Origin of the sequence: Nocardia sp. GP40 (assembly GCF_050434125.1) — a bacterium.
Classification (GTDB): Bacteria; Actinomycetota; Actinomycetes; order Mycobacteriales; family Mycobacteriaceae; genus Nocardia; species Nocardia albiluteola.
In genome coordinates this window covers 1-57,671 of sequence record NZ_JBNPVW010000025.1, presented here as the reverse complement: position 1 = coordinate 57,671, position 57,671 = coordinate 1, and the positions used below count along the sequence as shown (strand labels likewise).

The 57,671-nt window shown below is 63.9% G+C and carries 32 protein-coding genes and 6 pseudogenes (1 of these 38 running past the window's edge); 21 read left to right on the top strand and 17 right to left on the bottom strand.

Annotation, left to right across the window (positions count from 1 at the left end; genetic code table 11):
• Together ABH933_RS43185 and ABH933_RS43180 are read left to right on the top strand one after the other, a co-directional pair.
• Window positions 1–17,355: the 3' portion of an ATP-binding protein gene (locus ABH933_RS43185; RefSeq protein ID WP_429455295.1), read on the top strand. 888 nt of this gene lie to the left of the window's left edge; the window shows 17,355 of its 18,243 coding nt (coding positions 889–18,243); its start codon lies off the left edge, out of view; it ends in the stop codon at window positions 17,353–17,355.
• A gap of 6 nt (window positions 17,356–17,361) precedes the next feature.
• Complete coding sequence (locus ABH933_RS43180) at window positions 17,362–18,423, top strand: sugar transferase (RefSeq protein ID WP_429428360.1); 1,062 nt, start codon at window positions 17,362–17,364, stop codon at window positions 18,421–18,423.
• A gap of 409 nt (window positions 18,424–18,832) precedes the next feature.
• Here the strand turns inward: ABH933_RS43180 and ABH933_RS43175 are convergent, their stop codons facing one another.
• Together ABH933_RS43175 and ABH933_RS43170 are read right to left on the bottom strand one after the other, a co-directional pair.
• On the bottom strand, window positions 18,833–19,111 hold the full coding sequence (locus ABH933_RS43175; RefSeq protein WP_429428362.1) for a hypothetical protein: 279 nt from the start codon (window positions 19,109–19,111) through the stop codon (window positions 18,833–18,835).
• A 616-nt stretch (window positions 19,112–19,727) separates the two neighbouring features.
• The gene (locus ABH933_RS43170; protein ID WP_429428426.1) at window positions 19,728–20,123 is read right to left on the bottom strand and encodes a peptidase inhibitor family I36 protein; all 396 of its coding nucleotides are present in this window, start codon (window positions 20,121–20,123) and stop codon (window positions 19,728–19,730) included.
• Between the two features lie 342 nt (window positions 20,124–20,465).
• On the opposite strand from ABH933_RS43170, the gene ABH933_RS43165 reads away from it, so the two are divergent.
• Window positions 20,466–21,296: a transposase family protein gene (locus ABH933_RS43165; RefSeq protein WP_429428364.1), complete on the top strand. Its 831-nt coding sequence runs from the start codon at window positions 20,466–20,468 to the stop codon at window positions 21,294–21,296.
• Between the two features lie 133 nt (window positions 21,297–21,429).
• On the opposite strand, the pseudogene ABH933_RS43160 reads toward ABH933_RS43165, so the two are convergent.
• From ABH933_RS43160 to ABH933_RS43150, 3 genes and pseudogenes are all read right to left on the bottom strand, one after another.
• A pseudogene (locus ABH933_RS43160) lies at window positions 21,430–21,996 on the bottom strand (transposase); the annotation flags it as partial.
• A gap of 65 nt (window positions 21,997–22,061) precedes the next feature.
• Window positions 22,062–23,798 (bottom strand): group II intron reverse transcriptase/maturase, encoded by a 1,737-nt coding sequence (gene ltrA, locus ABH933_RS43155; RefSeq protein WP_429428366.1) that lies wholly within the window; start codon window positions 23,796–23,798, stop codon window positions 22,062–22,064.
• A gap of 583 nt (window positions 23,799–24,381) precedes the next feature.
• Window positions 24,382–24,744: pseudogene (locus ABH933_RS43150) on the bottom strand (transposase); the annotation flags it as partial.
• 298 nt (window positions 24,745–25,042) lie between these two features.
• Here ABH933_RS43150 and ABH933_RS43145 point away from each other — a divergent pair.
• From ABH933_RS43145 to eccB, 12 genes are all read left to right on the top strand, one after another.
• Window positions 25,043–26,980, top strand: a complete 1,938-nt coding sequence (locus ABH933_RS43145; protein ID WP_429428368.1) for a hypothetical protein — start codon at window positions 25,043–25,045, stop codon at window positions 26,978–26,980.
• Window positions 26,977–27,774, top strand: a complete 798-nt coding sequence (locus tag ABH933_RS43140) for an ESX secretion-associated protein EspG (protein ID WP_429428370.1) — start codon at window positions 26,977–26,979, stop codon at window positions 27,772–27,774. The genes ABH933_RS43145 and ABH933_RS43140 overlap by 4 nt, the downstream gene beginning before the upstream one ends.
• Before the next feature lie 31 nt (window positions 27,775–27,805).
• Window positions 27,806–28,147 (top strand): hypothetical protein, encoded by a 342-nt coding sequence (locus ABH933_RS43135; protein ID WP_429428373.1) that lies wholly within the window; start codon window positions 27,806–27,808, stop codon window positions 28,145–28,147.
• A 24-nt stretch (window positions 28,148–28,171) separates the two neighbouring features.
• Window positions 28,172–28,471 (top strand): YbaB/EbfC family nucleoid-associated protein, encoded by a 300-nt coding sequence (locus ABH933_RS43130; protein WP_429428375.1) that lies wholly within the window; start codon window positions 28,172–28,174, stop codon window positions 28,469–28,471.
• Window positions 28,472–28,499: 28 nt separating this feature from the next.
• A complete protein-coding gene (locus ABH933_RS43125; protein ID WP_429428377.1) occupies window positions 28,500–28,814 on the top strand; it encodes a hypothetical protein in 315 nt (104 codons plus the stop codon).
• On the top strand, window positions 28,814–30,106 hold the full coding sequence (locus ABH933_RS43120) for a hypothetical protein (RefSeq protein ID WP_429428379.1): 1,293 nt from the start codon (window positions 28,814–28,816) through the stop codon (window positions 30,104–30,106). The genes ABH933_RS43125 and ABH933_RS43120 overlap by 1 nt, the downstream gene beginning before the upstream one ends.
• Window positions 30,107–30,139: 33 nt before the next feature.
• Window positions 30,140–30,475 carry a PE family protein gene (locus ABH933_RS43115; RefSeq protein ID WP_429428382.1) on the top strand — a complete coding sequence of 112 codons (336 nt, stop codon included), beginning with the start codon at window positions 30,140–30,142 and terminating at the stop codon, window positions 30,473–30,475.
• A gap of 29 nt (window positions 30,476–30,504) precedes the next feature.
• Window positions 30,505–31,449, top strand: a complete 945-nt coding sequence (locus ABH933_RS43110; protein ID WP_429428384.1) for a PPE domain-containing protein — start codon at window positions 30,505–30,507, stop codon at window positions 31,447–31,449.
• Complete coding sequence (locus tag ABH933_RS43105) at window positions 31,446–32,240, top strand: ESX secretion-associated protein EspG (protein ID WP_429428386.1); 795 nt, start codon at window positions 31,446–31,448, stop codon at window positions 32,238–32,240. The genes ABH933_RS43110 and ABH933_RS43105 overlap by 4 nt, the downstream gene beginning before the upstream one ends.
• A 91-nt stretch (window positions 32,241–32,331) precedes the next feature.
• Window positions 32,332–32,622, top strand: coding sequence for a WXG100 family type VII secretion target (locus ABH933_RS43100; RefSeq protein ID WP_429428388.1), 291 nt, complete (start codon window positions 32,332–32,334; stop codon window positions 32,620–32,622).
• A 47-nt stretch (window positions 32,623–32,669) separates the two neighbouring features.
• Window positions 32,670–32,966 carry a WXG100 family type VII secretion target gene (locus ABH933_RS43095; protein WP_429428390.1) on the top strand — a complete coding sequence of 99 codons (297 nt, stop codon included), beginning with the start codon at window positions 32,670–32,672 and terminating at the stop codon, window positions 32,964–32,966.
• A gap of 728 nt (window positions 32,967–33,694) precedes the next feature.
• Entirely contained in the window at window positions 33,695–35,188 is a 1,494-nt protein-coding gene (gene eccB, locus ABH933_RS43090) for a type VII secretion protein EccB (RefSeq protein ID WP_429428393.1), read from the top strand.
• Here the strand turns inward: eccB and ABH933_RS43085 are convergent.
• Entirely contained in the window at window positions 35,161–35,364 is a 204-nt protein-coding gene (locus tag ABH933_RS43085) for a hypothetical protein (protein ID WP_429428396.1), read from the bottom strand. The genes eccB and ABH933_RS43085 overlap by 28 nt on opposite strands.
• Before the next feature lie 339 nt (window positions 35,365–35,703).
• Between ABH933_RS43085 and eccD the strand changes: the two genes are divergently transcribed.
• The 4 genes from eccD to ABH933_RS43065 all read left to right on the top strand — a co-directional run bounded on the left by eccD (window position 35,704) and on the right by ABH933_RS43065 (window position 43,119).
• On the top strand, window positions 35,704–37,128 hold the full coding sequence (eccD, locus tag ABH933_RS43080; protein WP_429428398.1) for a type VII secretion integral membrane protein EccD: 1,425 nt from the start codon (window positions 35,704–35,706) through the stop codon (window positions 37,126–37,128).
• A 5-nt stretch (window positions 37,129–37,133) separates the two neighbouring features.
• Window positions 37,134–38,537 carry a type VII secretion-associated serine protease mycosin gene (mycP, locus tag ABH933_RS43075; protein ID WP_429428401.1) on the top strand — a complete coding sequence of 468 codons (1,404 nt, stop codon included), beginning with the start codon at window positions 37,134–37,136 and terminating at the stop codon, window positions 38,535–38,537.
• 6 nt (window positions 38,538–38,543) lie between these two features.
• A complete protein-coding gene (gene eccCa, locus ABH933_RS43070; RefSeq protein WP_429428403.1) occupies window positions 38,544–42,593 on the top strand; it encodes a type VII secretion protein EccCa in 4,050 nt (1,349 codons plus the stop codon).
• 157 nt (window positions 42,594–42,750) lie between these two features.
• Complete coding sequence (locus tag ABH933_RS43065; protein ID WP_429428428.1) at window positions 42,751–43,119, top strand: hypothetical protein; 369 nt, start codon at window positions 42,751–42,753, stop codon at window positions 43,117–43,119.
• A gap of 13 nt (window positions 43,120–43,132) precedes the next feature.
• On the opposite strand, the gene ABH933_RS43060 is transcribed toward ABH933_RS43065, so the two are convergent.
• From ABH933_RS43060 to ABH933_RS43015, 10 genes and pseudogenes are all read right to left on the bottom strand, one after another.
• Complete coding sequence (locus ABH933_RS43060) at window positions 43,133–43,291, bottom strand: hypothetical protein (protein WP_429428430.1); 159 nt, start codon at window positions 43,289–43,291, stop codon at window positions 43,133–43,135.
• Window positions 43,292–43,433: 142 nt separating this feature from the next.
• Window positions 43,434–43,535, bottom strand: a pseudogene (locus ABH933_RS43055) (IS21-like element helper ATPase IstB); the annotation flags it as partial.
• A 276-nt stretch (window positions 43,536–43,811) separates the two neighbouring features.
• Window positions 43,812–44,003: pseudogene (locus tag ABH933_RS43050) on the bottom strand (DUF4158 domain-containing protein); the annotation flags it as partial.
• Window positions 43,987–44,931 carry a hypothetical protein gene (locus ABH933_RS43045; protein WP_429428406.1) on the bottom strand — a complete coding sequence of 315 codons (945 nt, stop codon included), beginning with the start codon at window positions 44,929–44,931 and terminating at the stop codon, window positions 43,987–43,989. The pseudogene ABH933_RS43050 and the gene ABH933_RS43045, both read right to left, overlap by 17 nt.
• A gap of 890 nt (window positions 44,932–45,821) precedes the next feature.
• Entirely contained in the window at window positions 45,822–46,568 is a 747-nt protein-coding gene (locus tag ABH933_RS43040; RefSeq protein ID WP_429428408.1) for a hypothetical protein, read from the bottom strand.
• A gap of 289 nt (window positions 46,569–46,857) precedes the next feature.
• Window positions 46,858–47,292 carry a nuclear transport factor 2 family protein gene (locus ABH933_RS43035; protein WP_429428411.1) on the bottom strand — a complete coding sequence of 145 codons (435 nt, stop codon included), beginning with the start codon at window positions 47,290–47,292 and terminating at the stop codon, window positions 46,858–46,860.
• Window positions 47,293–48,208: 916 nt separating this feature from the next.
• Entirely contained in the window at window positions 48,209–49,438 is a 1,230-nt protein-coding gene (locus ABH933_RS43030) for a GAF domain-containing protein (RefSeq protein WP_429428413.1), read from the bottom strand.
• Between the two features lie 16 nt (window positions 49,439–49,454).
• The gene (locus ABH933_RS43025) at window positions 49,455–49,988 is read right to left on the bottom strand and encodes a hypothetical protein (protein WP_429428416.1); all 534 of its coding nucleotides are present in this window, start codon (window positions 49,986–49,988) and stop codon (window positions 49,455–49,457) included.
• Between the two features lie 453 nt (window positions 49,989–50,441).
• Window positions 50,442–51,374, bottom strand: a complete 933-nt coding sequence (locus ABH933_RS43020) for a helix-turn-helix domain-containing protein (protein WP_429428418.1) — start codon at window positions 51,372–51,374, stop codon at window positions 50,442–50,444.
• Window positions 51,375–51,482: 108 nt separating this feature from the next.
• Complete coding sequence (locus ABH933_RS43015) at window positions 51,483–52,610, bottom strand: cytochrome P450 (protein ID WP_429428420.1); 1,128 nt, start codon at window positions 52,608–52,610, stop codon at window positions 51,483–51,485.
• 670 nt (window positions 52,611–53,280) lie between these two features.
• Between ABH933_RS43015 and ABH933_RS43010 the strand changes: the two genes are divergently transcribed.
• Both ABH933_RS43010 and ABH933_RS43005 read left to right on the top strand, forming a co-directional pair.
• Window positions 53,281–55,635: an MMPL family transporter gene (locus ABH933_RS43010; RefSeq protein WP_429428422.1), complete on the top strand. Its 2,355-nt coding sequence runs from the start codon at window positions 53,281–53,283 to the stop codon at window positions 55,633–55,635.
• A 175-nt stretch (window positions 55,636–55,810) separates the two neighbouring features.
• A pseudogene (locus tag ABH933_RS43005) lies at window positions 55,811–56,394 on the top strand (IS3-like element ISMysp3 family transposase); the annotation flags it as partial.
• On the opposite strand, the pseudogene ABH933_RS43000 reads toward ABH933_RS43005, so the two are convergent.
• A pseudogene (locus ABH933_RS43000) lies at window positions 56,356–57,327 on the bottom strand (IS30 family transposase); the annotation flags it as partial. The pseudogenes ABH933_RS43005 and ABH933_RS43000 sit on opposite strands and share 39 nt — an antisense overlap.
• Between the last annotated feature and the right edge of the window lie 344 nt (window positions 57,328–57,671).

The following is a 57,671-nucleotide window of genomic DNA, read 5'->3' as shown; positions in this document are numbered from 1 at the left end:
GGCGCGTCACCGAAAGAGATCGCGGCATTGCGTAGGCAACTCAACGACGAGAGGCCCAACGTCGACGAGATGGCGAGAGTCCTCGATGCAGCTGCCCGCCGACACAAACTCGACGATACGTTCGCCCCGTTCCCCGCGGGCAAGCACATCGCCGATGAATTGGACACCCTGGGCGACGAGGAAGCTGTTCTGGTGCCCGGCGCCTCCACGAACGCGGAGGACGCCGAGGTGAAGCTCCTGCAGCAGATCTCGGAGCGGGTCGAAGCGGCCGCCGCGCTGCCACAGGACCCGTTGACGGCCGCGCATTTCGGCAAAGCGGCGGGCACCCGGGGGTTCTGGCCGGCGACGGTCACCGAGGACGTCCTCAGCAGGCTCAATCGGGTGCCGGGAGTTCATGTGATCGCCGACGATCACATGCTGGACAGATATGGCCAGAAAGCACTCGCGTTGTGGGGGCCGCAGCGTAACAGCGATTACATCGAAGGTCGTGGCGACACCCCGGAGGGGCCGAACAAGATCAAGGTGCTGGCGTCGGGAACCAACGACAAGCTGATGGCCGACGAGGAGAAAGGGACCGAGACCCGCTATCAGGGGGTCAGTCAGTTCCTCGACCTGCAGTCGGATGTGCCGGTGAAGGCGAACCTGCCCGAGAAAGCGCTGCACATGTCGGACGGTCAGTTGACCAGTACACAACTGTTGCAGGATACGGAGGGCCATTCCGGCACAGCGAAGGTGGCCGAGAAGAAGCTCTACGACCAGGGCATCATCAAGGGCCCGGTTCGCGAGATCGACCCCTACTACGTTTCGCAGGTCAAGCACCTGCCGGATCTGCACTTCGATACTTCGGTGGGCAAACTGCACGACATGGCCCGCAATATTCTGCGGGACGCGAAGGTCGAGCTGGTCGAGGAGGACGGCCAGGTGATCGATGCGAGGATAACCGGCCTCGATCAGGTGATCGGCGCCTACAACCAGAAGTATCTGCGCGGTGACGATATCCGTCTGGACGAATATGGACGGCCGGTCCGGGCGGAGGACGGGCAGCACATCCGGCTGACCGGGTGGGAGGACAAGCACGCCCCGGAGAAGGGGGTGGTCGACTGGCTCGACCAGTTGACAGACCAGAAGGTGCGCGCGATGACCGCCGAGCGTGGGCTCACCATCTCCGACGAATTAGAACGCCGCGGAATCAAACTGAAATACAACGTCCTCGACGCCCGGTTCGACGACGAGCACGGCGGCGGCGCCGAGGCTGAACGGGTCGGCAAGGAGATCATCGCCCAATTCGGCAACAAGGACCGAGACGAGGCCGTACTCGTTTTCGTCAACAAGGGCCGCATGCGCGGCACCGACTACAAGACGATCCAGCGTGCGATCGACCAGGGCGGTCTTGCAGGTAAGTTCATCGGTGGGGCCGGATACGGGGAGGCCGCAGTCATCCAGGGTGACGGCCGAATCGGCCGTAGCGGCAAAGGACCCCGGGAAACCGGTGGCACCCCGGGCACCGTCCAACATTGGTATTCGCGCGAAGATTATGAGGCTCCGATGGTGAACGACGGAGTCACCCGGCAGGTCATCGAGTTCCAGCACGCCGTCGAGACGCGCCAGCAGGCTGCTGCCGAACATCAGGAGAACCCGACCCCCGAGACCCGTACCGCACTCACGCAGGCCTACCACGCTGTGCAGCGGGCCGTGCACGTTCTGCGCGAACAGACAACACCGACTCTGCAACGTGACGTCGACGACCATCTCGCCGCAATCGCCAGCACTCGAGCCCATCGGGCCCTGGATGCGGTCGAGGTACGGGATCAGGCGGCCGCCGATTATGAGGCCGACCCCTCCGAGGCCCGGCAGGAGACCCTCGACGACGCCGACCGTGGTGTCCAGGAGTCCGTGCGTACTCTGCGGGACGAGACCGTGCCGAGGCTGCAACGCCTGGCCGAGGACCAATTGCTGGCTCCCCATCGCGGTCTCCTTGGTAACCCCGCTCACGCACCGCCGTCGTCCACTCCGGGCGCCCCCGTCGGTCCGATATCACCAACGCGCCCCGTCACACCGGCGGCTCCGACCGGGCCCGGTTTCATGCATCCGGGCGATACCGCGGCCATGCGGCCACCGGGCCCGCGGGACCCCGCGCTCGGCGCGGACGGGACGATCATCGACCCGGCCGGGCAACTGCCACAGAGTGCGCCCGACTCGCTGACCGCACAGTCCGACGACCGCGACGGGGCCGATCTTGGGCCGAGTACCGGTGTGGTGATGTCGGACATTCCGGCCGCCCGGGTACCACCACAGCGGGGTCCGTTCCCAGGAGACAACTACGACGACGGGTTGTGGCCGTCGGCGGAACCGTCGCCGATTGCGCCACAGCGGCCGGACCTCCTTCATGTGCCGGACACCGGCTCGCCGGCGGGGAATGCGGGCTCCGAAAGTGTGTTGGACACACCCGAACGGCAGAACCCACAGTCCGAGACCGATGCCAGCACAAGGGCGGCGGCCCGTGATCTCGGAGCCGATCACGGCGCGGGATCTGTCGGCGGGGATGACCAGGCGGTTGTCGGCGGCGATTCGGCGTCACCGTCCGACGACCGTCCCGGGTTGGATACCGGTGCTGTAATCTCTGCGGACCGCTCACCCTTCGCCGATCTGGCCGATGGTGTCATTGCGCAACCGCGTCGGCAGGATCCCGGCCAGGTCAATGCCTTCGGCTTCTCCCGCGGACCGTGGGATGCGTTCCGGCGCAAGCGCGATCGGCAGGAAGAGGGTAGCGGTACACCGGGTGTTGCCGGCTCCGAGACGGGTGACGAATCGTCGGACGGCGAGCAGTCTCCGGCCACAGAGAAGAACTCGGTGCCGGACACTGAGGGTGGCACTGGATTCTCTGTGGGGGAGACTGATCAGCGAGATTCGGACCAGGCCACGGTCGGTGCCGTCGCCGATCCTTCGGCAGACGCCGACCGGACCGTTGGTTCGCCCCTGCCCGGCAGCAGTGCGGCCGACGGACAGCCGGCTGGGGACGAGGGATGGTCTGCAGCGGCGGAGGGGCGGTCTGCTGCGGCGCCAGTCGATTCGGCGGGTGGCGATGCGAACCCGCGCGGTGCCGACGGCCTGCTCGACCGGAACGTGCCTGTCGAGGATACCGACGACGGGGACGGCCCCGCATCCGAGTCGGACGCCATCAGGCAGGACGACCAATCCAGAACCAGTGAGCGGGTTGCGGGTGATCATGACGTCGGTAGGGATTCGGTGCCGACCCCGAAGCAGTTGCGGGGGCTGAGTTCGCGCCGGGATAGGGTGGCCCGTTCACTCGGGTTGCTGCCATGGGAGTTGGACCGGGCCGGACCCCACGCGTGGGACGAAGCGCTCGGCCGGATCAATGCGGCACTGTCCGGGGAACGGCGGAAGCTGACCGCGGATATCGCCCAGGCGTGCGGGATCGAGCTGCTCGCCGAGGCGTTGGATGGTGGTCTCGAGGTCGACGAGGCCGTGGAGATGCTGGCGGCGGTCTTCTACCCGGCGGAGCAGACGCTGGAGGAGGCCCTCCGGCCGGAGCGGACGCTGAAGGAAGCCGTTGCCGAGTTCCGTGCGGGCCACACCGATGCCGGCGCGCATAGGGACCGGCCGTCTCCCGTGCGGGATTATGCGTTCTGGTATCTGCTGTCACATGTGCGCGGGTATGCGCCGGTACGGAACGACAGCGCGACGAAGGAGTTCCGCCGTTGGCTGCGTAAGCAATTCGGTAAGGATGTGATTCGGCCGGGCCTGACGGCCCTCGGCACAGGGATACGACTGTCGTCCCGCTTCGACCTGGAATATGCCGCTCGGGTGGCCCTCGAGGACGTGCAGGTCAACGGGGACGATGCCACCGACGGGTCGAAGGTGCTGTGCCGGTTGCTGTTCGCCCTGGTACGGCCGGACCCGGGGCTGCGTTATGCGGTCGATGCCGCGGAGGTCGACGGTATTCCGGCGGACCTGTTCAATCTTGGTACGGACCTCAGCACGGTGCCCGAACTAGTTCAGGTATATGGCATCCCGGTCACGGTAGATGGCAAACCGTTCACCGGGCAGGAGGTGGACAAGTTTGATCTCTACACGTTCCGGGATTTCCTCGGCGGAGTGCACGGCATGAGTGCCGGGTATCCCGGTACTCACTTCACTGGAGTCGAAATCCGGAAGCTGGGTCGAACGGTCAAGGCCATGTTCGACCCGGATACCAACACGATTGTGCTCAACGAGCGCTTTGTCGTCATCGGCCATATGTACGAGTCACGCCTTCCGGGCGGCGATCCCTTGCGGTACACCAACGGTCTGACACCTGACGACGGGAGGCATCAGGTCGCCGAGGTCATGGTCAGGGATGCGGGCAAGGCCGTTTTCGACGACCTGCTGCCCGCTCTGATGGGCCGATGGCTGCATGGCAAGCGCCTCGACCTCGAGGGCTATGACACGTCGTTCGAGAAGTGGCTGTCGAAACAGTTCGACGAACGCGCTTTCCGCACCCTTTCTAGGAAGATCGACGAACGCTCGGCCCTGGTTGAGGCCGCTGTCGAGGTCTCGCAACCTTGGCGACGGGGGACCGATGGGCAGCGGGTGGCATATGCGGTGTTGATGAAGCATCTCCGCGAGCGCCACGGCGGGGAGTACGAGCGCACGAAGGCGGAGCTGGAGCAGTTCGTTTCGGAGGAGGCCGAGCGGAAGCGGGGCGTCATCGCGGCAGCCAGACTGCAGGCGGCGCGGCGCGATCCATTGTCCTGCGGTATCACCGGGTCGGTGGTACTTCGCGCGGACGGCCGCGAGTTCGTCTTCCTCCCGGTCCAGGATGTTGTCGATGGTCGGCTGCAGACGGTGGTCCAGGAGATCAACCGGCTGGAGTGGGAGTTTTTCTCCGGAGACCGCAGCCATCTCCTGGCGGCCGCGTTGCATGCGCTGACCGGCTGGAAAGTTGTGGCGTTCGACCGGGAGATCGACGGGAAATGGCAATCGGTGCACTATGCAGTGCGGACTCCTGAGGGAGAGCTGCTCGACATTGTCGGTAAGGCCCCGCCAATCGAGGTGGAGCGCAGAGTTGCGGACGGTCGTCCGGTCACCATCCGGGACATGCCCGACCATGAGCATGGCCCGTTGTGGTGGGCTGCCGAGCTGGGTTTGGACGAAATCGCGCTGATCAGTCACGTCGCGCATCTGCTGCGCGACAATATATTCCCTAATATTGCAGTGGCGCCCGTCCAGGAGGAGGTGCGCCGCGATCCGGAGACGATGCCGACCCCGGAGCCACTGGGGCTGAGTTCGCGCCGGGATAGGGTGGCCCGTTCACTCGGGTTGCTGCCATGGGAGTTGGACCGGGCCGGACCCCACGCGTGGGACGAAGCGCTCGGCCGGATCAATGCGGCACTGTCCGGGGAACGGCGGAAGCTGACCGCTGATATCGCCCAGGCGTGCGGGATCGAGCTCGATCCGAGCGACCTGGAGAACGTGGTGCTTCCGGCCCGGCTGGGGCATTTCCGTCGCCTGGCTGCCCGCCGGGATGAGCTCAGGCGAAGGCAGGCCGATTGTGCCGTGTTGTCCCGTTTGTGGCAGGAGTCTCGGGACGCGGTGGCCTCATGGGGCGCGGCGGCGAGCGGCCCGGACATGGTGTGGTATTCGCCTGGGCGCGCGCCGGAACTCGATACCGGACTCGTGGGCAAGCTGGCTGCTCTGCGCCGCTTGACCGAGCTGCTGGAATATGAGAGAGCCGAGGCATCGAAGAAGGTACTCGCCGAACGTGCCGCGGCCTCGGGACAGTGGAATCCGGAGAAGCTACCCGAGTTCGGGCCGTGGGACGACGAGCACTGGGAGACGGAGCTCTCCGATCGGCGCTCATCGGTCGCGGCCCGGTGGCTCGAGCTAGCCCAGGAGGTGGGCGTCGAACCGGCACAACTGGAACGCATGCTGTCCACGTCGGCGGGACCGCCTTTGCAGGGGGAATCGCCACTGTCGAGTGAGTTCGCCCAGCGGGCCGCGCAGATCCTGGCGGAGGAAGACGAGATCCAGCGGCTGGCTGAGCCGCATGAGCGGTATCGGGAAGCGGTCCGGCAGCGGGACGAGGTCGCCGCTACGGTCGGCCGGGATATGGCGCACGGGCACACAGCCGAGGTTGCGCGGGAGCGCGGCGGCACGGTTGTGCATCCACACGTCGCAGTATTACCGGAGGAAGGACGTTCTCGAGCCCGGCTGGTGGTGTCGGCGTTGCGTGGGGAACACGAGCAGGCGTTGCACGAATTTGTCGGGTATTTCCCGGGATACGCGGCGGATGCGGGACCTGAAAAGCGGCGCTTCTCGATCGAATATATCGAGCTGGAACCGCAGCTCGATGGCACCGTAGAGACCCGTCGAGGCACGAAGTATCCGGGCGGCGGTTACTGGGACGAGCCGGATCACGATGAGGTCCCCGGTGCGCTGCTTCGTAAGTACGCCGAATACCGTCAGCGCGCCTGGCCCCGCGGTGTGGGACTGCGTGAGTGGCTGAAGATCTTCAAGCATTTCGAGGGTGACCACTGGGGCCAATGGGCCTTCCACAAGTACAAGCCGGGAACGCGCGAAAGCCACAAGATCGGCGATGTCGACGAAATCGGATTGCTGCAGGTAGGACGTGATCTGGCCGAACGGAATCCGGCCGCCCTCCAGCAGCAGCTGGAAAGGAATCGATCCCGGGTGTCCTATACGGATGGCCCCGTCGAGGCCGTCCGCCAGCTGTGGACTCGTGAACAGCCCAGGGACAGTAGCCGATTCCGCCCGCGGCCCGGTCACCCGGTCGGATCCACCTGGCGGCGCGAGATAGTCGACGGTCTGCGCGTCGAAGTCTGGATGGTGGAGGATGGCGCCGGGCATTGGCTGGTTGGCGAGCCGGACCCGAAATATGGTTCCGATTCCGGATACGACGTGGCGCGGCTGTTCTCGGGCTGGGATGCGCCCACCGAGGACCAGCTGTTCAAAAAGATCGCCCGGGCGCTGCGCGACGGGATCATTCAGCTCAGGCCGCCCCGGAACGTTGCTGCAAGGACATCAGATCGTAAGCGGCGCAAGCGATTCGATCGCGGGAGCAGTGGCAGCGGGCAGGATCCGGGGGCCGGTGATGCCCGCGAGGACCATGAGGCGGTCACGGTGGCCGTCGACGGGTTCGCCGATGACATCTCGCGTCGGTACCAGAAGATCCTGGTGCGCGAACTGTCGTCTCGGCGGATTTGGACACAGCGGTCGCGGGCCAAGCTCGATGAGGAGTCCGTCACATGGCAGCAGGCTCACCATATTTCGCCGGATATCGAGAAGCGGTCGGTTGGTGGGCCCGGTCCGGCATTCCAACCGTGGAGTATCGACCGGTGGCACCGGGAGATCACCGAGTTGCGCAGGCGCGCCAGAAGTGACGATCTCGCTGCGCAGTGGATGGTCCGTGACTTCGACGAGTGGGATGAGGCACAGGGCAAGGTCGACAGGCTTGCCGGGGTGGTCGAGCAGGTGGTGTCCCGTGCCTATATCGCACGGGCCGTGCGCGCGCAGCAGGATTCACCGGCGCCGGGCGGGGCACGAGTGGTGTCCGGCCACCCGCAGGTGGCCGCGGTCCTGGACCCGGACGGCACGCCGGCATCGTTGCTGATTGCTAGCGTGGGCGACCACGCCCGGGTGCTGATCGACCTGTTCGCCGACCCGTCGGAGCAGGTGCGTGATCTCCTGCGCGGATTGAGCCGTGCCGACGGCCGAATGGTGATCGAAGGTGTCGACATCCGGTTGCTGCCCGATGACGAGGTCGTCTACCACGATGTGCCGCGGGCGGATATCGAGCATGGTCTGGATATCTTCGTGCGAGGTGTTTTCCTGCGTGAGTTCGGTCGCCTGGCCGTGGGGGGCGATTTCGATGAGTGGATTCGCCGGCTCGGGCCGGAATTTTTCAAGAGCCCCGGAGATATCGGCGACCCGTCGGTTCCGGACGGTTGGCTGGTGTCTCACCGGGTGCTCGAGGCTGCTGACCGTCTGTCTGTAGAGCAGGAGAACGAGGATCCGCAGGGACCGCAGGCTGTCGCACGTCGTCTGCTTCGCGGCGAGCTCACCTTCGGCCGCGAGAGGCTGGCCGAGTCCCGCCAGAGGATGAGCGAAGAGGTCTCCCGGACAATAGTTCTCGAATCGATGACGATCGCGGTACAGCTCGGAAGGGACGGTTCCGATCCCTGGCGCCTGCTGGAATCACCCGTTGGCGTGAAGATTTCGCCGGACGGAGCGCTGGCCGGATGGGCTGAGGAAATACATGTCCTGGATCCCGATGTCCTGGTGGACTACCTCTCGGCGAGGTTGCGGGGTCAGGCTCCGATCTACCCGGTGGGAACTGCCGCGGTGCTCGACGACACCAGAGACGCCGCCACCGGCGGCGATTCGACAACCGCCGACCCGGACGGGGAGACCGACCGTCCGGAATCTGTGATCGGCAGCGGTAAACCGGATGCCGCGGCCGGGTACGAGAATCGGGCGATCGGCGGTGAGTCGGATGCAGCGAAATTGCCCGGGCCGGCCGCGGCTACCGTATCGAGCGAGTACATTACGAGCTACTTTAGTCCGCGGCCCTTCGATTCGATATATGAGGGCAGGGGATGGGTGCGAGTTGAAGCGCATCCTCAAGTCGCCATTCAGGTAGACCGTAATGGTAAACCGAGTCAGCTGGCCATCGCGAGTACGGATGAACACATCCAGATACTGGACAGGCTTTTTGTCGACCGCCCTGATCTTGCTGACAGCGATATTGTGTGCAAATTCGTAAATATATCGGTGGATAATAGCGGTCGGGTAAGCAGTCGCATTATCACGATGGAGGTTGAACGACGCAGGATGCGGCGGGCCACCCAAGCGCTGGAAGAGTATGAGCGTCTGCGCCGGCAGAGGACGCTCCCCAAGCGCATGCCCCCCTACCTTGCGTCGATCGACAAGCTCAGGAAGAAATTCGCCGAATCCGCCGCCTCCAGACTATGGCCGCCGGCCGAGCAAGCATTCGAATATGGATACTGGGCGATCAAGACGGGCGTGGTAGTTATTTCCGGCGAGCCGTTGGCCGTGATCTACCGCCTGATTTTGGAAAGCCTGCCGGCAGGGGACCCAGGGCATCTTCTGCTGGTGGATGATCCTGCTGCTGTTCCGGATGCCGAACTCGATTGGAAACTCGCTGCTGCGGAAGAAGCGGGTGCGGACCACGGCCTCACGCCGGACGTCCGTGCCGACCGCGGATCACTCGAACAACAGCCCGATGAGCACGTGCGAGTCCGACCGATCGAGCTGACACCTCGCAATGCCGATGATGTGCGCAGTCGTAGCGGCGTCGGTCGGGCTGCGGGTTCGCCGGAGGCGTTGGCTGAGGCGGTGGATGCTCGGCGTCTGACCGGGGACTTTGTGGATTCGGTGTTTGCGGATCCGTATCGGCCGGGTCGTTGGCGTGACCCGAGTGTGCTGACCGCTCGCGGTCCTGATGTCGGTGGGGATAGCGCATTCGGGCGGCGAGGTGAGCCCGAGGATGTCGGGTCCGATGATCCCGCACCACCGAACCAGCGGGGCTGGTCACCACAAGCAGGCGTTCGGTCGGATGCCGACAACCATGACGCACCCGGCGCCACGATCGAACCCGAGCAGGCGCCGCCTGGTCGTATAGACCGCAGGCCACCAGACAATCCTGCGATCATCGATGTCGATCTGCTGCACTCGGTCCGTGACTGGGTCGCGGAACAGCCGGAGCCCGAGGATCGGGACGGGTCGAGCGGGATTCGGGTCGATCGTGGCGAGTTCGCCCGTGTGCGTGATCTTTTCGGGGAGCGTGTGCTGGATCGTGTGCTCGAACGGATCCGGGCGGCTCGGCTGCCTGAATTGCTAGGAACCAGCGATCGTGAGCTTGCGCAGCAGTTGACGGAGAAGGTGTTCGAGAGTGCTCGCAACGACATTGCCAAGGTGACCCCGGGCCGCGATGTCGGTGCGTGGTTGGTTGCCCGTGCGCAGAACGTGGTAGCTGAGCAGGCTCGCTTCGTGTGGTTGCGGCATCGACTACGTACTGCGTACGAGGCGCTGGGAGGTTCTGCTTCCACCCCGGAGGGCCTTGCTCTGGCGGCAGTGTCCGAGCCCGAATTGCGAAACGCGTTGACTCAGTTGAGGAGAGTGCAGTCTTCGTTGCTGAAAACGCTCTTCGAACGAGGCACACCGATTGCGGATGCGGCGCGGACCAACCTGACAACCGAATCAGATATCCGCCGAATAGTGAACCAAGCGATCGGCCATCTCGTCGAAATGCTCATCGCTGGCGGTTTGGACGAGTCCACCGACGGGATACAGATCAAGGAGGCGATCGCCCGCAACTCCGGTAATCTGTTGGATGCTGTCCGGACATTGAGCCACGACGCGCAATTCTTCTACCGAAAGTGGTTCCTCGAGTCCCTGCCGATACCGCAGATCGCGGATGAGATGAACAAGACCGAGTTCACGGTCAAGGTTCTGCGATACCGCGTCGTACGCACGCTGTCTGCGCGGCTGACCGATGGTGCAATATCCGATGGTGGCGCGGCGCTGGCGATGGTCCTGGCTGCCATGCGCGATGCGCGCGTGTCGTTCGAGCGCGGGCTCGGGACACTGCGACCGGCCGAACAGCGCTTCTGCGAGCTATGGCTGCTCGATGGGGTGCCGAGTGCTGTGGCTGCCGCCGAAGCGGGCTATCGCGATGTGGATGCCGCGTTCATGAAGCGCCGTCTCGTCGATGAACTGGCCGCCTTCATTTCCGAAGATCTGACTCGTCGAGCCTCCGCACCACCCACCGACTTGACCGCCAGGCCGCCCGGGATCAGCGGTGAGGCATCGCATATGGTTCGTGCGCTGAGCGGAGAGTTCCGGGATCTGGTGTTGGCGTACCTGGCCCGTTTGAGCGCCGAGCAGATGGCAGCCGCAGCCCCGCTGCTCGAAGGCAGGTACTCACCGGTCGGACGTTTGGCGGAGTTCGACACTGCTGCGGGGGCGACCCGACACTATGCGGTACGTCGGGTCGCCATCATGATGATTGCCGAGCTTGGTCAGGAATCGCCGCGGCGTACCGAGAATTTGGCGGCGGCGCGGGTGTGGGCGGCTCGAGCCGCGGACGAACGAGCGTTCCGTCTTCTTCTCGATCGGCTTCCCGATGATGTGTCCGTGGGGAGCCAGCGCGAGGGCGATCGGCAGCCCGTCGGTGAGCGTCGGGCCGCTGAGTTGTGGTTCCTCCAAGAACGGTCGTTGGCCGAGACGGCTGCGGAATTGGGTTGCGGCACGGTGCGAACGGTCGTGCTGCTGTATCGCGCCGTCCATCGATTGGCGGCATGGATTTCCGAAGGTGTCACGAACCCGGCCGCAGCCGAGCCTGGTCGTATGGGTTTGCAGCCGCGAGCTAACGACAGAGCGATGTGGCTGCTGTGGGATGCCGAGATCGCGAATCCGGTGGCGTTCCGGGAGCATTTTGAGAAGCTGCTCACCAGTGACGAGCGCCGGCTGCTCGAGCTGCGTTACATGCAAGGCCTGTCCAGGCGTGGCGCGCCGGATGTGTTGTCAATCCGTCCGGCATCGGCGCACACTCGGGAGCAGCGGTCTGTCGATAAGATTGTGCAGGGACTCGTACAATCGACGGCCGACGCGGCAACTTCCCCGGATGGTCGTCGAGCGCCCGCGGTGGGGGACGATGTGGGTCGCTCCGATGGTTCCGGCGCCGTGGGTGAGAGTTCGACCGGTGCCGGTGATATCGCGGGTGTTTATGACCGCAGCCGCGACCTGGACGTTGCTGTGTCGCTCATCATGTCTGTCTGGGGTGACGGCGATAGCGGTCGAGCGACCGTCGACGGACTGATTCGTAAGCTGCCCGAGGAACACCAGAATTACCTGCGTCATTGGCTGGCTGGTCCCTCGAATCCGCTGCCGCAGATCGCGGCGGAGATGGGTGTCGATCGGGCGTCGCTCACCGTGCTGCATCGTTGGGCCGTGCGGGGTTTGGCGGCGACGATCGAAGCTAGCCAGGTCACTTTTGCGCCCGTCGTGTTCGATGCGAAGGCGGCAGCCGAGCTGCGGCGCCAGATTAAACAACTCGATCCGGCGGGACAGACGTCTATCGAAGCGCTGCTGTTCGACCAACTTTCGGAGAATCGGACCGCAGCCCGGTCGAACATGGCAGCTGAGGAGGTTCCGCGGCTTGCGGACCTTGCGATCAAGAATCCAAAGTTCGCCGCAACTTTGGTCGAGATGGTGTGGGCCGATACGAGTGGCGGCGGTCGGGCGATGGTCGAATATTTCATCCGGCAGCTGACACCTCGGCAACAGGAGTACGCGCGGCATCGGCTCGAAACCCCGCAGAAAACACGCGACGATATCAGCGTGGCGATGGGCATTGGTCTCAGCGCGTTGAAGTTGCTCCGCAAACAAGTTTTCCGAAACTTGTTCAAGCAGTTGATCGATGCGATCGCAAATCAGGCCCTTGACACCAGTGCATCGACGGCTGTTGCAGGCCGTGGGCAAGCAGGGTCGACGGCGGGCGAAGCCGAGCAGGACCTGAGCACGGTGCATGCTGGATCGCTTGCGGAACCGGATTGGTCTGAAGACGAGAAGCCGCAGGGGGCTGCTGATCTGGCTGCGCGTCCCGCCGGTCTCGAAAATCGGGATGGCCCCATCGAATCGCATCCCCATGATCATCCGGAAGTAGAATCAGATGGGCAAGCGAGAGCCGATGCCGCGGTAAATCCGCGTCTCGCCAGCTTTGCAACGGACTCGAGCGGTCCGCACATGCTGGGCATACCCAGTCATCTGTTGGCGGATCCGGGGATCGTCTTCGCTGCCGCCCCGAGGCTGCCCCGGAATGCGCATGCATTCGGTCCGCAGGACGGGGCGTCACGCTCGAGTGGTGACAGGTCATCGCCTGAGGCGAATTCTGCTCCGGCTGTTGATGGTTCGATGAAACGGCCTGTTTCCGAGCTCGTTGATTCGAGTGATAGTGCCGGGTCGGCTGTCGAGCAGTCCGAAGCCGATGCTGTCGAGCCGGAATTGGCTCGGGCAGTGTCGGCGCCGGATCCGGCGGACGGTGGATCGCCAGCTGTCGCCGATGACCCGGCCGTTCATGGATCCGTGCCAGCGGTTGAAACACCGAATGTTCGGTCCGAGCGGGTCCAACCCGAATCCGGTGCCGACCGTCTGCGCGCGTTGTGTGTCGAGCTGGCTGGGCTGTTCGGGGTGCCGGTGCAGGATTTGCGGCCGGCGTGGGTGCGGCAGATGTTCGGCCTGGTGCTGGATCGGTTGCAGGTTTGGCGGGATGCGGACTGGGCGTGGGCGGGTGATGTGGAGCTGTGGGAGCGGGTCGGTTCGTGGGTCGGGCAGCGGATGCGCTGGGACGAGCAGGTCCAGGATCAGACGGTGCGTGCCATCGAGGGCAAGGCGGATCCGGCTGAGCAGGCTGCGTTGGCTCGAGCAGGCGAAAAGCTGCAAGATAAGCTTGATCATCTGCTGGGTGAAGCGAAGTCGCTTGTGCCGGTAAGTGGTACGGCCTTCGATGAGATGCTGATCGATCTGGAGCGGGTGGGTTCGGACAAGGGTGCTCTCGGTCTGGTGCGGTTGGTGGTGCTGGTCGGGCGTTTCCTAGCTCTGCCTGAGGTAGAGATAGCTCGGGTTACTGCGGCCGCGGAGCCGGAACGCGGCAGGGCTCCCGCCCAGGCATCGCGGCAGAGCGCGAAGCACAGTCGTGCGGAAGAATTGGCCACGGGCACTGCGGATTACGAGGAGGTTTATCCCGACGAGGTTCGGCCGAGTAGAGATACCTATGACGTTGCGCAGCCCGACGATGCGAGCCGCAGCGGCGGGCGGGATGCGCCGGAATATACAACGGAGCTGCCGCCCGGAGCGGAGGCCAGCGACGGGTCAGGGCGGCCGAAGGTCGTTGCCCGGGTGTCGTTTTCACTGGCAGCCAAAGGCAGTGGAGTGATACCGGATGATGGTCGCGCAGTTCCGCCGGCTACATCGAGCGACCCAGCCTCCTCGAAACCCCAGGTCCCGGTGATTGACGCCCTCGAGGCACTGGCGGACCTGATGCGCAAGGCCCACGAGGCAGTGGCCCTCGAGGCACCCGATGAAGTGCGAGTCCTGGCCGCACAGCTCGATGAGCGGCTGAAGGCGATACGCGGCCTCCGCGAATCGGACGCCGTGTGGGAACAGGCGGCCAGCATTGATCCGCTCCACGAGTTGCGGCGTATCGGCAGGCGGGCGGATGCGCCACCGGAGCTCACGCGCCTGGTCGAGGCCACCACACGATTCCTCGGTCTGGCTCCGGTGGCCGCTGCCCTGGAGCCCGTGTACCGAGCGCTGTCCGGATGGCCCAGCCCGGTACAGGCCGACGCAGCCGTCGATATCGCGTGGGACCTGGTGCGGCGCATGAACTCCCGCACGGTGTCGGCCGAAGTACACGGAGAACCCGGGCACCGCTCGGTATCGATCGAGGTACGGTCCGATGACCGGCAGGTACCGGTACGCGGCACGTCCGATCGAGCGGGCTGGCCGGCTATCGGCCTGCTCGACGACCTCGAATGGCCCTGGGGATACCGCCTGCCGCGGGATGGCGGAATGACGGTGTCGTTCAAGATATTCGAGGACTTCGGATCGGGGAACCGGTCGCAGGACGGCGTGGTCGTCGAGCAGACCTTTGCACCGGGTCAGATCGGGCCGAACCTCCAGTCGGCCCGGCACACGGTCGATGACGCTCTGGTTGCCGCCGGGATACCGGCCGAACTCCGGGACGATGTCGAGCTCGCCGTCTCAGAATACCTGCAGAATGTCGAACGTCACAGCCGCGCGGACCGCAAAGGCGGTGGCACACTGCGGGTTCGGATACTCGGCAACGTCGTGCGTGTGGAGGTCGACGACGCCGCCCCGGGGCTGCCCGAACGGCACGACTTCGGTGCCACCCTGGCCGAGGCCGAACGCGATGTATCCGAGGACGAAGACGCCGCCTGGGCGGCGGGTGCGCTGACGGGTGGAACCCACAGCTTCGGCGTCAGATTGATCGAAGCCGCCGCCACCGCCACGGGTGTCGACGTCCACCCGGTCGGCAAAACAGTATGGGCCGAATTCCGCATACCCGATGGTCACGAACCGGCAAACGAGAACGACCCCTCTGACACCGGCGAAGCCGCAGATCTGCTCGCCTCCATCGACACTGATCGCCCACGGTTGGCGCTCGGGGAAGTTGCGGCCGCGCGACGGGCACTTGACGCGGACACCGCTGTATCAAGCCATGAGCGGACGTCCGGGTCCCTCGACGCCGACGCCCACCACGCTGGTGAACCGACCAGGCCCGCAGATTCCCTGAACCCACCCGATACGCAACCTCGCCGAGCGGCTCGCGAAGATCTGCCCGTTGCGCTGCCCGATCCTGCCGGTGTGATGGCACTGCTGCGTTGTCATCCCGAGTTCGGCGACGTCAATCTCCTGCCGAAGCCAGCACGGGGTGAACTATGCGGCCCGGAGTGGATCAACAGGCGGCGAGAATGGACATGGCGTGAGCGCCGGTCCAGTGTGCTGCAAGACACCACTGTTGCCGAGCCGGACAACTCCGGCCTGGATCGCATCGCACGCCGCGCCCGCGATCTCAGAGAACAGATCAGGGCGAATCCCGCGCCGTACGAGCGTCGACTTCTCGATGAGCTTGCGCCGGTCCTGACGTTTCTGGCCGGCGAGGCGCCGGATACATCGAACGCCTCGCTACTTCGCGACCACATGCGATCGGTGCTCAGCCCTGCGGAGTTCATTTCCTGGGTCGCGATGGCCGAAAACGAGGTGCCGGAGATCCTGAAATTTCCCGGCTGCCTATCACTCACCCCACTGTCTCGCGAGGACCTGCTGACCCGATACCGGTGCACTCTGCTCTACCAACAGGCCGGATGCCGAACCGTCGACGAGTATATGCTCGACGCGGTCATCGAACCATATCTGCACCAAGTCCGACAAAAGTATCTATTGAAGGTGACGACATCCGTGCCCCACCGGACCGAGGTGCGTGAGAATTCCGACGCCGCCCGGTTTGCGGACCCTCGCGAAAATACCCCGCGTCATGACAATGCAAGCACACCGTCCCCGCACGTGCTATCCGCAACCGATTCCCTTCGGCTACTCAACCCCCGGGAGCAGATCAGCGAGTTCCGGCGCAATATCGTGCCATCACACCACCGGCCTCAACCTCTTCCGCAAATCATACGGGCAGGGTCTCGTGGGGATGGCAATCGCGGCGTGGTGGAGGACTACCTCGCCCACGGTTACGTCGCCCACGCAACCTATCGCCCCTTCCCGCTCTTGGTGCCGCAACACCCCCGCAGGCCCGGTGCCACATGGATGGACACGAAGCCGCAGGCGGTGGCGTGGGCAACCACACGTGCCGATCGTGCGATCTTCTTCGCACTATGTGAAGGCCGGCCCGGGATCGAATGCAGCTCATGCGCACATCGTTCCCCCGATAGGTCCGAGATCCTCGTTTTTTACGCCCTTCCGGCCGGAACTCACAAAATTCTGGCCTCGCCGGAGAATCGCGGGTACATCCTGATGTTCAAGGAGGACGCGAGATGGCGAAAGTCAACTGCGCAACGCATGTACGTCACCTATCGGCCAATTGTGCCGGAAGTTATCGTCGAGATCACTCCGAAAGCCTTGCCAGATCTAGAAAGATTTGCCACCAAACCTGTGCCGAAACGCGCCCACGATCCGCTCGGGTTCGAATACAACGATCGAGCCGAAAAATTCGGTGACGAGGACCACAACAAATACACCGTGTACACGTCCGCATCCACCGCGCCACCACGATTGGCACCCTGCGCGCACGGCGTGCCTATCCGCGTCCCCCACATCCGCGACTGGACTCCCGATGAGGAGTGGAAGCTGGACGCGGTGGTTACCCTGGACAACCGGCCGAAAACAACGCTATGGGTACCGAGCGATCCACGGCCACCGTGGCCGGCCAACCAAATCGATTCGAACTCCATCGCCGCACGCCTGGCCCCACCGACGATCCCAACGACCACAACTTCGCCCGAGGTACCCCCGCCTCCTGCAGCCGGCTCGGCCATGCATATGACGACGCCGTCATCATCGCCTGGCCCGGACTTGTCCTTCTATTCGCCCAGCGATCCCCGCGTAGCGCTCGGACTGCCACCTGCCGGGATAGGACGTCGGCTGCGGCCTTCCGACCACTGGACCCTCGACGGTTACGGACCTTGGGAGAATTTCGCTGGTTGGGCCCTCAAGCGACCCGGACGGCACGATACTGTAAACGAAACCAATTCCGTTAACAGCAACACCGATAGGAAGCTACGCGAATAAGGGGACATGTTTACCCCCGAAGATCGCGCAGAAATCAATGACATCAAGGCAAAGCTGATAGCCATCCGTGATCCTCGTGGCAATCCGCCATTCGCGGACATTATCGCCCGATGGCCGGATCCGGCGCCGGGCGAGATCTACGGGGCCGATTTCCTCACCATCCGGCGACGAGAGTTGTTCGAAGCACTGCACGACAGACGATTCAAAGACCTGCGCGAAATCAAGCTCACGCCCCTCGACATCTTGGACCTGAAGCGAGTAATTAGGCACACCCCTGCCTATCTGACGCTGGGCGCAGGCGCCGCATTCTTGCTGAAAGCCGAGCAGTTACTGCGGCTTCCCGGTGCAACCCCAGGACCGTTGATTTTCACACAGCTTCGGAGGCTGTCGGCCGATGAGATGCTCGAAACCCGGAAACTCCGGACACTCACGGAAGGGCATCCCGAACAGTCAAGCACCCGCGATATCGCAGATCACAGCAGCTCGACCCAGAAGGTGCTGCGCACGACATCCGGCGATGAAATACTCCAGATACCGGCAATCGCGTTCGGCTACCTATCATTCCTCGGCACACGAGTAATCCTCGACCGTGATGTCAACCGGACGGAGTCGATACTCGAGCCAGATGCCGGGGTCCGCTGGCGCCAGTCTTACGACCGATACCCGAAAGCCTTATGGGCATTGGGTTTCCCTCCTTTAAGGGATCTGACACCCGGTACAATTCCCTATCTGCAAGCCCGTGCCGGATTTCTCGAGCTTTTCGTGAGGACCGCATCACCAACGCTCTACAATTTCTATTTGAACGAGTTCGTCGACCCTTACATCATCAAAAATTTCCGCAGTGAAATGTCGCTGTTGCAGTCGAATCTTCGAGATGATCTGTCCGCGCGTTTCCCGCTTCTCGCGCCAATCATCGGCGGGGTCGCCGAATTCTGGCCGAGACGATCAGCCATCGACCAAGCGGCCACCGCTGTGCCGAATGACGCAGGCCCCGAGAGCGAAAACGATCCGGCGACAACCTCCAAAGAATCGGAACCGACTCGCCCCGACGACAGCTCGTCGGCTTGATTCACGGCCACAGCGGTGGCAGGTTACGCCGACCGCTTCGGGATAGTCGTCCGACGTCGTGGCTGGCTATGGGTGGCGCGGCGGCTCCGCAGTCACGATGACTGATCCTGGGCAAGGACAACCTGGCAGGGTGACCAGTCCATGTGAGCACCAACTGTCGCGATAGTGCAGCTCGGTATCCGATCCTGACTTGTCAATCCCGCGAGCCGGGCGTGGGGTAGGCGGCGAACAAGCCGGTCACCACCGTGTCGAGGACGGCGCTGGTGATTTGGGCACCGAGACACTAGTGCGGTCCCCGGCCGAACATCAGGCTCGGCCGGGGACCGCGCGGGATCGGAATCCGCGCCGAAGATCGACAGCACGACCGTGTCGCCTGCCGGAATTATGCGGTCGCCGATCTCGATTTCGGTCACGGCGAATCGGCGGATCGAGAATGGCAGCGGATTGGCGCGCTCGACCATCGGCCCGCGCTGGTTGTGCCAGTCCGCCACAGCACTGTCCGTGCCGAGAACGCGGGAGCGGCCAGGCGCCGCAGCCGACCGTGTTCGTCGCCCTCGAGGTTGAGCAGATTACGGTCCAGTGCCGACGGCAGCGGGAAGCTGCTGTAACCACCACTGCTGCGTCGCTTGTCCACGCTCAGGCGGGAATCGGCCAGCAGCGCGGACACGTCGTCGTAGCCTGCGATCACCCAGACAGACTGCCCACCTGGAAGCTCCGCAGTTCCGACACCGGTCCGGAACTCGGCGTGACGCCCCCACCGGGTCGACGCCTCGGTCCCTATCCCACCAAAATCCGACACCATTCAATCTCACCATTGCGCGTTGTACCTGTGCGCACCCGGGATCGATTGCGCATAGCGCGATCTGGCGGTTGCCCTGAAACTCTGCTCGCTCAGCGCATCTCCGGGTGCAGTACGACGTCGGTGCGCAGCGCATCGCTGGCCAACCTCAGAGTGACCCGGCAACTTTCGGAATCGAGCCCGTAATTTCCTTGACGGGCAGGGAACCCAAGTTGGGCAGACGAGTGCAGAACAAACAAGCAACGCTATGGAGGTACGAGCCGACCGTCCGGAGTTACCTGTTGAATTCGCCCTCACCCGCCGCCAGCCGAATCGCCTGGGCCGTTCACAGTTCGCCGATCGATACCGATGAGTCGCGAGTTCGACTGTACGCCGCCGAGTTCGCGGCGGATCCGCATCGCATGTACCGGGAAATGCGCGATCGATTCGGCTCCCTAGCCTGAAGGTAGCGGTCACCAACGATATGCGGAAGACCTGCAAAGCTCTTCCAGCCTTGTTGATTGCCCTACCTGCGGACACCTGGGGCCGGCCGCAATGAGTGAATTTTTCGAGTCCAATCGGAAGGCAGATTCCACGGACCGCCTTCCGGGCTCTCGAGACCGAGACCACCGCGTTCGCCGCCATAGTTGTAGTCGGTATACCCGGTCCAATACTCACCTGTGCCAGTTGTGCGGTCCCACGACGAGCGGATCTGCCCATCGACTCCCTGGAGACGCAGGTCCGCCGAACCGTTCTGGAACGACACTATTTTTCCACCGCCGTTGAGATCCGTAAAAACACAGAAATAACCTTGCGCGCACCGGTCGTAGCCAGTCGTAGCCTGTGCCGGCGTAGCAACACACAGCGTCGCCGACACGCCGATGGCCGCCAAAATTCCTGCGGCTGTCCGCCTAAGATTCATGATGTTGTTCTCCAATTACGGTTATCGAGCGATCGGTCACATACATTACTCACTTCACATCACTATTCGGCATCCGTGCATAAGTCGGGGTGACCGCTGGCGCTGCGGCATGATTCTTCTGGAGTAGAAGATCACGATCCACACCCGTGCTGCGCCGGAGCTTCGTCTACAGGATCACCGCAGCCTACTGCAGTGAGGTGATCTCAGCAAGGTAGGCAACAGTTTTCGCGGGCCGCAATGGAAGTTATTGGGCGACACGACGATTGGGATGCTGGTGTTGGACGTGGAGTCCCCGGTAGATGGGTTCTCACCACAAGACCGGCTCCACCAGAAGGACTCCACGTGATCGCCTATCCTGCCATGCTCGACGTTCCCGGGGAACTGGTCGGGTACGTGTCGCGGCTGCTGGCCGCCGAACGTCGCGAGCGGGGCACCCGCCGCGGCAGCCGGGCGCTGACCTGCTGGAAGCAGGCGTTGTTCGTGCTGGTGTGGTTCCGCGAGCAGGAAGATCTGGCCGTGCTGGGCGCGGGATTCGGCATCAGCCGCGCCACCGCCTACCGCTACCACAACGAAGGCGTCACCGTGCTCGCTCGACAGGCTCCAGACCTGCACGATGCCCTGGCCCGCGCCAAAGACGAGGGCTTGGCCTACGTGATCCTCGACGGGAAGGTCTTCGACGCCGACCGCAGCAACGAGAAGACCACCAGCGTACGCGGGAAGCAGATCGACCTCTGGTACTCCGGGAAAGCCCACACGCACGGCGGCAACGTCCAATCTCTTTCGACACCAACGGGATTACCGCTGTGGGTCGGCGACGTCGAACCCGGCTCGGTACACGACCTGGTCGCCGCCCGCAAACATGTGCTGGCGGCCTTGTATTGGGCTGCCTCCCAGCTGGATCTGCCGACACTGGCCGACAGCGGCTACGAAGGCGCCGACATCGGCGTACACACACCGATCAAGCAACCCGCCGACGGCTGCACCCTCGACGCCGACAACCGCACCTACAACGCCCTGCTGCGCGGGCTGCGCTGCCTCGGCGAACGCGGCTTCGCCGTGCTGGTCGGCCGCTGGCGCGCCCTGCGGCATTTCACCTGCAGCCCAACCAAAATCGGCAGCATCGTCAAAGCCGCACTCGTCCTCACCCAATTCGAGCACGGCCGCCTCGCATGAAAGTCAGTGAGATCACCTCAGTTGTCGACAGACGCCCCGTTGCGTCCTAACCTCCGCCATTCATGGTAATTGCTGATATGGCGTGCCGGAGATGAAGAAAGGCGCTCCGGCCTGCGATAATGATGCTTGTCTAGCCGGTGTCTTTCGCGCATCTGATGCGGTCTTCGCAACGGGCGCGGCGGCGGTGGGGTAGCTCGAGGTCGGGCAGTTGCCCGGTGCGGGTGTTGGTGGCGGACGCGGTCAGTCGTAGGCCGTCGCGGTCGGTGAACCGCAGCTGCGCACCGGGGTGCGGGCGTTCTTTGCGGGCAATGACTCGCATGCCCGGCGGCCACCCGGTCGGGTCGATCAGCCCGGTCAGCTCGGCCACCTGTGCGCCGTCGCGGACTTTGCCGTCGGCGTCGTAGGCTTGGGTCCACGCATCAGACGGGATGAGATCGACTGCGGCGGAGGTTATCTGGTTCAGTCCGGAGCCCACGGAGTACTGCAGGTGCCGGTTGTGGCAGTACTGGGTGAATTCGTGGGTGCCGCCACCGGAGTCGGTGCGCACCAACACTTTGCGGCCGACTCGGTAGCCGGGTTGTCACGGCAGTTGCCGCAGAGCCCGGTTGAGTACTTGTTTGTGGTCTGCGGCGGTGTTGTCGGGTAAGGACGGCGCGTTGCCGCGCCGTCCTCCCCTCAGAACCGGACGTGCCCGCTTTCCGGGCATCTCGGCTCAAGCAAGCCCGAGGGCATGCGGGTTGTTGCAGAGGCGGGTCTCACTGCTGATTACGGGCGCACCCGTAGGCAGTGGGAGTGCACGAGTTGCCGTGCCTCGTTGTCGCTTTCGGCGGCGTCGATACCGATAGCCTTGCGGTGCAGCGCTGCTCGGATCGCCTTGTGCCACTGTTCCCATTGCTCGGGGCTCTGGGGTGGCTCGTCGGCATGGAGCAGCAGATCACCGCAGCCGGGGCATCGCCAGTGCTGTCGCACCAATAGCCGGCCGATGAGCGGGCCGACCGGTGGTTTGCCGCGTCGGCGACGCGCCCGCCAGTAGCCGGCCAAGGCTGGGTTGTCCGGAGACGCCGTGCCTTTGACCATGGTGTGGCGGACGATCGGGGTCCAGGAGAATTTCACCAGGTATCGGCCGGTGTCGTGGTCGCCGAATACCCAGCGGTCCCGCCTGGCCGGGTGGAACGAGCCGAAGTAGCGGTTCATGACCCATCGCTTCGACTTGTTCGGGTGTGCGCGCTGCGCCCACCGGTAGGTGAGCCGCCACACGTAGTGGTCCAAGGCGTTGAAGATTTCCTTGGACACCGCAGTGCGGTAGTAGGCCGCCCAGCCCCTGATGATCGGGTTGAGGCGGTTGATCACCGCTTCGGCGTTGGCCCCGTGCAGGGCCTTCACCTCGGCGGCGAGCCTGCCGCGAATGCGTTTCACGGCTGCCTTGCTCGGTTTGATCAGCAGTTTGCCGTTGCGATAGCGGCGGATGTTGAACCCGAGGAAATCATGACCGGTCCCGATACCGACGATGGATGTCTTGTCGGCGTTGAAGGCCAGACCCCTCGGCGCCAGCCACTCGGCGAGTCGCTGTTGGACCGCGTCGGCCTGTTCCCGGCTGACACACATTGCGACAAGATCGTCGGCGTATCGGACAACCACCGGGGTTCCCGGCACCGCTCCTCCCGCGTGCGCCATGCCTGCCGGGAAATATGCTGCACCGGCGGCGGTTTCGATTCCGTGCAAGGCGATGTTCAGTAACAACGGACTGATCACCCCACCCTGGGGAACCTCCTCGATGGTGGCGGTGAACATCGACCGTTCCACGACACCAGCTTTCAGCCATTGCTCGATGTGCTTCCTCGCCGGGAATGTGCCGAGCATTGTCATGAGATGCTGGTGGTCGATTCGGTCGAATGCTGCCGTCAAGTCGGCATCAAGGGTCCATCGCCGGTGCGGGTTGGCCCCGCCGACGGTGGTGAAGATCGCCTCGATTGCGTCGTGACAGCCGCGGCCGGTCCGGAATCCGTAGGACTTCGGTTCGAATCGTGCTTCCCACTCCGGTTCCAGCGCCGCCACCGCCCGTGCTTGCAAGGCGCGGTCGGCGATGACCGGAATTCCGAGTGGCCGTTGCTTCCCGTTCGATTTCGGGATATACACCCGCCGGACTGGCTGGGGTGCAACGGCATTGGGGTGGTGTTGAATCCGGGCAGCCAGCCCGGCCCGCCCTTCGTCTTCGAGTACCACCTTGCCGTCGATCCCGGGAGTCCGGCGGCCCGCGTTGACCTGTGTGACGCGGCGGACGCTCAGCAGAGCGTTCGCGCGAGAGCGCAGCATCAACTTCTGCAAGTTGCGGACCCTGGACAGGTCCCCATCCCGCGATGCCATGAAGATGCGCTGACGTAGTCGGCGTACGTCGTCTTCGATTTGCGGCCAATCCACTGCCGCCCAGTCGATGACATCGTCTCGAGGTCCGTTCACCGTGGTGTCCAACTTGTCCTCGTAGCTCGGCGTCGTTGTCGTCATCGGGTCTCCATAGCTCACCCGACCCGCGTGGGCACCCTTTCGGGTTCGAGCACATTGCTCGTATCCGGCCAGTTATCGCCACGGCCACCGCCGGAAGCAGCGGTGAGAGCGCCGGACGTTTCCTGTCGCCTTTCGGCGCACCGGCATTCGCTTCTCGGGTCATCCTGTTCCCGCCGGGGAATCGAACCTTCCTCACGGTCGGTCTCCCGGCCCCGCAGAGCGGGGCCGGACCCCGACGGGGTTTCCACGTTCCACACACGTCAGATCCGGCTGGGGTGGGTGCCCCCTATGCCCCGGGGACGGTGGTGCCCGCACAACCGACGGCTCGCGGATCGGCTGCCACCTGCCGGATTCCCACCGGCACAGTCCCTGCACCCCGCTGTTCGTCCTGCCATGCGGGGCTCAAACGTGACGAGGCCTCATCAGGGGTTCACTCGCGTTCACCCGTCCAGCCTTCCCCTAGCCTGTAATCCCTTGGCAGACAGGGATCCTTGAGCGTTTCCCCCGAGCTTCGCACCCCACCGTTACCAGCGGCGCATGTCGGGGCGGGGACAGGTCGATAGGCACTGACCTGGGACAACACCTAGAACCTCAACGGTTCCACCTCCTTACGGTGTGTCCACTGAACATGTGCGACTTCGTGTCGCACACTGCCGGCGTTGCCCGGCCGCAAGTCCATCACGAGAGGTTCGCCGGTGCCGGCGGCGGCGTGGTCGACCCACGAACCGAGCGGGTGATGACCGAAGGTCATCTTGAATGTCGGTGTCGCACATTCTTTCTCCGAGTGCGCGATGGTTGCCGTCGCGTCCAGATCGATGATCAGCGGACGCTCGGCATCGATGCCGCGATCGGGCTCATGCTCACCGGCGCGGTCCCGTGTCGCAGCCCTGGCGACAGCGCGCGCAGATCGTATGGCGGACAGTGGTTTCGGTGCATCCGCAGCCAAAGCCACTGCGCTGCTTCCCCGTACCTCCGAAAGGTGGCGTGCTTGCGCGCGCGGAACGAATCGGATCCGCGGGCCGCGGCGGAGGGCGTGATGCCCCGATTTTCGCCCAACAGCGCAGAAGTTTCATTGCGAGGCAGAAAATCCCGCTTCCGGTAGACACGCGGGTGAGGTCGGCCGACGCTCAGACAGCGTGCCTGGCATGTCAGATCCGCACACCAGCCGCCGAGCACGTAGTGGGAGACGATCATGACCGGGCCGGTCATCCGGGTACACATAGCTATAGAGCAGGGAGGCGCTGATGACATCGAAGATCAACGGGTCGGGAAGCGTCTTCGAAAACGACGCGGGCGCCGGGTCGGTGGAGCTGGAGGACGGCGCGATCGAGGCCTGTCGTGCGGCGTGCAGTGAGGCGATCGGCCGGTTGATCGGAGTGCGAGACTACGTCAACTCCAACATGCTGACCATGCCGCCATTCACCAAGTTGCTCGGTTCTGCGGCCAACTTGGCGGGGAAGTACTCCGTGGGCGCGGGAGACCTGCACGATATCGTGAAGAACCACATAGACATTCAGAATCAGATGGCCGATGCGTTCCGGGCGGCCGGTAAAGCGTACATCAACGCCGAGGTCGAAAGCTCTGATCAGTTCAAGCGGTTGCAGGCTCTGGACAAGCTCCCCCCGATGACCACGTCGGCTGCCCCCTTCGTCACCGATCCCAGCACCATTCAGCCGGACCTCCAGCTAGCCAGCTCCTACGGCCTCGGTAATCTGAACAAAGGAAAGATCAAGAACTCGAACGGTAATCCGAATGGCGTTTATGTCTCCGACCTGCCGGCGGATCTGAAAGGGTATTCCGGTGACAAGCTCCCCGGCCTGCCGGTAGAGGGTGAGAACCCGGACCACTGGCAGTACGACTTCTTCCGCCAATTGGGCGACGAGATCGACTACCAGACCGCCGCGACCAGGGCCGGTCAGTGGGACTGGGTGCACGGCGAGTTGAACGACCTGTTCACCAATTTCAATAATGCGATCGGCGCCGTCGTGAACAGCAGATGGCAGGGCAATGGGGCGTCGAATGCGCTCAAGGCAACTACACAATACGTTGATGCCGCCGATAGCTTGAGAACCAACATTGGGTTGTTCACCGAGAGTTTGAAGTACACGGCGGGCTGGTTGCAACTGACCAAGGCTAGTATGCCCATCGGACCCGACCTGTCCGGACGGGATCCGTCCGTACCGTCCGGCCCCGTGATGTCGGCACCTGGTGGCGGGGGTCTGCCAGCCAAGTCGGTGTATCCCGATCAGACTCCGATCTACCGCGAGAATTTCAAGAACACCTACCTCGTTGGTCTGCCCGTCTCCGACAACGCGATTCCCGGGCTGCCGGTGCCGGTCTCGCCGATCAACCCCATCCCGACCGGCGGCGGGCACCCGACAAGTGGCGGCGGGCAGCCGACAAGTGGCGGCGGGCAGCCGACGACCGCTGCCACCACGCCGTATATGGGCGGCGGTGGCGTATCGCCCTTGCGCACGCCAGCACTCACCGCTGCCGGCCTGCCGAACTACTCCTCGGCATCGGACTCGGCTGCCACCGATGCAGCTCGGCAGCAGAAAGCCCAGCTGACGGCGGCGTATCAGCGGGAAGCCGCCGCCAACCAGAAACAACAGCAGTTGAACCAGCAGAACGCTCAGGCGAATGATGCGGCCGTCGGGCAGGCGCAAGATTCGTCTCCAGCGCAGCAGGCGATGTCGGGTGCCGGACAGGGTGTCGACCAGGCACTGACCGGTCTGCAGCAACTCGCCCAGACGGCAGGTGGTCTGCAGCAGGCCGCTGCGCGGGACTCGGTCGCGAATCCGATTCCGGGACTTCCGGGATTGGATCTTCCGAACCCGGCAAACCTCGCCAAAGCGCCCGGCGCCGGCGGCAGTGGCATCGGTGGGGCACTCGGTTCGGAGTTGAGTCGTGATACTTCGCAGGCTACCTCGAAGCTGTTCCCGCGGGTGCCTCTCGGCACCGCTGTCAGCGCCGAAACCATGGGGACCGCAGTCGGTCGTGCCGGCCTGGCATCGACGATGGGTGCGCCGGGAACTCCCGGTTCGCCGGCCGGTGCCCCGCACGGCGCGGGGGGCCAACAGAGCAAGGAGTACAAGCGCCCCGCGAACTTGGATTCCACCAAACATTTGGATGAGGGAATCGGCGAAGCGCCGCGGGTGGCCAGGCAGGTCATCGAGCAATGAATCGCACCTGGACATTCACCGACCTGGAATTCGTTGTCGCCTGGGAAGACACGAAACGGGAGGGATTTCTTCCTCGACCGTTCGTGTTTACCAGCCGGACACCGATGTGGAACGACTATCTCCGGGAACGGCGCGCAGCACTCGATCGCGTTCAGCCGATCATCGATGGTTCGTTCGGCGCAGTGCTGGAAACCTTGGCGCAGCCGGATATCCGGGTGGAGGTGTTGGCCTGGGACGGCCGCGATTCCGAGGATCCTAAGGCGTGCGTCCGGGTGCTGGCCGTGCGGCGATGCGACCACGGCGTGCTGGTCAAACAATTGCCGGGCGAGACCGTCTTGCATAGTGGCGGCTTTACATTCAGCGAATTCGAGGTGTTGTCGCTCGCCGACACCGTGGTCGGTGAACTGCCGGAGGTCGAAGCGGGACGGCGCACCCAGGTGATGCTGGTCGGCGATGCCGAGGCGGAGCCCATGGACTACTCCTACGGGAAGTCGACAATCTTCGATTCGTTCCATGATTCGGTGGCGTCGCGATCTCAGCATTTTCTCGCCGAGCCGGCCTCGTTGATCGGGATGATCCGGGTCGTACAGGGCCGATCCCGATTCGGCCCCCGAGGAATCGGCGAAGGGTGGCTGGCATTGCGGGATCTGGTCGATGACGGCCGCTACGCCATCACCTCCGGCGTTCCGCCGATCGCGCACCCGGTCGACTCGCGCGGCCTGATCGCGATGATCAACGCCGAGATCGCGACGATCGTGGCCGTGATCAAGGACGAACGCTGGGTGAGCCCGTGACCATGAGTCTCCTGACTGACAGAGGTTTTCGATGAATGCGACGCCGCCACCACTTCCCGAGTGGACCGCAACATCCCGCACGGGCACGATCTCGGTGTGCACCACCGAGCAGGGCCTGCCGCTGGGCGTGACCATCGATGCCGCCGAATTGCGGCGCGATCCACAGGGTTTAGCCGGAGAGATACTGCGCTTGTGCAGGCAAGCGGCGAATCGCGCGGGCCTGGTCCGGCGAGCGCAGCTGGAGCAGGCCGGGATGGCGCCCGAGATGATTGCGCTGCTGGGCTTGCCGACGCCGGAAGACGCAGCGCGTCAGGAGATCTCCGATGAAGACGACTACGACATGGAGCCTGACAGCTGGCTCCGGCCGGTATAGCCGGGAGAGGGTGGCGAGCACACCATGTACGAGTCCATAGACGAGCTGGAAGCCAGCGTGCGACAGCGGCTGTACCGGCTGCGGGATCTCGCCGATGGCATGACGTCGGTCCGGATCACCGAGACGGTGGACGACGGTTCGGTCACGGTCGAGGTCGATGGAAACGGTGCGCTGTTGAATCTCCTATTCACGCAGTCGATTTCACGGCTCTCGCCGGCCGAATTCGAGCAGCGGCTGGTGGACACCGTAGCCACCGCGGCCCGTCTAGCGCACGCGCAGCGTGCCGAGCTGATCACCGCATTCAACGAGGAAGTCGCCGGGTAGACGGCACTTGAGTAGAACGGGGTTTACGATGAGCGAACTGATAGCAACACCGGATGCGATCCGGACGTACGGAGACGCTTCGGCGGCCATGGCAACCGGCGTCGCGACGGCGGGCGCATTCGATCAGGCCGCGATGATCGCCGCGATGGTGCCGGTACTCGGCCTGATCGGGCAGGAAGTCCTGCTGTCCAGTGCGTATGCGCATGGCAACTTGGCCTCCTCGACTCTCGAGCTGGCCGGCGTTCATGCGGCCACCGCCGTCACCGCGCACCAAGGTGCCGCCGCCTACGACTCGACCGAGGCAGCATCGGTCGGCGAACTCGGCGCAGTGAACAACGTGTGATGAACGCTTCACTGGACCCCACGATCCTGGATCTGGTGCGGGGTAGTGCATTCGCTCCCATGGTCGACCGGCCGATGGGAGAGGTGCTGCGGGACATGGGTTTGCCGCAGTTGCCGGACCTGTCGCACATGCAGCTGCCACCGCTGCCGGATCTGCCGCCCATGCCGGTATTGGATCTGCATGCGCTGGCGAAGCCGTTGACCGACTTGGCAAGTGGTTTCGGACATGGCCGAATCGGCGCCGGACCCGGACCCGATCCAACTCAGGTGCTGACCCAGGTCAGCACCGCGCTGCAGACCGGGATGTCGCTGGGTAGTACGGCACTGCAATTGGCGATGACGCTGTGGCAGGGAATGGGCGCGCAGTCTGCGGCGACGAAGGCCGGTCAGGCAGCTTCGAATGGCGCCGCACTCACCGCCCAGAGCACCCAGCAGAAGCTGATACTCGGCAACGCGGCGACCTCGGCCGCGCTGGGAGCGGCGAGGATGAGTGCGATCATCGCCAAGTACCTCACCACCATGACGGTCGGCGCGCCGCTGCTGGGCACCCCCGGTGGTCAGGCATTCCTGGTTGCGGCGACGATGGAAAGTATGACCGAGGCATTGGCCCAGGTGGCCAAGACCAAGCTGGAGATGGTCGGGCACTCGGCGAGCATGACCCAGGCCGGCCAGAAGGTGGCGATCACCAATGCGCCGACCGGCGTCAGCTCGGCACAGGATGTGCAGCAGTTGTTGCAATTGGCGCAACCACTGATGACGATGGTGCAGACCGGCACTCAGGCCGCCATCCAGCTGGCTGCGGCGAACACCGCACTGTCAGCGCCGAAGTCGGCCGATGACATTGCCCGGGCGGCCCATGCTGACGGTGACTACCCGGCCGGTGACGGGATCGTCGGCGGTGCCGGCGATGGTGCCATGAGCGTCGGCGTCCCTGGCATGGCACCGGTAGCCGCACCGCTGAGCCCGTTCGCCGGAACAACGACAGCAGCATTCGGTTTCGACGCTGGAACGAGTACCGGAAGTGCTGCGGCAGCAGCGGAATCCGCGAGCGTGGTGCCGGGTGGAACGGCGGGGGCCGCGAGCCCGGGTATGGTGCCGGCCGGAGGTGCGGGCGCTGCTGCTGCGGGCGTGCGCAGCGGTGCCGGCGATGCCGGGACCGGGATACCGGGCAATCTGGTCACCGCACAGCACGGCGATGAGGTTGTAGGCAACCTACAGGGGGTCACGCTGCCGGTGGTCGGCGCGGCCGAACAACTTTCCGAACCACCGCCCGACAAGGCACTCACTCTGTGACCTGATGAGCGCGCTTCGATGCAGGAGGTAACCATGACCCGCGCTGGCGGGGATTTCGGCGGGGTGCAATTCGATCCGGTCGCGGCGCGCAACGCCGCCGTGCGCCTGGACGGTCTAGCCGATCGGCTGGAGGGCGACCTGCGCACGAACGACGTCGCGTTGCGGGTTGCGCCCGCGGGCGTCGACGAGGTGTCGGCGCGGGCGGCGGGCACGATGAACGACGTCGCGGCGTCCTACTCCGATAGTGCGTCGGCGGGAGTTCTCGAGCTGCACAAGCTCGCCGCGACGCTGCGGGCACAGGCGGATCGGTTTGGCCGCAGCGAAGCCGAGAGCGTGGCCGACATCAACGGAGCGGCGGTAAATCCATGATCGAACAACCGCAACCCGGATTCACCGGGGTGGTCTGGGAGGCGCGCGAGCCGGATCGGCTCGCGCGTGAGCTCGTCACCGGCCCGGGCGCGGTGCCGATGGCCGAAGCCGGTGCCGCGTGGGGCCGGCTGGCCACGAGTTTCGGTGCGGCGGTGCTCGAATACGAGTGGATCGTCGAATCGCTGCGGCGCGCGTGGCAATCGCAGACGAGCGGCCCGGTGCTGGACAGCGTCTCGCGGTTGCGCGACTGGCTCGTCGATGCCACCAATTCCGCGACCGCGAACGCAGCGCGCGCCGAGGCTCAGGCTGCCGCCTACGAAGTGGCGCGATTGGTCATGCCGAATGCCGGTGACCTGGCCGCCCTACAGGCGGTGCAGCAGACGCTCGAACAAGTGGGCGCCGCGCTCGGGGCGCCGTTGCGGTCGATCGCCGCCAGCACCGACGAAAACGCAGACCTGGCGATGGCGGCGGCCGCGCGGGTGATGCGAACCTACGAGGGCGCCACCGAACCGCTCGCCCTGCCCTGGCAGCAGGACCAGCCCCCGGTACTGACCTCGTCGGCCGCGCTGCAGGCCGAGCAGGCCGATGCCGCTGGACAGACTGAAGCGGCAGCGGCGGCGTCCGCGCGGATGCCGGTGATGGCGCTGCCGGCCATGCCAGGTCTGGTCGGGGCGCCGCGCGTGCAAACCGCCTATCAGGCACCGGTATTCGTCGAGGCGGACGCCACCCAGTCGGTGGAAACCGTGGTGCCGCAAGCCGTTCCGCAATCGACCGGCGCGCAGCTGCCTATGGCGGCGGGGCCGATGTCAGCGGTCGCGGGTGGAGCTCAGGAGCAGGAATATGAAACCCGCGCCGGTTACACCGGCACCGAGGCGCTCGGCGCTGACCTCGGCATCGTCGCCGCCCCTGCCGTTTTGGGAGCCACTGAGCCGCCGTCGACCGGGCAGGCGACCGCGACCGGGGGTGCCGCGTGACGACATTGACCACCGATGACCTCCTCGTGCTCGCCGACCGGCTCGGGGTGCAGACCCTGCCGCTCGTGCTTTCGGTCGGGCCGCGACAGGATTCGTTCGATGATTGGGCCGTCGCGCAGCGCCGGGCGATGTTATCGCTGGTCGGTGTGGGTGTCGTCGATGCCGACGGTGAAGTCGACCCCGAGTTGGCCGCGGCCCTGCACACCCTGGCACAGCCGGAGCGTGAACTGGTCGCTCGTGTCTTCACCGGTGAGCCGGGCTCGACTCGGATCTGCCTGGCGCGCCGGGGAGAACAGCATGCGCTGGCCGTACGCGCTGGTGACACCTTCGACATCCGGCCGGTGTGGTCGGGCGACTCGGGTGCGGCAGTGCTGCGTCCGATGCTTGACGCATTGGGCCCCTGCCCGCCTGCCGAGGTCACCGCGTTCAGCGTTGTGTCCGCCGATCTCGCCGAACGGCTCGACCGGGCCGAGACCTCAACGGACTACACGGACGCGGTGTACGCGCTCGGCGTTGCCGAACGGGACGCCACCGTGTACGGGCTGGCATTCGCCTCCTGCCGTGCATACGCCGAGATCGTGGTCTACGCGCATCTCGACGGCGTCACCACCAGACCTCCGGGAGCGGTCGTGATCTACGACACCGGTCATGGCCGGATCGTCGCCGCCCCCGGCGCAGCGCCGGACCAGCAGATCTGGTCCACCGTGACACCGGGCACCGATCACCGGATCGCCCAGGCGATCGCGGCGCTGATCGAATCGCTGCCCGGGGGGAGGTGGTTGCCGCATTAGTTCCCATTGCGCACCGTAGGTTCGCAACCTTCCGGAGATGCCGTCTGGCATCGGTTCCGGACACCTCAAATCTCTCAACGAAAGGTTAATCATGGTTTACGTCGATCCCGCAGTCGCGCAGAGGGCGCAGCAGGCCATGGCAGCTGCGGTGGACAACATGCGGTCCACGCTCAGCAAGATCGATAACGAAGTTCACGCCGCCCAGGGCTGGCAGGGCGATGCTCGGCAGGCGTTCGGGGCCGCTGCGGCGAACTGGGGGGAGAACTCGCAGAAGCTGCACCAGTCCCTCGACCGGCTCACCGAGCAGGTCGGCCACGGCTCCAAGCAGTTCGAACAGATGGAAACCGACAACCACGCGGAGTTCCAGCACATCCAGCTGTGAGCGGCCAGTACTGACCTCTACCAAGCATCGATTCGGAGGAATCTCTCATGTCCGGAACACAGGAATACCAGGCAGCTGCGATGACGCGGTTGTTCAACGACCTCAATGGCTTCCACGGCCAGCTCGAGACGTTCGGCAACGATATGCACGATGCCGGGAACACGCTCGGGCACGCATGGCAGGGAAACCAGGCCCACCAGGACTACCAAGTGGTGTATTCACAGTGGAACACCAGCTACGAGGACACGCTGGCATCGCTGAAGCGTATGGCGGGAGCAGTGGAGAACTCGCTGCACCGTGCCCTGAGCACCGACCACGCGGTCGGTCAGGGCTTCGGCGGCTGATTCGACCGGCCGTGCGTACCGACCGCTAGCCTGTAGGACGGAACTGGTTGCGTCATTCGTACGGGCATCACGATATGGACGGCCGGTCCGCCCATCGTATGGTGCAGATCGAGACCCGGTGACGGGCTCGCTTTTCACCGGGACCGATGGACGACCGACCCTCCGCGTTCCGACGTTGCGGTGTCGGTGCTACCGAGAACGAAAGAAACGCTGCCGTACGACAAGTCACGCATCGCATCCCGCTCGACGAGCTGACCGAGACACCGAATTCGCTGCGGTATCAAGGACTTCATCTGACCAATTACGAGATCGGTGCCGAGCTTGTCCATTCAGTCGGATTCGCTATTCTTTCGGCGCCGCCCAACATGTTCACGACAGTCAATCTGCGGGCTGCGGCTAGCTGATCGGCGCCGACGAGCTCGGGCAGGGCATTGGCCAGCGGGTCCAGCTGTCGGCCGGCCACATCGTCCGGTGCGCGATGGCCGGCAGCGGTCCGATGATGCGGTCGAACAATGCGCCACGAAACCCGTTCTGGCAGTGCGGGCACCGATGCGGATCACATCGATCGAAGCCAAGGTAATGCCGAATTGGCTGCGGCAGCGTGTAATCTTCGCAACAGTCCTAACATTGCCGGTCGGTCGAGCCTACGGCCGGCTCCACGGTTCCGGCCTGTGAATTACAATACTGTGTCCAGAGATCAAGGCGTAGTTGGAGATTGTGGAGATTCAGTGCCGTCACAACTGACGACCCGGGCTCAGGTCAACGGGTATCGCTTTCTGCTTCGTCGGCTCGACCACGCACTGGTGCGGCATGATGTGCGGATGCTGCACGATCCGATGCGGTCGCAGTTGCGGTCGCTACTCATCGGTGTCGTACTCGGACTGCTGGGGGTCGCGGGGTGTGCAATCCTGGCCTTCCTACGTCCGCAGGGCGCTATCGGCGACGCGCGTATCGTGATGGGCAAGGACACTGGCGCACTGTATGTCGTGATCCCGGACGCTCAAGGGAACAGCACGCTGCATCCGGTGCTCAATCTCGCTTCGGCACGACTGATCACCGGCAGCAACGCGGCCCCGACCTCGGTCAAGGACGCCAAACTCGGTTCCGTGCCACGCGGCCCACTGCTGGGCATACCCGGCGCACCCGCCGCGCTGCCGGGATCCGCGCAGGGCGCGCGCTCGGATTGGACATTGTGCGACGAGGTGGCGCTGTCGCCCACCGGCAGTGCCGCCGCGGCGACCAGTGCGACCATGACCGTGCTCGCCGGACGCCCCACACTGGAGGCGCACATCCGCGCAACGACCCACGCCGAGGCCTTACTGGCTCAGCGGGGCGATCGCACCTATCTGATCTACGACGGCAAGCGGGCAGAGGTCGACCCGCACAACACAGTGATGACCCGGGTGCTCGATCTGGCCGCGCAGCATCCCCGGCCAGCCACCGCGGGGCTGCTTGATGCCGCTGCAGAGGCACCCGCGTTGACGCCCCCGCAGATTCCCAATGCCGGACAGCCGGGTCCGGGCCGGCTGTCGAACGTCCCGGTCGGCGGCGTCATCGCCGTTGCCGGGGAGGCACGTTCGGAACGGCCGAATCTCTACGTGGTGCTCAGCAACGGCGTGCAGCCGGTCAGTGCATTCACTGCCCAGGTCATCCGCGTTGCCGATTCGCACGGGATGAGTGAGATCAAGACGGTGCCGCCGGACGTGCTGGACAACTTGCCGACGCTACACTCGCTGCCGATCGACCAGTTCCCGATCGACACCCCGAAAATCCTCTCTGCCGAGGAAGCCCCGATCGTCTGCCTGTCGTGGTCGAAGACCCTCGGAACCACGCAGGCCGCATCGAACAATCCGTCCGACCGCGCGATCGTCACCCTGCTGGCCGGCAAGAAACTGCCGCTACCGGATTCGGCCAAGCCGGTGACCATGCCCGGCGGTGGCGCGAGCGACCACGTTGATGCCGCCTATATTTCGCCGTCGACCGGCGAGTTCGTCCAGGTGACGGGCATGGGCCCGGACAGCGCTCGACGGGAGAGCCTGTTCTACGTCGCAGATAGCGGAATTCGCTACGGCGTTCCGGACCTGGCGACCGCGACGGTGCTTGGACTGGAGCAGACCCCGCGCCTGGCACCCTGGGCGATCATCGGTCATTTGATGCCTGGGCCCACGCTGTCCAAGCAGGACGCGTTGGCCAGCTACAACACACTGCCGCAACCCAGCTGAGCGCCGTGGCGTTCGGTCTTGATCGCGGTACCACCGAGGTTTTGACTGACGAAGTCCATCCGCTTGGCTTCGACGACCTTGTCCGTCTTCAATAGTTCTATGCCGCAATAGATCTTGACGACCACGCGGGCGATGGTCGTCTTACCGGGCTGCAGTTTGGCCACCCGAGTCTTCACCGCTGCCAGCCGATCTGCTGGTTCAGCTCGGTGCGTGCCGCGCTCAGGATTTGCTGGACGCGGTCCTGGTTCTGAGCCTGTTCGATCGACTCCGTCGATGGGGCTGAGGCCGGGTCCCAGCGGTCGGTCCGCGCGAGCTTCGGAGGTCTTCCACCGGTTGGTGGCTCTGACGTTGCAACCTTTATGCAACGAAGTCAAATCTATCGAACTGTCCCCGCCAACGCGATTGGATGGTCTGGTAGCTGCACCGCAGTCGTTCCTGGAGAAGTTGGAGTTATACGGCAATTGATCGAGCCATCACCCGGCGGTTCACGTGCCGTCAAACCCGGACCGTGTCGAGTGTCTGTTATTGGCGGCAATACCCAAGTGGATGTCGGTCTGCCCACAGCGGTGCCGATCGCTGCCTTCATTGCCGACCTGGTGGCGCTGATCGAATCCCGCAATCCCACTGTGACCGAGTCCGACGACGGCATCGTACCCCTGCAGGCTCGGCATCACACGCTGGCTCGGATTGGACAGGATCCCATCGCTCCCAGTCGCACTCTCACCGAGGCCGAGGTGTACGACGGTGAGTTGCTGGTGCTGCGTGAGGTGTCCGCCAAGGAGTTGCCAGCGTTGTTCGACGATGTCATTGATGCCGTATCCCGGCTCACCACAGTCGAATTCCGTAGCTGGTCACCGTTGGCGGCACAGCGGACCGGTCTGGCCGCCTCCGTGCTCGCGGTGATTGCCGTGCTGGGCGCGCTGGCCTGGTCGCGATTGCACGGAGACGGGCTGGCAGCGCCGTTCCTGCTCACCGGCTTCGGCCTGGCGGCATTCGTCGCGGCGGGCATCGCGGCTCGCAAGTATGCCAACGGGGTGACTGCAACCTGGCTGGCGCTGGACGGGGTGCTGCTGTTGTTCGGCGGGGCCGCGCTGTTCGTGCCGAACTCGATCGGCAGTCCCCATCTGCTGTTCGGTTTCGTGGTGGCCCTCGCCGCTGCCGTGCTCGGGTACCGGCTCACCGGCACGGGTGCCACAATGTTCGCGACCACCGCCACCGTGGCCGTGTTCGGCGCGGCCGCCGCCGCGACGCGCTTGGTCTTGGATCCGGCGACACCGAAGATTGCCGCAGGGTTGCTGGTCGTCGCCGTCGCGGGGATCTCCGCGATGCCGCGGCTGGCGGCAGTGCTGGCACGATTGCCGGTGCCGCCCGTGCCAACTGCGGGCGCCGCGATCGATCCGGCCGATCACGAGCCCCGGCCGACGATCGAAGGGATCGGTGCCATCGGCGCGACGGCGCTCCCGTCGGCCGCGGGGCTCGGGCAGCGGGTGAAGGCCGCGAATCGATTTCAGTCCGGGATGCTGACCGGCTGTACGATCGTCGCCGTCGCGGGGGCGCTCGGCGCCGCCGAACCGCTCGACGGCCACTGGCACTGGCCGGGTTTGGCATTGGCGCTGGTGCTGGTGCTGGTGCTGTGTCTGCGTGGTCGTTCGTTCGCTGATCTCACCCAGGCCGCAACGCTGATCGCGGGTGGCTGTGTCGTCGCGATCGTAGTGGCCGTCGGTGTGGCACCGGTGGATCCGGACGGGCCGGTCTGGGCGGCTGGACTGCTGCTGGTGTTCGCCACGGCCGCGGTCGGGTTCGGCGTGATCGGTCCGCGCGTGGAGGTGACGCCGGTGACCCGGCGAGCAGGGGAGCTATTCGAGTATCTGCTGATCATCTCGCTCGTCCCACTCGTGCTGTGGGTTATGGACGTGTATACGACGGCCCGGAATCTGTGAACGCCATGGCATCCGGTGTGCGGTTGTGCCGGTTGGCTTGCAGCGTTGCGGTTGTCGCAATCCTGGTGTCCGCGGCACCGACCGGTGTGAGCGCGGTTGCGCCGCCCGGCGTCGATCCCCGCTCGCTTGGGCCGGTGCTGGGGTCGGCGGCGCATCCGGCACCGCCGGATCCGACCGAACGGCGGTCGGTGTGTGCAGAGCCGACGCTCTCCGGCGCCCCACCGCGAGAGGCGCCGATCGCGCAGCGCGTTCTCGATCTGCCCGACGCATGGCAGGTCAGCCGCGGCGCGGGTCAGAAGGTCGCGGTCATCGACACGGGAGTGAATCCACATCCGCGACTGCCCGATCTGCAGCCCGGCGGAGACTACGTGTCGGGAACCGACGGCACCGTCGACTGTGACGGTCACGGCACCCTGGTCGCCGGCATCATCGCCGCCCGGCAGGGCCCCGACGACGGCTTCGCGGGAGTGGCTCCGGACGCGAGGATCCTCACCATCCGGCAATTGAGCCTGGCGTACGAGGCGAAGAACAGCGGTGGCACGCAGCCGCCCGGCAGCATCGCCGCCGGCGGATACGGCAACGTATTTACGCTCGCCGCCGCCGTCGTGCACGCCGTCTATCTGGGAGCCACTGTCATAAACATCTCCGAAGTCGCCTGCGCGGCAGCCGGAACCGACACCGCCGACGCAGTGCTCGGAGCGGCGGTGAAATACGCTTACGATCGCAATGTGGTGGTCGTCGCCGCCGCCGGAAATTTGCAACAGGACGGCGCGTGTCAGCATCAGAACACTGGAACCGGCTGGGGCGCAGTTCAAACCGTGGCCACCCCGGCGTGGTTCACGCCGTATGTGCTCTCGGTGGCCTCGGTGGATCCCGACGGTAAGCCGTCTGATCTGTCGCTGCACGGACCGTGGGTCGGTGTCGCGGCAATCGGTCGCAAGATCGTCTCGCTCGACAGTAAGCCCGGGAGAACCGGCCTGGTGAACAGCGTGCAAACGCAGCAGGGGAACACCGATATCCAGGGCACCAGTTTTGCTGCTCCGTATGTCTCCGGGCTGGCGGCGTTGGTACGCTCCCGGTTTCCGAATCTGACTGCCGCGCAGGTGATCGACCGCATCGAGCGCACCGCCCACGCACCCGGCACCGGTCGCGACGACCTGATCGGGTACGGGCTCATCGATCCGGTCGCGGCGCTCACCGCGGTGCTCCCCGATCAGCCCGTTGATGCCGGGCTGGATCGACCACACGCCATTGCCACGCCCGTGTGGCCGTCCGGACCTGACCCGTGGCCGCGCCGGATCGCCGTGATCGGCTCGATTACCTGCCTGGCCGCTCTGGGAATCGGTCTGGCCGTTGCGGTTCCGTTCGGCCGTCGGCCCCATGACGAGCCCGATCAGAAGCTGGACTGAGGGATTATGGCTATCGAAGGATTCGTCCGCCGCCCCCGCATCGCCCCGCCTCGTGCCCCCGGTGGCGAAGTGGCGCTCAGCGCCCTGCCAGAAGTCCCGCGGCCGCTACCCGGACCACTGCTGATGAAAATAATGCCCGTGGTGATGGTTGTTGCGGTCGTCGGCATCATGGCGATGATGGCGATGATGGGCCGCAACCTCCTGGCCAACCCGTACATGCTGATGTTCCCGATGATGATGCTGATGTCGATGGTCGGCATGATCTTTGGCATGCGCGGCGCTGGGCCGAAGTCCTCGGCCGAGCTCGATGAGGAGCGCAAGGACTATCTGCGATACCTGGACCAGATCCGAGACGATGTGCGGCGCACCGGGGCCAAACAGCTAGAGGCGCTGTTGTGGATTCATCCGCAACCCGCCAACCTGTATTCGTTGATCGGCACGCGGCGCATGTGGGAACGTCGGCCCGCCGACCCCGACTTCGGGCATGTGCGAGTGGGTGTCGGCAGCCATCGACTCGCCACCAGACTTGCCCGCCCGGAGACCGGCCCGCTCGAGGACCTGGAACCGGTGTCGACCGTGGCGCTGCGGCGCTTCGTGCGGACGCACTCGGTTGTTCATCAGCTGCCAACCGCGGTGTCATTGCGCGCATTTCCCGCGATCGACATCGAGGGCCCGCCCGAGGACGCCCGCATGCTGGCCCGTGCCATGCTGATGGAGCTCACCGCTTTCCACGGTCCCGATCACGTCGCTGTCGCTATCGTGTGCGCCGATCCGGACGCGAACGCCTGGTCGTGGGCGAAATGGCTGCCACACCTGCAGCATTCTCTGCGTCGCGACGGCATGGGCTCGGCTCGGATGATTTATCAATCGCTCGGTGAGCTCGAGACGGCGTTATCGGCCGAACTGCTCGAGCGCGGCCGGTTCATGCGCAACTCACAGCCATCACAGGGCCGTATGCACTTGATTGTGGTGATCGACGACGGCTATGTCAGCGGAACCGAGCGGCTGATCAGTGAATCCGGCCTGGACTCGGTCACCGTCCTCGACCTCACCGCTCCGCAGGCGGGGCTGGCCGCCCGACGTGGTCTGCAGCTGGTCGCCGCGAGCGGTGAGGTGTCCGCGCGCAGCGCCGTCGGCGTGGAGAAGTTTGCCGCGGCGGACGACATCAGCACCGCCGAGGCGGAATCGTTCGCTCGCTACCTCGCGCGTTACCGGATCGCGACGGCGGCACAGATCGTCAACCTCGGTGACGACGCTGGCTCCGACCCCGGTTTGATGGCGCTATTGAAGATTTCGGATGCCGCTCAGATCGATCCGGCGAGAGTGTGGCGCCCACGCACTCCGCGCGAGCGCCTGCGGGTACCGATCGGCGTCACGCCCGACGGCACGCCGGTCGAACTCGACATCAAGGAGTCCGCCGAGAGCGGTATGGGTCCACACGGGCTGTGCATCGGTGCTACGGGTTCGGGCAAGTCGGAATTTTTGCGCACCCTGGTGCTATCGCTGGTTACCACGCATTCCCCGGACGCACTGAACCTGGTGCTGGTGGACTTCAAAGGCGGCGCCACATTCCTGGGCCTCGAGCCGCTGCCGCATGTTGCGGCGGTCATCACCAACCTGGAGGAGGAACTCTCGCTGGTCGACCGCATGAAGGATGCGCTGGCCGGTGAGATGAACCGTCGTCAGGAACTGCTGCGCGCGGCCGGCAACTTCGCTAATGTGAACGACTACGAGCGGGCTCGCCATGCCGGCGCTTCGCTGGATCCGTTGCCAGCGCTGTTCATCATCGTCGACGAGTTCTCCGAGTTGCTTTCGCAGAAGCCGGATTTCGCGGAACTGTTCGTAATGATCGGCCGCCTAGGTCGCTCGCTGCACGTGCATCTGCTACTGGCCTCGCAGCGGCTGGAGGAGAACAAGTTGCGGGGTCTCGACTCGCATCTGTCCTATCGCATCGGCCTGCGCACCTTCTCTGCCAACGAATCTCGGGCGGTGCTCGGCATCACCGACGCATACCATCTACCCCCGGCCCCGGGTTCCGGATATCTCAAGAGCGATGCCTCGGATCCCTTACGATTCAACGCGACCTACGTGTCCGGGCCGTACGTTGCACCGCGCGGCAGCGCCGGAGCCGTGGACTTCGACGAGTATGACGAAGAACCCCCGCGCGTGTTCACTGCGTCGCCGGTCGACCTGTCGGATGCCGCCGAGCCCGCTGGGAAGGCGTCGGCATTCAACCCGCTCGAGCTACCGCCGCCGCCAACAGCCGTGGTTGAGGAAGGCCTCCCGGATACCCTGCTCGAGGTAGTCGTCAAGCGATTGACCGGACATGGGCGTCCGGCCCATGAGGTGTGGCTGCCTCCATTGGATCAATCGCCGACCATCGACATGCTGCTACCCGATCCGGACTGGCGTTCCCCGGTCAACCGGCACGGGCAGCTGTGGATGCCGATCGGCATCATCGACAAACCCTACGAGCAACGTCGCGACGCGCTCATCATCAATCTTGCCGGCGCACAGGGCAATGTCGCGGTTGTCGGTGGCCCGCAGTCGGGTAAGTCGACGACGCTGCGTGCCATCATCATGGCCGCCGCCGCGACCCATACTCCGGAGCAGGTTCAGTTCTACTGTCTGGATTTCGGTGGTGGCAGCATGGCCGGTCTGGTCGGTATTCCGCACGTCGGATCGGTGGCGAGCCGGTTGGACGGTGACCGGGTGCGGCGTACCGTCGCTGAGCTGACCACCCTGATGCGCGAACGAGAGGAGCGTTTCGCGGATCTCGGCATCGAATCGATGGTGGAGTTCCGCCGCCGCAAAGCCGCCGCCATGGGTGCGGACGGCAGCCTACCTCCCGATCACCCGCTGGCCGAGGACCGATTCGGTGACGTGTTCCTGGTCGTCGACGGCTGGGCTGTGATCCGGGAAGAATTCGAAGTGCTCGAGACGGAGATCAATGCTCTTGCGGCGCAAGGTCTTTCCTACGGCATCCATGTCCTGCTCGGCGCGTCGCGCTGGGCGGAGATTCGGCCGGCGATCAAGGATCAGATCGGTACCCGCATCGAGCTTCGGCTGGGTGATCCATCGGATTCTGAAATGGGCCGGCGTGCGGCGGGATCGGTGCCGGTGAATCGGCCTGGCCGTGGTTTGACTCCCGGCGAGCTGCACATGTTGATCGCCTTGCCCCGGCTGGACTCCGATTCCACCCCCCAGAGTCTGGCCGAGGGGGTGGCCGTGGCTCGCACACAACTGGAAGCCCTCTACGCAGGGCGTCGAGCGCCGGCGGTCCGGATGCTCTCGGGAGAGATCGAACGAGACACAGTGCTGGCCGCGGCCGGCGAGCGCGGGATCGAACTGGGACCGACCCGGATCGCGATCGGCATCGGGGAAGCTGAATTGGCGCCACTGGTGCTGGATTTCGACGCTGAACCGCATTTCATGGCCTTCTTCGATGTGGAGTGCGGCAAGACCACCTTGTTGCGCAACATCGCCATGAGCATCTGCGAGCAGTCCAGTCCGGAGCAAGCGCGGATCATCCTGATCGACTACCGGCGCACGATGCTCGGCGTCGTCGACGAGGGGCACCTGGCTGGCTACTCGACAACATCGGCAACCTGCGGCCCGATGGTCAGCGAGATCGCCACCTACTTGTCCCGGCGCATCCCGGGTTCGGACATCACCCCGCAGCAACTGCGGGAGCGCAGTTGGTGGACTGGTCCTGAAATCTACATCATCGTGGACGACTACGACATGGTAGTCGTGGGCGGCGGCGGCATCAATCCGCTGTTGCCACTGGTGGAGTACCTGCCGCAGGCGCGCGACATCGGCATGCACCTGGTCGTCACGCGGCGCACGGGTGGTGTGTCGCGGGCGCTGTTCGACAATGTGCTGGGCGGTATGAAGAACCTATCGGTCGACACCCTCATCGGCAGCGGTCCGCAAGACGAGGGCAAGCTCATCGGCGAGGTCCGTCCCACGAAGCTACCGCCCGGTCGCGGAATTCTGGTCTCACGCAGCCGAGGCCAGGAGATGGTGCAGATCGCTCACCTGCCACCGCTGTAGCAAGCGCCGCTGCGGATGACCGAACTCGCGATGACCCTACGCGGTGAGTACGTAGAGTTGGGGGCCTGCCCGCGATTCGGACAGTCTCGTTCCTGCAACCAGTCCCGATGGCAGCGAGCGCGATGATCGGCGTGCTGGATGGTGCGGAGGAAAGATCGTGTCCCGGGAATTTGTTGTTCCTGACGATGCCGAGTTCGTCCAGGAGCTCGGGATAGAGCTTGGGGTCGAGCGTATGGGAGTCGGTCTGCGAGACGAGGCGGTACGGATGCTGGCGATCGACCTCGCCGACGACGATCGGGTCGTGTTTTCCTTCGATGTGGTGGGCAGATCTGTGCGGTTCCGCCGTCTGAAGGGTGAGATGGCCGTGATGGACATCTTCCGGGAGGGGGCGACACGACTCTCGATCGGGTGGAGTGGCGAAACCCGATGCTTGGCAATCGAGTTCGAGACCGACTCGTTGCGCGGACAGCTCGAGATCAAAGTAGGCACTTGCGTCGAGATTCTCGATCGTATGCTCTTCTTATAGATAACCGGCGGAATCAGAATTCGTGCTTGGGAATTGGGGCGGGTTCGGCAGGGCCGGCGAGGAGGTCCAGCGAGATGCGAGCGTCCTGGTCTGTGGCGAGCCAGTCGTTGATGAACTGGAGCAGTTCGGCGAGTTCGATCCCATCGTCGATTCGGATGCTGTTGTCGGACATCCGGATAACCCCGAATCATGGCGTGACCAGGTAAGTACCGGCGAATTTCGGCGTCGCCCGGTAGTTGCGGCAGGCGGTCAGGGCTGGGTTTCGAGCGTCGGCTGTGGCGCTGGGTTCTTCGGCCGGGGGTATGTCCGGCGGCTTGCGTGGTTCGTATGAGCCGGTAGCTTTGGGTGCCGGTTTCGATGATGTGCCCACCGAAGGTCAATCGATCGACAATGGCCGCGCAGAGCCGCGGGTCGGTCCCGAGCAGCCGCTGTGGCGGGACCGTCGACACGTCCAGCGACCCGGCACCCACCGCGATCAAGTCCGCCATCCGGTTCAGCGCGGCGATCATGCCTTTCGACGACGGTCGGAACAAGCCTTTGCGCAGCCGCTCCAACTCGCTCACGCGCTGCTTGGCCGGGTCGGGGATCTCCAGCAGCCGCAGCAGCGGACCCGAGGTCTGCGGCGGCACAGAACACGCCAACTGCCGCCACAACCGCTGATCAGCGGTCTTGCGCCCATCGGAAACCAGACGCTCCAACGTCGTGATGCCCGGCAACAGCGCTTGGCGGGCACGCAGCCACGCCACCGCGCCGTCGAAGATCACTTTCGGTCCGTCACCGGTCATCCACGCACGACCATTAACGGCACCCCTACATGAAGGTTCCGAAAACCCAGTTGCCGGAAGATTGGCGCAGTGTAGGTTCTTGTCAGTCGCCGTCCTCACGTGGTGGCCTGGTCGGTGTAGGTTCGTACGGTTTGAAGTTGGGGTTGGGGATCAGTCCGGCGCTCGGGTCGTACCGGTTGATGAGCATGCCTTTGACCTTGTCGGGTGGCACGTCCGGAAACGTCACCTCGTCCAAGCCGCCTGCAGGGTAGTCGGGCCCGTACCGGTCGTTCATATCTGTATAGTTCCGGGCATCCTGGATGACATACGCCTCCCTTCCTTCTCGGACCGCTGCAAACCCTGCGGCTACGGCAGGGTTCTTCGAGGTGAATATCTTGTCCTCTTCGCCGGGGTCGAGATTTACGAGGCTCGGGTCGGGACCGTCCGAAGTGTCGCTCCAGGACCGAAAACCTTGTTCGAAGGCTACGTCCCGGGGCCGCCCGTCTGCACGGTAGACCTCACGCATATACGGCTCTCTTCCCGCGATCTCCGGGGAGAACGGTAGCGGGTCACCGTCGCGGCGAGCCGCGCGTTCGAGCCGGTCCTTCCACTCCCACATGGCCTGGGCGTACGCTCGCCCGGTTACACCTTGCCGGCGGAGATAGTCCTGTTTGATCTGGATGGCTCGACCCCAGGTTCGGTTCGCCAACCATTGCGCACTTTCCGACGATTCCTCGCGCATCTCCGCCCGCATCTCGTGTTGTCTCACATAGTCACGCAGATCCCGGTAGAAGACGTCCTCGGTCCCGGGTAAATCGTGTTCGAGCCTATCCAAAAGCGTGCGCGACCCGCCGAATTCAGCATTTGCGGGAAGGCCGCCGATAAGGTCAGCGATCTCCATGTCGAGGTGCTGCCTTTCGGCGTAAACCGAACGCAGAGTGCTGCCAGTCCGTCGGATCCTCAGGGCTATGTTGTCAGTGGCTGCATCCAAACATTCCAGCCGACGCGCAGCAGCAGCAATGATCTCCGCGACCTTGGGATTCAACATCTCGTCACAACCGATCTCGATTCAGGCCGTCTTGCCCAACACACCTCAGCGAACGCCCGAGACCTCTCCATCACTTCCCTGGCCGCGGCCTCCCGAAACTCCGGGGTGAAATGCCGCGACTTCTTCTGTGCCACAAACAACTCGGTTCAGCTCACCCAAATCCTACTTTGGGCCACTGTCCGCGAACCTCCGGACACCTCAGACCTCTCGACAAACCATCTCTGCAGTCATCGGCCTGCACTTCTACCAACTAGCCTCTGAATAAGTTGCGCTTCTTATATAACACGACATTGATATCTTTGGCGGCAAAGAACTCTGCGGCATGGTCTTGCTCTATCCAGCTGCTTGTGTTCTCGGCCGTCGAGCATGTATAAAGTTGGTCGCGACCGGCTACGATCGGTCGACACAAGCACTTGTACCTGCACGACACGGTTCATCGCAGGCGACTTTACGAATACTCGCAGCCGATGGTCGGTAATCGGCTCGATGTGATCGACAACCGGTCGGGCCGGGAGATCGGAGCTCTCCGAGGGGGCCTGGTAACCATTGGACGATCCGCTATTCGGTCCGGACGTGGACGGCTCAGCGACGGCTACCCCGAGCATCAGCATCAACCCCCCACTACCGAGGCAATCTCGCTGGCAACCCGCCAGGCCCACACCTGCCGCGCTGCAAAGTGCCGCCGTCCTGGCCACCTGGTAGTGTGTCGGGGACTTTCGCCCGGATTCAGATTCCCTGCCGCTGGGATGAGCGGACGATGTGGCCTGGCCACCCGGGACGGTGGGGCCGATTCGATGGAATTGCGCCCTGGGAATCCAGGGTGTCGAAATAGGGTGTGCCGAATTTCGTGAGTTGCATCTCGGGTTCGGTTGCGGTTCGCATCCCGATGCTCATGCCCGTACATCGACCGACGATCGCGCGTTGGCGATGCGGCCAAAAGAGGAGAGAAACACACCGGAGAGATTATCCCGGTCGGATATCACGGTAGGCAGTTCCACGACCAGCTCTCGCAGCGGATAGCCATCGCCGGTAATGATTCCGGTGCTGGAACTACCGCGTTGAAATAGCCTGTTCATTCCACCGTTGGAACGGTCTGTCTGCGCTAATAGTCGAACATACTGCTGTTCAGGATGATGAGCGCGCATGCTGGCAACTACTTGCGAGCCGTGATCGAAGACGACATTCGCAATTGCGGTCAACGGTCCGTCCCGCAACTGCCCCCGGATAGCTCGACTAAAGCCTACGATGAAAATTAGGACCGCGTTGGACCATTCTCCCGGCGCAGCTATATGGCGACCACGAAGTTCGATGTCCTTCAAACCTCCGGTCTGGCAGTACATCGACTCGCCGGCTCGATTTAACGGAAGGATGGACGTCATTCCGATCGACATAAAGCTATCATCAACCTCGGCCTCTATCAATGCGAAACAAAGCGCATTCGCCTCAAATATGCTCAGGATTTGCTCTCTTATCGCCTGCAGCGATACCGAAAAAGCAGACCGCGAGAAGAGTTCGCATTTTATGTGGCACAGCAGGTCGAGTTCGTTAGGATGCACCAGTCGAGTTCGATATTGCAGGCGATGACGTGTCGAGAGGTGAGTGTCCACTGAAGATTCGCGTTCAAGGTTTTGCTTCACATGGGGCCTTCTTCCTGCTACCAGCTGCAGGTATCTGATACTGTTCTGCATGGACAATGGGATCGACATACGATGAACCTGTCTCTCTGAACCGTGTGCAGATCCGGCAGGGTTGCCACCAGTCGTCAACCTCTGCTGACCACGGCTGTTTCCCCAAACAGGGTGGTATCAATGGTTGGACAAGCTGTGCATCCTCGGGCGAGAGCGTGCCGAAACGCATGACTGTCCAGGTTTGCCCATCCAGCGGAAAACGGTGTGACGACACCCTCGTGGACACTGTGCCAATCGGTCATCGCAGTATGCCTGACCGCGTCAGGGCCGCAGCAATATCGAGGTAGGTATCCTTGCATTGAACCAGATTTTCTCTCATCGTGAGCACATCGATCCCGGTGACCGCGATCGGCCTGCCAGTCGGTTCCACGCACACTTGCTCAAATTGCACGGGCACGGTCAACGTAGCGGTGAGAACGTATTGGCAGACCAGGAAACCCGGCCCGCATCGCAGATCTTGAACGGCGAAATGGCTGTCGGGCCCGAGCGTCAGTAGACCTGCAAAAGCGTTGCACACGTCGGCATGGCCGATGATCTCCGGTGCGCCGAGCAGGTGCAGTCGAAAGATCGTGTCCTGGGTGTGCCGCGACATGATGTCATCAAGGTTATGGGTATTCCAGGCGTTGGCGTATTCATCGGCGAATCGTTCCAGCTCACTGCGCACAATGATCATTGAGTTCTCCTTGGAAACCGAGATAGGCGAGCGCTGCCGAGTGGGTGCAGCTCAGCCCAAGTACAGACCGCGACACAGGCTTGTGACACACGGCGGGGATCGGATGACGATGGCCAACTCGACCTTGGTTTCGGGGAATCCACCGAAGCAACGCACTTCAAATCTGCGTGCTGGGTCGTCAGCAACATCCTGCCCGGTGTGTTCGGGTTGAATCGCGGCCAGCCCGGACGTAGATCGACCAACGGTGTAGCAGATGGATGACTGGGTTAGTGGACTGTCGTTCAAGCGGATTCCCGACCCCCGTAACCGCCCCGTCGCAGCTCATCTGTTCCAGCGCGTTATTGAACATATGACCACTGTCAGAGGATCGGCATATCCAGGATAGCGCTGACCGCGCCGTAAACCAATGCGGTGATGATCAAGCATGCTGTGTCGTCGAGTGATTGGGGAAAGTTCGGGGGTGATGTCATGGAGCCCGGTGCCGGGAGTATGACAGATCTGAAAAGATCTGCTGGATCGTCGGAAGATCGACGGCCGCACCATGGTTCGAGGGCGGTTCGGCCGACTCGGCCCCGCAGCGACCGCAGTCACGCCGGAGACAGCGACTATCATCGCCGCGACGGTCAGCACGTTCCGCCATTGCATAGCCCTTGATGCCGATTGCACAGCCTTGATGATAGGCGGCTGATCGACTGTTGAATACTCAATGTTGAGAGGTTGCGCTGACGTTGCAATCGGGCGACGGGAAGACCTGGCTGTGCGAAACGAACCCCAGGAATTCCCACCCCAGTGCTGTTCTCCAGCTCTCGCGCTGAAATGCCCGGTTCTGGATGACGTTCACCATAATGTCGAATGTGGATGAGAGGGCGCTGTCCCGCTGCCCATTGTGGCTGATGATGGCGCGGACTCGGATCAGTCAGAGTTCTTCGAGATCCAACGTGATCTGATGGTGCCGGAGCTGGGTGATTCCGGGTGCCTGAGAGCTGGGCAGCAACGTGGCGGGGGTGGTGTCGGGCTGTTGGAAGTCGGCGGTGATAGTGGCATCGATCCGGTACGGGTTGGCAACCAGCCGGTACCCGAGGATCCGGCGCAGCCGGGCGAGTTCGGCGCGCACGGTGACGGCTTTGCCGTCGCATCCGTAGACCTGCTGGGCCAGGGCGGCGGCGGTAAGGCCTTGCGGGTGGGCGAGCAGCAACACGACGAGCTCGCTGTGCCGGACACCGAGTTGCTGGGTGACGCCGTCGAGGTGGAGCAGTGCCCGATCTCGCCCCAGCGCGGTGACGTGGGCGGTTGGGGTGTCGAAGGCGGCGTGGCGTGATGCGCGCACGCCGAACAGACCGGTCGATGCGAGGCGTTCGACGATGACCGGACGACCGTCGGGAAGTTCGGCCGGGCCCTCGACCAGGGGCCCGGGCCAGATCCGTGGCAACCAGCCGGCAGGCTCGGCGTGCAGGACTCGCCCGTCCGCTGACAACAGTGCGTTGCGGTCCGGTGAGCGGGCCGAGATTCGGTCGACGTACCGGGTGCGGGCCCGTGCATCGCGACGACGGTGCAGGTCGGCGAGGTGCGATTCGGCGAAACGGGCTGCCGTAGTGACCAGCGGCAGCGCCAGTGAGCGGACGTCGCGGCGGGGGCAGGTGACGTCGACGACACCGACCACGGCCCCGGTTACCGGGTCGCGGATCGGGGCCGCAGTGCACGTGTACTCCACGGCCATCGACAGGTAGTGCTCGGCTCCGCGCACCTGGAACGGTCTTCCCAGCGCCAACGCGGTGCCTACCCCGTTGGTGCCCGCACCCGCCTCGCTCCACCGGGCGCCGGCCACGAGATGGGCGCGCTCGGCGGCGCGGCGTGTCCGGGCATCGCCGCGGACCCACAGCAGGTGCCCGCGTGCGTCGGCAGCGAACAGGATGTGCCCGGGCTCGGATGCCGCGCTGCCCAGGGTTGTCAGCAACACGGGCCAGACCGCGCCCATCGGGTCTAGTTCTTGCTGCTCCCGCAATTCGTCGTCGGTCAGCACGATGTGTGGCAGGTGACGATCCGGGTGCAAGCCGCCTCGACGGGCACGGTCCCAGGACGCGCGCACATCGGCGCGAATCTGCTGTACGTGACCGCCGGAGAGCCCTTCTTCTCGGGCTCGAGTCACCTGTTTCTGTGCTGAATCATCCATCACGAAGCCCGTCGGTAGGGAGAATCAGGTGAGAATAAGTCGTCTCTCTCAGTGGCTCGTAGAGCGGCCATCCGTCTGTGGTGATGCCGGTGTAGGTACCGCCACGCCGGAAAAGTCGGCTCATTCCGCCGTTCGACCGGTCGGTCTGTGCCAGAAGACGCATATGGCTCTGTTCCGGGTGTCGGTGTCGCATGGCGGCCACTACGGTCGAACAATGGTCGAAAACAACGTTGGCAATCGCGGTCAACGGCCGGTCGCGCAGGCGTCCACGAACTTCTGGCAAGAAACCGACGATGAAAACGACGACCGCATTGGACCATTCATTTAGTGCGGCGATATGGCAACCGCGGAGCTCTATATCCTTGAGGCTACCGGATCGACAGTAGACCGACTCGCCATCCTCGATGTTTGCCAATCGGGTTCGATACTCCAGATTTGATTTCCCGAAAAAAGAGACCAGGCATGACGACTCGACACTCGCTGCCGCCGACGTCTCGAGACAGTTCAGATGCGACGCAATCGACATTCGAAGAAGATCCTCACGATGATGTTTCCAGTTCGTCTTGGCTGGTGTTATTTATCACAGTGGGCCGGGTTGAGGGTAGTCCATCGGCCAGTAGGGCACTCAGGGAATGATGTACTGAGACGTGAGCTTGTCGAATGGTCGTGCCGGGAGCTCTGCTCCACGCGCGGGCCTTATTCCCCGTCACCCGTCGGTGTCCGATCCGGCTGTGTGGGAGTGGTGAAGATGGTCGCACGGTTTCTCGTCTTTCGAATTGCTTGTTCTGCTGCACTGAATTCCTTCATGTGCGCCGCGGCCGGACGGTCTTCGTTCAGTGATCGGTGTCGAGTGCGTGGGCGATCAGTGGCCAGGATCGGGCTCGTTCGTCGGTTCAGTCCCGGGTAACTCGGAGATGGTCTGCCTTGCAACGGTCCTTTCAGGTGTTCCCGTGAACAGCGATCAGCTGTGGCATGCCTGCTACAGCTGATCGGACGGCTCATACAGTCGACGTCTGCGAAATTCGCGGGGTGTTTCGCCGTATCGGGCTTTGAACGCGGTAGAGAACCATGTTGTTGTGAACCCGCAGCGCGCCGCGATCTCGGCGATGGATGTGTCGTGTGTTCCCAGCTCCTCCAGCATGTCGCGGGCAACGCGGAGGGATTCGTCTTGGCGAACTTCGCGATATGTGGTACCGGCCTGGTGCAGAGCGAGCCGCAATTGGCGCGGGGACCAGCTCAGAGCTCGGGCGACTGCTGACAAGCGAAGATCCGCACCTATATTCTGTCGGACAAATTGTCGGACTGCTTCGGCTGTCTCAGTGAGGTGCGGTCGCTGGGGGCCCATGTCGCCGGAGGACATCATGGACAATAGTTCTCCGATTCGATCGAAAACCGCATTGAATTCACTGACGGTCAATGCGGATCGCTGATCGTGGGTTTCGTCGACCATTGCCTGAACGATTCTGCCGAGGCCGGTCTGCATATTGAGAACCGGTCGCGAAATCCCTGTTGAGTTGAGACGTTGCTCGATATCGGCTCGTGGTATGCGCAGGCCGTAGGAGATCGATCCTGGCATGTACATCCGCCACGTCTCATCCGGCCGCAGTAGTACGGCTCTGCCAACCGAGATTTGGGTTCGCTCGCCGTCTTTTTCCACTACGAACTCGCCCTGTTGGGGGAGCATGATCCAAAATATGTCTTCGGGGCCCTTCCTGGCATACGACCGCGATCGAGCGACGATTTTGTCTCCGCTCTGTTCGGACCACACCAGAGAGTGGGTCGCGGTATTTTGCGCCATCAGATGGGCACGCCACAACGTCGGTTCGCGGTAGCGATGTTCCGTCGGAAGCAGGTTATCACTCAACGCTGAGAATTCGAGAGCGTTGGTTACTGTAAAATCGCTATATTCCATAGCACACCTCAACGGCCAACTCGTGCTGCAGACACTCCCACGCCGGTCGCCCCGCCCGACAGGCGTGCACGCTCGGGACGCTACCACTCTGGTTCCGGCACATCCAGCTCATCCTCTGGCCCCAGTTGGTGTCAACGGCGGAAACTCGACGGGCAGCGCACGCAAGGATCGGTGGAAGGGGCCGGGACGCCATTCGAGTTGTTCAGCGGTGACAGCCAGGCTGATCTCCGGGAGGACGTCGAGCAGTTGGTCGATGGCGTCCTGGGCGGTCAGGTATGCCACCGAGCGCGCCGGGCAGGTATGAGGTCCAGCGCTCCAAGCCAGATGCGAGCGGTTGCCCGTGTAGTCACCTATACGACCGAGAGCGGGATCGCCGTTGCAGGCGGCGATGCTGATCAGCACAGGTTGGTGCGCAGGAAGCCACACACCTCCCAGCAGAATTGGCTGGCGGGGATAGCTGATGCAGAAGTTGGTCAGCGGGGGATTGGTGAACAGAACTTCGTCGATGGCATCCCGGGTGAGCAGGCTGCCGTCAACGACACCACCACCGAACCGCTCATCGGTCAGCATGAGCAGCAGGGCATTGCAAATGAGATTCTGTAATGGTTCGATTCCACCGCCGTAGAGCTCCATCACCTCTTCGATGATCTCGGCGTCGTCGAGGGCTGCGGAGTGGTGCAGCATCCGGGTGACGATGTCGTCGCCCGGTACTGTTCGTTTCAACGCGACCAATTCCGACAGAGCCTCGATGATTTCCGTGTAGCCCGATTCTGCCCGCTCGCAGTCCAGCAGGGCCGCCATTCCGTGCACAACCCGCTGACCGATCTCGGCGGGACAGCCGAGTAGTGCATTGACGACAGCGAAGGTCAGAGGGAAGGCGTACTGGCTGACCAAGTCCGCGGTGCCGACCCGGCTGAACTCGTCGATCACGGACAACGCTGTTGTTTCAACAGTCTGATGCAGATCGAACAGGTCGACTGCATCGAGGGTCGCGACGACGACCTGCCGATACCGGACATGGGCGGTTGCCGTGCTGCGCGAAGCAACTGGACGCCACCGCATGATGGGCAAAACAGGGCAGTCGGCACCAACTGTCGACTGCCACACTCGTGGATCGGCGGGAAAGCGCTCCGGATCGTAAAGAATTCGTACTGCGGTACGGTAGTCGAGAACCAGGGTGGCTGGTACGCCTGGTGCCAGCTCCACAGGAGCAAGCGCGCCGAATTGACCGCGCATCTCCCGATACGCCTCATGGGGATCTGCTGCGAACTCAGGGGCGTACAGACGGACCCGAGACTCGTCAGCATCGATCGGTGACCCATGAACTGTCGAGGGGGATCCAGTGACCGCGGATGAGGGTGAACTCAACGGACGGCTCCAAGCGGTCGGCGCTGTGGGCGACTCGAGTGCATGCTTCACAGTCTCGACTGTCCGTTGTGCACGTGCTTGCTCAGTCGGAGTTTCGTGCCTCAAAGCAAAATAGCCGACCCAATTCCGAAAGTTGCCGACTGCCAGTAGTCGCCGACCGCATGGTGGCAAGAGCAGGATTGCGGGACAGATACAGCGAGCTATTCGATGCTTCGCCGGAATTTCGTTCCGGTGCAGAACGAGGACCGTTCGGCGTGGATTCGCGCTGTGGGGTTCGTATCGTCAATTTGCATGTTGCCCAATCCAAGCCCGGGGATCGATGCGCAGTATGGTTGTCAACGAGTTACGTGTGTCGGCGCCCTTTCCCGATGCCTGCGCGTGGTGCTCACTGGTGCGGACGTGGTTCGGGTGTTTCGGATTTGCTGCACAAGTGCGGGATTGTGATCGGATGGTCGATTGTCCGGCCGCAGTGCGCGGTACGCCTCTGGTCGATGCAGCTTGATTGCCGTTCGTGTGAAGAGATGTGAGGAGTTGCTGGGTGTTCATCCGCTGGGGCGAGCTGGTCTACCGGTTCCGCTACGCCGTGATCGGGGTCGTGGTCGCAGCTCTGCTAGGTCTGGGCTGGTTCGGTCTGGGCCTACAGGATCACCTCAGCTCCAGCGGGTGGGACGATCCGGGGTCGGAGTCGTCTCAGGCGGCCCGGCTCAAGGATCAGGCGTACGGGCGCGACCATCTCGGTGATGTGATCCTGCTCTACACCGCGCCGTCCGGGAAGACAGTCGACGACCCGCAGATCAGCACGGCGATCACCGGCAGTCTGAACAGCCTGCCGCAGAAATATCCCGACGAAATCTCGATGATCAACGGTTCCTACTGGAAGACCCGGACCGGCCAGTGGTCCCAGACGGTATTTGGTACGCGGGACAAGCGGCACGCATTCGCATCGGTTGCGGTGGTGGGTAACGACGACACCACAACCCTGAACAACTTCCGTACGGTCAGTAAGGCGAACGCCTTCGCTGTGCCCGGGGTGAAGGTGCAGGTCGCGGGCCAGCAGGGGGTCTCGTTCGCGTTGAGTGACACCATGGCACACGACCAGAAGCGCATGGAGATCATCGCCATCCCGGTTGTGGCGGTGCTGTTGTTCTTCATCTTCGGCGGTGTGGTCGCGGCGGCGTTGCCGTTGATCGTGGGTGGTCTGACGGTGCTGGGCGCCAACGGCATTGTCATGGGCATTACGAAGTTCACCGACGTGAACTCGTTCGTCGGTGCGGTCGTCTCGATGATCGGGCTCGGTCTGGCCATCGATTACGGCCTGTTCATGGTCAGTCGCTTTCGGGAAGAACTCGCCGATGGCTACGAGGTGCCGTCGGCGGTACGCCGATCGGTGATGACCGCTGGGCGGACGGTGGCGTTCTCGGCGACCATGATCATCGGCTCCAGTGCCGGTATGCTGCTGTTCCCGCAAGGTTTCCTCAGGTCGGTGGCGTACGGGACGATCGCGACGGTACTGCTGGCCGCCCTGACCGCGCTGACCGTCCTGCCCGCGGCCTTAGGCGTTCTCGGGCGCCGGGTGGATGCGCTGGGCTTCAAGTGGTTCCGCAAGACCAAGACCTCGCAGGAAATCGAGAACGGCTTCTGGGGCCGACAGACCCAGTGGGTGATGAGGCACCCCCTGAAGGTTGCGATCCCGCTGTGCGTCATCCTGCTGCTACTGATCACCCCGGTCAAGAACCTGAAATTCGGCGGTATCAGCGAAACCTATCTGCCGCCGGACAACGCGACCCGCATAGCACAGGAGCAGTTCGACACCCTCTTCCCTCAGTTTCGGTCCAACCCGATCCAGCTCATCATCCAGACCAACGATCCCAGCCAGATCTATCAAATCCAGCAGGAAGCAGACAAAGCTCCGGGACTGGCCGCACGGTTCCCGACGCCCTCGATCCCGCCCAACGGCTCTAACGTATGGGTGATACAGACACCGCTGAAGAACAGTGACACCTCCACCGCAGACGAGGCCGTCGATTACCTGCACTCGATCGAGGCCCCGGGGGACACGCAATTGATGGTCACCGGGCAACCGGCCATCCAGAAGGACAGCATCGACACGCTGCTGGACCGTATGCCGCTGATGGTCCTGATCGTCGTACTGATCACCACGCTGCTGATGTTCCTGACCTTCGGCTCGCTGGTGCTGCCCCTCAAGGCTTTCTTGATGAGTACGCTCGGCCTGGGCTCGACGCTGGGCATCCTGACCTGGATCTTCATCGAGGGTCACGGCGCCGGGGTGTTGAACTTCACACCACAACCGATCATGTCACCGGTGCTGGTGCTGATCATCGCTATCATCTACGGCCTGTCCACCGACTACGAGGTGTTCCTGCTCTCTCGCATGATCGAGGAACGCAGCAAGGGCGCAAGCACCTCCGAAGCGGTCCGGGTCGGCACCGCGCAGACCGGCCGCATCATCACCGCGGCCGCGCTGATCCTGCTGGTGGTCGTGGGTGCATTCGCGTTCTCTGATCTGGTGATGATGCAGTACATCGCCTACGGCATGATGGCCGCGCTGTTCATCGACGCCACAGTGCTGCGCATGCTGCTGGTGCCGGCCACCATGAAACTGCTCGGTGACGACTGCTGGTGGGCCTCGCGGTGGATGAAGCGATTTCAACAACGCATCGGCCTGGACGAACCACTACTCGCGGACGAACGCCCGCACAACACCAGCCTGGTCGACCTAAGAAAGACCACGCCGGTCACCGACCCACCCACGCTACAGATCCCGATGAATCCCGACGGCACGCCAGTGCGGCCGCCGCGGCGATTCAAGCAGGCCCGGCGAATTCAGGATGTGGATCCCGACGCCCCGACACAGGAACTGACTCAGCGATAGCCGATGTTTCGCAGCGTGAGCCCTGCCGAGCCAATCGTGTCGTGCTCTCTTCGCAAACGCGACTGAGCTGGTCGTCATGGAAGCGGCGTCTGCCCGACCGCCGGACCGAACAGCTCGATCTGAATCCCCCTGGGTTTGGAACATCATCCTTCTTCTTGGGAAGGTTGTGGGCATCATGCCGAGCAAGTACGACGCAGAGACCAAGGCGGTGCGGCTGGTCACCGAGCATCGTGAGGAGTACCCGTCGGAGTGGGCGGCGATCACCGCGGTGTCGGCTCGGTTGGGAATGAACGCTGAGATCTTGCGGACCTGGATCCGCCGGGCCGCGGTCGACACCGGTGAGTCCGAGGGTGTTTCCACCGATGCCGCACGCGAGATCCGGGAGCTGCGCCGCAAGAACAAAGAGCTTGAGGAGACCATCGAAATCCTTAAGGCGGCAACGAGTTTCTTCGTGTGGGAGAGCGACCCGCGACGTCGTTGATTTGTGAGTTCATCGCCGAGCATCGTGCTCGGTTCGGGGTCGTTCCGATCTGCCGTGCCCTGTCGGCGCATGGGTGCCAGATCGCCCCGAGAACCTTCTATGCGTGGTGCAAGCGCCCGCCGTCGAAGCGGGCGTTGTGGGATCTGGCCGTGACCGAGGTGCTGGCCGGCTACTACGAGCCCGACGAGCGCAGACGGCGCGCGCCGGAGTCGCTGTATGGGGCGGCCAAGATGTGGGCACCCGGTCATGCGCGGCAGGTGCAGAAGCGCGGTGAACCGGGTGGTCCGCTCGACGAGAGTCCCGATCGCCGAACTGCCGCTACCGATGATCAAGTTGCCTTCCCAGTGCCCGGCGATCGCGCGGTCCCGGGCCTCGACGGGCCGATGCTTGATCAGGTTGCCCGGGTTGACGAACTTCTTGCCACGTCCACGGGTGCGGGCCCGCGGGACGCGCAGCGCCCGCCCGGTGCGCAGGCACGCGGTCGAATCACGATGCAGACCACCACGATCGGCGATATAGAGCGCCTGGTAGATCGCCTCGTGCGAGATACGCATCGACTCGTCGTCGGGGAATTCGACCGGCAGCCGGTGGGCGATCTGCTGCGGGCTCCATGAGGTCGCCCAGCGCCGGTCCTTGCGGGGTCCGTGGCGGCGGCCGATCCACCGCGTCGATGGGCCGGGCACCGGCGTTCCATCCGCCGCGGTCACGGTCCCGGACAGCCGGTCCTGCACGTATGTGCGCAGCCTCTCGTTGTGGGCCAGTTTGGCCGGCTTGGGGCGGCGGGCGCGCCGGTCGGCATGCCATTGCGCGGTCGAGGCGCGGTAGTGCAGATACCCGCTGTGGGTCGAAGCGTTGCGGCGCAGCTCACGCGAGATCGTCGACGGCGAGCGCCCGATCCGGCGAGCAATCTCGCGCACCCCGAGGTCCTGGGCGCGCAGCAATGCGATCTCCTCCCGCTCGGTAAACGACAGATAGCGACCCGAGTGCGGGTCCAAGCCGACCGATGGCATCCCGCCACTATCGCGGAACCACCGTGAGCCCACCGCCGGGGAGACACCGACTCGCACCGCCGCATCCTCGTTAGACAAACCGGCAGCGATATGCTTCCAAAACCATTGCTGCTGTTCACGTCTGGCAGACTTCGGCCGGCCAGGGGACCGTATCTTCGGTCGCGTCGCCCGATCCGACTGCCGCCGCTTCGGCGCACCCATCGCAACTCCTCACCCTCGAGATGTTGCGACAACCAGTTGAATCCGCCGGGTGTAATGCTCGGTTATATCGGTGACCCACAACTGATTTGGCTGCGATCGAGCGAAGGACCGGTTGACCAGATCGCCAGCGGTGGGGGTCTGATGTTTGGGTCTGGGCCGCCGATTGCCAGGCAGCCCTTTGATCCCGGCACGGGCCATCAGCAACTCGATCTGGTTGTGACCGACACTGATTCCCAGGCCCAGGGTTAGTACTGCAACGTCACTCAGGTGAGTGGGTGGCCTCGGCGCCGGTAGTGCGATAGCCGGGCTTGGTGTTGTCGGCGGCGGCGCCAGTGGGACCATGC

Coding starts and splice junctions, on each gene's coding strand:
- ABH933_RS43180 (WP_429428360.1), top strand. CDS start 17,362: ATGTTTACCCCCGAAGATCGCGCAGAAATCAATGACATCAAGGCAAAG.
- ABH933_RS43170 (WP_429428426.1), bottom strand. CDS start 20,123: ATGAATCTTAGGCGGACAGCCGCAGGAATTTTGGCGGCCATCGGCGTG.
- ltrA (WP_429428366.1), bottom strand. CDS start 23,798: ATGACGACAACGACGCCGAGCTACGAGGACAAGTTGGACACCACGGTG.
- ABH933_RS43145 (WP_429428368.1), top strand. CDS start 25,043: ATGACATCGAAGATCAACGGGTCGGGAAGCGTCTTCGAAAACGACGCG.
- ABH933_RS43140 (WP_429428370.1), top strand. CDS start 26,977: ATGAATCGCACCTGGACATTCACCGACCTGGAATTCGTTGTCGCCTGG.
- ABH933_RS43135 (WP_429428373.1), top strand. CDS start 27,806: ATGAATGCGACGCCGCCACCACTTCCCGAGTGGACCGCAACATCCCGC.
- ABH933_RS43130 (WP_429428375.1), top strand. CDS start 28,172: ATGTACGAGTCCATAGACGAGCTGGAAGCCAGCGTGCGACAGCGGCTG.
- ABH933_RS43125 (WP_429428377.1), top strand. CDS start 28,500: ATGAGCGAACTGATAGCAACACCGGATGCGATCCGGACGTACGGAGAC.
- ABH933_RS43120 (WP_429428379.1), top strand. CDS start 28,814: ATGAACGCTTCACTGGACCCCACGATCCTGGATCTGGTGCGGGGTAGT.
- ABH933_RS43115 (WP_429428382.1), top strand. CDS start 30,140: ATGACCCGCGCTGGCGGGGATTTCGGCGGGGTGCAATTCGATCCGGTC.
- ABH933_RS43100 (WP_429428388.1), top strand. CDS start 32,332: ATGGTTTACGTCGATCCCGCAGTCGCGCAGAGGGCGCAGCAGGCCATG.
- ABH933_RS43095 (WP_429428390.1), top strand. CDS start 32,670: ATGTCCGGAACACAGGAATACCAGGCAGCTGCGATGACGCGGTTGTTC.
- mycP (WP_429428401.1), top strand. CDS start 37,134: ATGGCATCCGGTGTGCGGTTGTGCCGGTTGGCTTGCAGCGTTGCGGTT.
- eccCa (WP_429428403.1), top strand. CDS start 38,544: ATGGCTATCGAAGGATTCGTCCGCCGCCCCCGCATCGCCCCGCCTCGT.
- ABH933_RS43060 (WP_429428430.1), bottom strand. CDS start 43,291: ATGTCCGACAACAGCATCCGAATCGACGATGGGATCGAACTCGCCGAA.
- ABH933_RS43045 (WP_429428406.1), bottom strand. CDS start 44,931: ATGTTGAATCCCAAGGTCGCGGAGATCATTGCTGCTGCTGCGCGTCGG.
- ABH933_RS43035 (WP_429428411.1), bottom strand. CDS start 47,292: ATGATCATTGTGCGCAGTGAGCTGGAACGATTCGCCGATGAATACGCC.
- ABH933_RS43025 (WP_429428416.1), bottom strand. CDS start 49,988: ATGTCGATTGCGTCGCATCTGAACTGTCTCGAGACGTCGGCGGCAGCG.
- ABH933_RS43020 (WP_429428418.1), bottom strand. CDS start 51,374: ATGGAATATAGCGATTTTACAGTAACCAACGCTCTCGAATTCTCAGCG.
- ABH933_RS43015 (WP_429428420.1), bottom strand. CDS start 52,610: ATGCGCGGTCAATTCGGCGCGCTTGCTCCTGTGGAGCTGGCACCAGGC.